Origin of the sequence: Giesbergeria sp., assembly GCF_028686475.1 — a bacterium.
Lineage (GTDB): Bacteria > Pseudomonadota > Gammaproteobacteria > Burkholderiales > Burkholderiaceae_C > Simplicispira.
Genome location: NZ_JAQUCA010000005.1, coordinates 169515 through 224563, shown reverse-complemented (window position 1 = coordinate 224563; position 55049 = coordinate 169515). Strand labels below are relative to the sequence as shown.

The 55049-nt window shown below is 58.8% G+C and carries 53 protein-coding genes and 3 tRNA genes (1 of these 56 only partly in view); 34 read left to right on the top strand and 22 right to left on the bottom strand.

Features of this window, described 5'->3' with window-relative positions; translation table 11 throughout:
* Positions 1-126 precede the first annotated feature (126 nt).
* Both PHX60_RS05565 and tyrS read left to right on the top strand, forming a co-directional pair.
* Positions 127-561 carry a VWA domain-containing protein gene (locus tag PHX60_RS05565; protein WP_300075642.1) on the top strand — a complete coding sequence of 145 codons (435 nt, stop codon included), beginning with the start codon at positions 127-129 and terminating at the stop codon, positions 559-561.
* Positions 562-591: 30 nt separating this feature from the next.
* Positions 592-1815, top strand: a complete 1224-nt coding sequence (gene tyrS, locus PHX60_RS05560) for a tyrosine--tRNA ligase (protein WP_300075640.1) — start codon at positions 592-594, stop codon at positions 1813-1815.
* A 9-nt stretch (positions 1816-1824) separates the two neighbouring features.
* Here the strand turns inward: tyrS and PHX60_RS05555 are convergent, their stop codons facing one another.
* Complete coding sequence (locus tag PHX60_RS05555) at positions 1825-2238, bottom strand: bacteriohemerythrin (RefSeq protein WP_300075638.1); 414 nt, start codon at positions 2236-2238, stop codon at positions 1825-1827.
* Between the two features lie 244 nt (positions 2239-2482).
* Between PHX60_RS05555 and glmU the strand changes: the two genes are divergently transcribed.
* From glmU to PHX60_RS05540, 3 genes are read left to right on the top strand one after another with little or no spacing between them, the layout of a single operon-like run.
* Positions 2483-3928, top strand: coding sequence for a bifunctional UDP-N-acetylglucosamine diphosphorylase/glucosamine-1-phosphate N-acetyltransferase GlmU (gene glmU, locus PHX60_RS05550; RefSeq protein ID WP_300075636.1), 1446 nt, complete (start codon positions 2483-2485; stop codon positions 3926-3928).
* Complete coding sequence (locus PHX60_RS05545; protein ID WP_300075634.1) at positions 3929-4690, top strand: ATP-binding protein; 762 nt, start codon at positions 3929-3931, stop codon at positions 4688-4690. It abuts the gene before it with no gap.
* Positions 4691-4705: 15 nt separating this feature from the next.
* Positions 4706-5188: a thioesterase family protein gene (locus tag PHX60_RS05540; protein ID WP_300075632.1), complete on the top strand. Its 483-nt coding sequence runs from the start codon at positions 4706-4708 to the stop codon at positions 5186-5188.
* Positions 5189-5216: 28 nt separating this feature from the next.
* Here the strand turns inward: PHX60_RS05540 and PHX60_RS05535 are convergent, their stop codons facing one another.
* Positions 5217-5651 (bottom strand): acyl-CoA thioesterase, encoded by a 435-nt coding sequence (locus tag PHX60_RS05535; protein WP_300075630.1) that lies wholly within the window; start codon positions 5649-5651, stop codon positions 5217-5219.
* A 44-nt stretch (positions 5652-5695) separates the two neighbouring features.
* Here PHX60_RS05535 and PHX60_RS05530 point away from each other — a divergent pair, with 44 nt between their 5' ends.
* Together PHX60_RS05530 and PHX60_RS05525 are read left to right on the top strand one after the other, a co-directional pair.
* The gene (locus tag PHX60_RS05530) at positions 5696-7519 is read left to right on the top strand and encodes an ABC transporter ATP-binding protein/permease (protein WP_300075652.1); all 1824 of its coding nucleotides are present in this window, start codon (positions 5696-5698) and stop codon (positions 7517-7519) included.
* A 61-nt stretch (positions 7520-7580) separates the two neighbouring features.
* Positions 7581-8276, top strand: coding sequence for a DUF3334 family protein (locus tag PHX60_RS05525; RefSeq protein ID WP_300075628.1), 696 nt, complete (start codon positions 7581-7583; stop codon positions 8274-8276).
* Between the two features lie 19 nt (positions 8277-8295).
* Here the strand turns inward: PHX60_RS05525 and PHX60_RS05520 are convergent, their stop codons facing one another.
* The 3 genes from PHX60_RS05520 to PHX60_RS05510 all read right to left on the bottom strand — a co-directional run bounded on the left by PHX60_RS05520 (position 8296) and on the right by PHX60_RS05510 (position 12333).
* On the bottom strand, positions 8296-9336 hold the full coding sequence (locus PHX60_RS05520) for a DctP family TRAP transporter solute-binding subunit (RefSeq protein WP_300075626.1): 1041 nt from the start codon (positions 9334-9336) through the stop codon (positions 8296-8298).
* A 176-nt stretch (positions 9337-9512) separates the two neighbouring features.
* Entirely contained in the window at positions 9513-10856 is a 1344-nt protein-coding gene (locus PHX60_RS05515) for a pitrilysin family protein (RefSeq protein ID WP_300075624.1), read from the bottom strand.
* A gap of 25 nt (positions 10857-10881) precedes the next feature.
* Entirely contained in the window at positions 10882-12333 is a 1452-nt protein-coding gene (locus PHX60_RS05510; protein WP_300075622.1) for a pitrilysin family protein, read from the bottom strand.
* Positions 12334-12433: 100 nt separating this feature from the next.
* Here PHX60_RS05510 and PHX60_RS05505 point away from each other — a divergent pair, with 100 nt between their 5' ends.
* The 4 genes from PHX60_RS05505 (at position 12434) to rpoH (ending at position 15486) form a co-directional block, all read left to right on the top strand.
* The gene (locus PHX60_RS05505) at positions 12434-12715 is read left to right on the top strand and encodes a DUF1778 domain-containing protein (protein WP_300075620.1); all 282 of its coding nucleotides are present in this window, start codon (positions 12434-12436) and stop codon (positions 12713-12715) included.
* Positions 12712-13224: a GNAT family N-acetyltransferase gene (locus PHX60_RS05500; protein ID WP_300075618.1), complete on the top strand. Its 513-nt coding sequence runs from the start codon at positions 12712-12714 to the stop codon at positions 13222-13224. The genes PHX60_RS05505 and PHX60_RS05500 overlap by 4 nt, the downstream gene beginning before the upstream one ends.
* Before the next feature lie 102 nt (positions 13225-13326).
* Positions 13327-14469 (top strand): signal recognition particle-docking protein FtsY, encoded by a 1143-nt coding sequence (gene ftsY / locus PHX60_RS05495; protein ID WP_300075616.1) that lies wholly within the window; start codon positions 13327-13329, stop codon positions 14467-14469.
* An 87-nt stretch (positions 14470-14556) separates the two neighbouring features.
* Positions 14557-15486 (top strand): RNA polymerase sigma factor RpoH, encoded by a 930-nt coding sequence (rpoH, locus tag PHX60_RS05490; RefSeq protein ID WP_300075614.1) that lies wholly within the window; start codon positions 14557-14559, stop codon positions 15484-15486.
* Positions 15487-15537: 51 nt separating this feature from the next.
* Here rpoH and PHX60_RS05485 read toward each other — a convergent pair whose 3' ends face one another.
* The 3 genes from PHX60_RS05485 to PHX60_RS05475 all read right to left on the bottom strand — a co-directional run bounded on the left by PHX60_RS05485 (position 15538) and on the right by PHX60_RS05475 (position 19153).
* Positions 15538-17370: an EAL domain-containing protein gene (locus PHX60_RS05485; protein WP_300075612.1), complete on the bottom strand. Its 1833-nt coding sequence runs from the start codon at positions 17368-17370 to the stop codon at positions 15538-15540.
* A 210-nt stretch (positions 17371-17580) separates the two neighbouring features.
* The gene (locus PHX60_RS05480; RefSeq protein ID WP_300075610.1) at positions 17581-18204 is read right to left on the bottom strand and encodes an SCO family protein; all 624 of its coding nucleotides are present in this window, start codon (positions 18202-18204) and stop codon (positions 17581-17583) included.
* 13 nt (positions 18205-18217) lie between these two features.
* The gene (locus PHX60_RS05475) at positions 18218-19153 is read right to left on the bottom strand and encodes a biotin synthase (protein ID WP_300075608.1); all 936 of its coding nucleotides are present in this window, start codon (positions 19151-19153) and stop codon (positions 18218-18220) included.
* Positions 19154-19196: 43 nt separating this feature from the next.
* Here PHX60_RS05475 and PHX60_RS05470 point away from each other — a divergent pair, with 43 nt between their 5' ends.
* Genes PHX60_RS05470 through PHX60_RS05455 form a run of 4 tightly spaced genes read left to right on the top strand, consistent with a single transcriptional unit; the run spans position 19197 to position 21574 of the window.
* Complete coding sequence (locus PHX60_RS05470; RefSeq protein ID WP_300075606.1) at positions 19197-19913, top strand: ComF family protein; 717 nt, start codon at positions 19197-19199, stop codon at positions 19911-19913.
* Between the two features lie 45 nt (positions 19914-19958).
* The gene (gene trmL, locus PHX60_RS05465; RefSeq protein ID WP_300075605.1) at positions 19959-20444 is read left to right on the top strand and encodes a tRNA (uridine(34)/cytosine(34)/5-carboxymethylaminomethyluridine(34)-2'-O)-methyltransferase TrmL; all 486 of its coding nucleotides are present in this window, start codon (positions 19959-19961) and stop codon (positions 20442-20444) included.
* Positions 20441-21079 (top strand): trimeric intracellular cation channel family protein, encoded by a 639-nt coding sequence (locus tag PHX60_RS05460; protein ID WP_300075604.1) that lies wholly within the window; start codon positions 20441-20443, stop codon positions 21077-21079. Before trmL ends, PHX60_RS05460 begins: the two co-directional genes overlap by 4 nt.
* Positions 21080-21139: 60 nt before the next feature.
* Positions 21140-21574 (top strand): DUF1841 family protein, encoded by a 435-nt coding sequence (locus PHX60_RS05455; RefSeq protein ID WP_300075603.1) that lies wholly within the window; start codon positions 21140-21142, stop codon positions 21572-21574.
* 22 nt (positions 21575-21596) lie between these two features.
* On the opposite strand, the gene PHX60_RS05450 is transcribed toward PHX60_RS05455, so the two are convergent.
* From PHX60_RS05450 to PHX60_RS05415, 8 genes are all read right to left on the bottom strand, one after another.
* Positions 21597-21713 (bottom strand): hypothetical protein, encoded by a 117-nt coding sequence (locus PHX60_RS05450; RefSeq protein ID WP_300075601.1) that lies wholly within the window; start codon positions 21711-21713, stop codon positions 21597-21599.
* A gap of 280 nt (positions 21714-21993) precedes the next feature.
* Positions 21994-22068: transfer RNA gene (locus PHX60_RS05445), tRNA-Arg, on the bottom strand.
* A gap of 40 nt (positions 22069-22108) precedes the next feature.
* Complete coding sequence (locus PHX60_RS05440) at positions 22109-25912, bottom strand: translocation/assembly module TamB domain-containing protein (RefSeq protein WP_300075599.1); 3804 nt, start codon at positions 25910-25912, stop codon at positions 22109-22111.
* Positions 25913-25920: 8 nt separating this feature from the next.
* Complete coding sequence (locus PHX60_RS05435; RefSeq protein ID WP_300075597.1) at positions 25921-27837, bottom strand: BamA/TamA family outer membrane protein; 1917 nt, start codon at positions 27835-27837, stop codon at positions 25921-25923.
* Positions 27838-27857: 20 nt separating this feature from the next.
* Positions 27858-29045, bottom strand: a complete 1188-nt coding sequence (locus tag PHX60_RS05430; protein WP_300075596.1) for a VWA domain-containing protein — start codon at positions 29043-29045, stop codon at positions 27858-27860.
* A gap of 235 nt (positions 29046-29280) precedes the next feature.
* A complete protein-coding gene (locus PHX60_RS05425; RefSeq protein WP_300075595.1) occupies positions 29281-29520 on the bottom strand; it encodes an Arm DNA-binding domain-containing protein in 240 nt (79 codons plus the stop codon).
* A gap of 176 nt (positions 29521-29696) precedes the next feature.
* Positions 29697-29781: transfer RNA gene (locus PHX60_RS05420), tRNA-Leu, on the bottom strand.
* Positions 29782-29852: 71 nt separating this feature from the next.
* A tRNA-Leu gene (locus tag PHX60_RS05415) sits at positions 29853-29937 on the bottom strand.
* 34 nt (positions 29938-29971) lie between these two features.
* Here PHX60_RS05415 and rnr point away from each other — a divergent pair.
* Positions 29972-32230: a ribonuclease R gene (gene rnr / locus PHX60_RS05410; protein WP_300075594.1), complete on the top strand. Its 2259-nt coding sequence runs from the start codon at positions 29972-29974 to the stop codon at positions 32228-32230.
* Between the two features lie 18 nt (positions 32231-32248).
* Here the strand turns inward: rnr and PHX60_RS05405 are convergent, their stop codons facing one another.
* The 3 genes from PHX60_RS05405 to PHX60_RS05395 all read right to left on the bottom strand — a co-directional run bounded on the left by PHX60_RS05405 (position 32249) and on the right by PHX60_RS05395 (position 37947).
* The gene (locus PHX60_RS05405) at positions 32249-33754 is read right to left on the bottom strand and encodes an NAD(P)H-hydrate dehydratase (protein WP_300075593.1); all 1506 of its coding nucleotides are present in this window, start codon (positions 33752-33754) and stop codon (positions 32249-32251) included.
* An 11-nt stretch (positions 33755-33765) separates the two neighbouring features.
* The gene (locus tag PHX60_RS05400; protein ID WP_300075591.1) at positions 33766-36462 is read right to left on the bottom strand and encodes a bifunctional acetate--CoA ligase family protein/GNAT family N-acetyltransferase; all 2697 of its coding nucleotides are present in this window, start codon (positions 36460-36462) and stop codon (positions 33766-33768) included.
* A gap of 129 nt (positions 36463-36591) precedes the next feature.
* A complete protein-coding gene (locus tag PHX60_RS05395) occupies positions 36592-37947 on the bottom strand; it encodes an amidase (RefSeq protein ID WP_300075589.1) in 1356 nt (451 codons plus the stop codon).
* A 171-nt stretch (positions 37948-38118) separates the two neighbouring features.
* Between PHX60_RS05395 and rpsB the strand changes: the two genes are divergently transcribed.
* From rpsB to rnhB, 15 genes are all read left to right on the top strand, one after another.
* Entirely contained in the window at positions 38119-38874 is a 756-nt protein-coding gene (gene rpsB, locus PHX60_RS05390) for a 30S ribosomal protein S2 (RefSeq protein WP_300075587.1), read from the top strand.
* A gap of 118 nt (positions 38875-38992) precedes the next feature.
* A complete protein-coding gene (gene tsf, locus PHX60_RS05385; protein WP_300075586.1) occupies positions 38993-39889 on the top strand; it encodes a translation elongation factor Ts in 897 nt (298 codons plus the stop codon).
* A gap of 63 nt (positions 39890-39952) precedes the next feature.
* On the top strand, positions 39953-40675 hold the full coding sequence (gene pyrH / locus PHX60_RS05380; RefSeq protein ID WP_300075584.1) for a UMP kinase: 723 nt from the start codon (positions 39953-39955) through the stop codon (positions 40673-40675).
* 33 nt (positions 40676-40708) lie between these two features.
* A complete protein-coding gene (gene frr, locus PHX60_RS05375; protein ID WP_300075582.1) occupies positions 40709-41269 on the top strand; it encodes a ribosome recycling factor in 561 nt (186 codons plus the stop codon).
* A gap of 21 nt (positions 41270-41290) precedes the next feature.
* Positions 41291-42028 (top strand): polyprenyl diphosphate synthase, encoded by a 738-nt coding sequence (gene uppS, locus PHX60_RS05370; RefSeq protein WP_300075580.1) that lies wholly within the window; start codon positions 41291-41293, stop codon positions 42026-42028.
* Positions 42029-42037: 9 nt separating this feature from the next.
* Positions 42038-42886, top strand: a complete 849-nt coding sequence (locus PHX60_RS05365) for a phosphatidate cytidylyltransferase (RefSeq protein WP_300075579.1) — start codon at positions 42038-42040, stop codon at positions 42884-42886.
* 23 nt (positions 42887-42909) lie between these two features.
* Positions 42910-44100, top strand: a complete 1191-nt coding sequence (gene ispC / locus PHX60_RS05360) for a 1-deoxy-D-xylulose-5-phosphate reductoisomerase (protein ID WP_300075577.1) — start codon at positions 42910-42912, stop codon at positions 44098-44100.
* A gap of 31 nt (positions 44101-44131) precedes the next feature.
* The gene (gene rseP, locus PHX60_RS05355; RefSeq protein ID WP_300075575.1) at positions 44132-45493 is read left to right on the top strand and encodes an RIP metalloprotease RseP; all 1362 of its coding nucleotides are present in this window, start codon (positions 44132-44134) and stop codon (positions 45491-45493) included.
* A 53-nt stretch (positions 45494-45546) separates the two neighbouring features.
* Positions 45547-47844, top strand: a complete 2298-nt coding sequence (gene bamA / locus PHX60_RS05350; RefSeq protein ID WP_300075573.1) for an outer membrane protein assembly factor BamA — start codon at positions 45547-45549, stop codon at positions 47842-47844.
* Complete coding sequence (locus PHX60_RS05345) at positions 47844-48362, top strand: OmpH family outer membrane protein (RefSeq protein ID WP_300075572.1); 519 nt, start codon at positions 47844-47846, stop codon at positions 48360-48362. Before bamA ends, PHX60_RS05345 begins: the two co-directional genes overlap by 1 nt.
* Positions 48363-48389: 27 nt before the next feature.
* Positions 48390-49367, top strand: a complete 978-nt coding sequence (lpxD, locus tag PHX60_RS05340) for a UDP-3-O-(3-hydroxymyristoyl)glucosamine N-acyltransferase (RefSeq protein WP_300075571.1) — start codon at positions 48390-48392, stop codon at positions 49365-49367.
* Positions 49368-49383: 16 nt separating this feature from the next.
* Complete coding sequence (gene fabZ / locus PHX60_RS05335; protein WP_300075569.1) at positions 49384-49824, top strand: 3-hydroxyacyl-ACP dehydratase FabZ; 441 nt, start codon at positions 49384-49386, stop codon at positions 49822-49824.
* Positions 49825-49845: 21 nt separating this feature from the next.
* Entirely contained in the window at positions 49846-50637 is a 792-nt protein-coding gene (lpxA, locus tag PHX60_RS05330) for an acyl-ACP--UDP-N-acetylglucosamine O-acyltransferase (protein WP_300075567.1), read from the top strand.
* Between the two features lie 8 nt (positions 50638-50645).
* The gene (lpxB, locus tag PHX60_RS05325) at positions 50646-51806 is read left to right on the top strand and encodes a lipid-A-disaccharide synthase (RefSeq protein WP_300075565.1); all 1161 of its coding nucleotides are present in this window, start codon (positions 50646-50648) and stop codon (positions 51804-51806) included.
* Positions 51778-52434, top strand: a complete 657-nt coding sequence (gene rnhB, locus PHX60_RS05320; protein ID WP_300075563.1) for a ribonuclease HII — start codon at positions 51778-51780, stop codon at positions 52432-52434. Before lpxB ends, rnhB begins: the two co-directional genes overlap by 29 nt.
* Here the strand turns inward: rnhB and PHX60_RS05315 are convergent.
* The 3 genes from PHX60_RS05315 to PHX60_RS05305 all read right to left on the bottom strand — a co-directional run bounded on the left by PHX60_RS05315 (position 52400) and on the right by PHX60_RS05305 (position 53923).
* Positions 52400-52690, bottom strand: coding sequence for an addiction module antidote protein (locus PHX60_RS05315; RefSeq protein WP_300075562.1), 291 nt, complete (start codon positions 52688-52690; stop codon positions 52400-52402). The genes rnhB and PHX60_RS05315 overlap by 35 nt on opposite strands.
* Entirely contained in the window at positions 52687-53013 is a 327-nt protein-coding gene (locus tag PHX60_RS05310; RefSeq protein WP_300075560.1) for a type II toxin-antitoxin system RelE/ParE family toxin, read from the bottom strand. The genes PHX60_RS05315 and PHX60_RS05310 overlap by 4 nt, the downstream gene beginning before the upstream one ends.
* A gap of 187 nt (positions 53014-53200) precedes the next feature.
* A complete protein-coding gene (locus PHX60_RS05305) occupies positions 53201-53923 on the bottom strand; it encodes a WYL domain-containing protein (RefSeq protein WP_300075559.1) in 723 nt (240 codons plus the stop codon).
* 245 nt (positions 53924-54168) lie between these two features.
* Between PHX60_RS05305 and PHX60_RS05300 the strand changes: the two genes are divergently transcribed.
* From PHX60_RS05300 to PHX60_RS05290, 3 genes are all read left to right on the top strand, one after another.
* A complete protein-coding gene (locus tag PHX60_RS05300) occupies positions 54169-54432 on the top strand; it encodes a helix-turn-helix transcriptional regulator (RefSeq protein WP_300075557.1) in 264 nt (87 codons plus the stop codon).
* A gap of 33 nt (positions 54433-54465) precedes the next feature.
* Positions 54466-54744: a type II toxin-antitoxin system RelB/DinJ family antitoxin gene (locus tag PHX60_RS05295; protein WP_300075555.1), complete on the top strand. Its 279-nt coding sequence runs from the start codon at positions 54466-54468 to the stop codon at positions 54742-54744.
* 76 nt (positions 54745-54820) lie between these two features.
* Positions 54821-55049, top strand: partial view of an RNA methyltransferase gene (locus tag PHX60_RS05290; RefSeq protein WP_300075553.1) — the start only. Its footprint extends 563 nt past the window's final position; the window shows 229 of its 792 coding nt (coding positions 1-229); its start codon is at positions 54821-54823; the stop codon falls past the right edge of the window.

Genomic DNA, 55049 nt, shown 5'->3' with positions numbered 1-55049 from the left:
AAACCTGATTGACCTCGCGCGCCATCTGACGCAGCACTTTGGCGTGCTTGTCTTTGATGCGTAGGCGCAGGGTTTTGGTGCAATCCATGCTGTGGATTATGATTGGTTTAGCACGGCTACGTTCATTTGGATACTTCGGGTAGTATGCAAGGTGCCCCTTTGCTCAAAGCCAAGGCCCTGCTGCTGGCCATTTCTAATATCTTAAAACAAGAAAACCGCTCTTTGCAGGTGCTGCTGTTTGGCTCCAGTGGCCAACTCTGTGAGTTTACGATGGATAAGCAAAATAATGCCGTGGGTTTATTAAAATTTTTGCAACAAGGTTTTGGTGGTGGCACTGATTTTGAAACTCCACTGCGCCACGCGCTCAATATAATTCAGCAACAGCCAAACTACCACAAAGCCGATGTGCTAATGATTTCAGATGGCGATTGCCAGCTTTCAGCACAGTTTAACGCAGAACTGAAGCTAAAAAAGCAGCAGCTTGATGCTTCTATTTATTCAGTGTTGTGTGCGGGCCATCGGATAACAGACAGCTTTAGCGATGAAGTGGTAGTGCTATAATTTTTACCATTAACATAAACTTTATAATATATGAAAACAATCTCAACTCTTGTATCAGACCAAGTAAGCCAAGCTCTGGAAATTTCTCTGCGCGGCGCGCAAGAGCTATTGCCGCAAGAAGAATGGCTGAAGAAATTGCAGCGCTCCGAGGCCAGCGGCCAGCCCCTGCGTATCAAATTGGGCCTAGACCCCACCGCCCCCGACATCCACATCGGCCATACCGTGGTGCTGAACAAGCTACGTCAATTGCAGGATTTGGGCCACCAAGTCATCTTTTTGATTGGGGATTTCACCAGTTTGATTGGCGACCCTTCTGGGCGCAACAGCACCCGGCCCCCACTCACGCCGGAGCAAATCAAGGCCAATGCCGAAACCTACTACCAACAAGCCAGCTTGGTGCTAGACCCTGCGCGCACCGAAATCCGCTACAACAGCGAATGGTGCGAGCCACTCGGGGCCAGTGGCATGATTCAGTTGGCGGCCAAATACACCGTGGCGCGCATGATGGAGCGTGATGATTTTCACAAACGCTTCCACAGCGGCCAATCCATCAGTGTGCATGAGTTTTTGTACCCACTGATGCAGGGCTACGACTCGGTAGCGCTCAAGTCAGACTTGGAATTGGGCGGCACGGACCAAAAATTTAACCTGCTAATGGGCCGCCACTTGCAGGAAGAATACGGCCAAGAACCACAATGCGTACTCACCATGCCGCTGCTGGTGGGCTTGGATGGTGTGGACAAAATGTCCAAGTCCAAAAACAACTACATCGGCATTACCGAAGAGGCCAATAGCATGTTTGCCAAGGTGCTGTCCATCTCGGACACGCTGATGTGGGATTGGTACACCCTGTTGTCGTTCAAGAGCTTGGCCGAAATTGCCGCGCTCAAGACCGAAGTGGCCGCTGGGCGCAACCCCAAAGAAGCCAAGGTGCTGCTGGCCAAAGAAATCACCGCCCGTTTTCACAGCGTGGCCGCTGCCGATGCGGCTGAACAAGACTTTATCAACCGTAGCAAGGGCGGCGTGCCCGAGGACATCCCAGAAGTCAGCTTGACTGGCGCACCTTTGGGTATTGGCGCGCTGCTCAAGCAGGCCAACTTGGCCCCCTCCACCAGCGAAGCCAACCGCCTGATTGATGGCGGTGGCGTGCGTGTCGATGGTAGCGTGGTCAGTGACCGAGGTTTGAAGTTAGCGGCTGGCACCTATGTAGTGCAGGTGGGTAAGCGCAAGTTTGCCCGCGTGGCACTGGCTTAAAGCGTTGGCTTAGGCGGCCAAGTTTTGCTGGGCGCGAAAAAACGGCAAATAAGAGCGATCCACCTTGCAGATATGGTGAATAAGCCACTCTTTGAGAAAGCCCAAAGTCTCAAAAGTGACTTCTTCGCCGTCTTCAAAGCGCAGTAGTAAGTTCATGGCTTTGCCGGTAAAGCCGTCGTGTTCGGCCTTGTGCGCCGGGGTTTCGGGGTAGGCATGGTGCTGGAACATCACCTCTTCCACAATAAAGTGGTTGTGGGTGTAGTCCACCAGTCCCTCTAGCACCTCGCCCACGGCTTCGCGCCGGGGTTGCGGCTGAGACAACTCGTTGTGCAGCTGGTTGGTCAGGTGTACCAGCCAACGGTGCTGGCCATCGATTTCTTCAAAACCCAATTCCAGCTCGGGGGTCCACGGCATGAAGCTCATCGGTGTTCTCCTGTAGGTGTTTGGCAAAAGCATTCAGCAAAAACCTTGCCCGCGTGGGTGTAAAAACCCTGATGTTTCAAGGCTTTTGGATTTTTGTTTGATTTACATCAAAAAAATCTATTTTTTACGCATACCCAAGAGCGTCCATCTTGGGGCTGTAGGCCGCTCAGGTGGTTAAAAATACGCTACAGCCAGCAGGCGCGCAAAGTTTTTTTCATCCTATCGTTCTAACCACGACAACCTTATGACAACAGCACTGGACATCCTCATCATGGCGGCAGGTAAAGGGACGCGCATGAAAAGCCGCCGCCCCAAAGTGTTGCACCGTCTGGCAGGGCGCGCTTTGTTGCAGCATGTGCTGGATACCGCTGCCCCCTTGCGGCCGCGCAGCGCCATCGTGATTACCGGCCACGAGGCCGAGCAGGTAGAAGCAGCTATCAGCAGCGCGCACCATGCTGATGCCAGCTTTGCCCTGAAGTTTGCCCGCCAAGAGCCCCAATTGGGCACCGGCCATGCGGTGCAGCAAGCCGTGCCCTTGCTGGCCGGTGATGGCACCGTGTTGGTGCTATCGGGTGATGTGCCCCTGACCCAATTTGAAACCCTGCGTGACTTGATTGCCGCCGCACAAAGCGTAGCGGGTGGTGCGCTGGCGTTGCTCAGTGTCACCTTGCCCGACCCCACTGGCTATGGGCGCATCGTGCGCGCCGCCGATGGTACGGTGCAGGGCATTGTGGAACACAAAGATGCCAGCACTGCCCAACGCAGTATTACCGAGATTTACAGTGGCATCATGGCTGTGCCAGCCCAACGGTTGGCGGGGTGGCTGGCACGCCTTACCAACGCTAACGCCCAAGGCGAGTATTACCTGACCGATATTGTGGCGATGGCAGTGCAAGATGGCGTGCCGGTGGTAGGCCACTGCATTGCAGATGCTTTGCAGGTGGCGGGGGTCAACAGTCCCTTGCAACTGGCTGAATTAGAACGCGCCCACCAATTACGCCAAGCCCGTAGCCTGATGGAGCAAGGCGTGCGCTTGGCCGACCCGGCACGCTTTGACCTGCGCGACGATGTGCGTTCTGGCACCAAAGCCGCGCTGCTATGCGGCCAAGATGTAGAAATTGATGTTGGCTGCATCTTTACCGGACGGGTAGAACTGGGTGAAGGCGTGCAAATTGGCGCGCATTGCTGCATTGCCAATGCGCGCATTGCCGCTGGGGCCGTCATCCACCCCTATACGCATATAGATGGCGAGCAACTCGGAGCCAGTGTGGGCGAGGGCGCTTTGATTGGCCCGTTTGCCCGTTTGCGCCCCGGTGCTGAATTGGGGCGCGAAGTGCATATTGGCAATTTTGTCGAAGTGAAAAACAGCACGCTGGCCGCTGGTGCCAAAGCCAACCACTTGGCCTATTTGGGCGATGCCACGGTGGGCGAGCGTGTCAATTACGGCGCAGGCAGCATCACGGCCAATTACGACGGAGCCAACAAACACCGCACCATCATTGAGGCCGATGTGCATGTGGGCAGCAATTGCGTTTTGGTAGCCCCTATCACCATTGGTGCCGGTGGCACCGTGGGCGCAGGCAGCACCCTGAGCAAAGATGCCCCACCCGGGGCCTTGAGTGTGGCGCGTGGCAAGGCCATCAGCATTGCAAAATGGCAACGCCCAGCCAAGCAAGTCAAAAAAAGCTAAATGCTCCCCCTTGACGAAGTAGCACAACTGCGCGCCCAGTTGGCTGAACGCGAGCGCCAACTGGCCGAGTTGGCCCCAGCCTACGAGGATTTTTTGCGCGCCATATCGCACGACTTGCGCGCCCCATTGCGCCATATCACCTCCTATGGCAGCTTATTGCAGGAAGTATTGCAAGAAGCGGGTTTGCAAGGACAGGCACAAGCAGAAGCCAATGAGTTTTTGGCCACCATGCAGCAATCGGCGCAACGCATGGGCAAAATGCTCGATGGCCTGCTGGCGCTGTCGCGCATTGTGCGCGCCCCGCTACACCTGCAAGCCGTGCCGCTGGCCGAGTTGCTGGCCCAAGTGCAAGCCGAATTGGCCGGGCGTGCAGGGCAACGGGTGGTGGTGTGGCAACTGCAAGTGCAACCTGCCCAGGTGCAAGCCGATGCCGCTCTGCTGCGCCAATTGCTGTGGCAGTTACTGGACAACGCCCTGAAATTTACCCAGCCCTGCGCTCAAGCCGAGATTACAGTGGCCTGTTGGCAAAGCGTCGATAAGCAAGTGCATCTGCGCGTGCAAGACAACGGGGTCGGTTTTAACCAGTCGCGGGCTACTGGCTTGTTCGGCTTGTTTCAACGCCTGCACCGCGAGGGCGAGTTTGACGGCGTAGGCGCTGGTTTGGCCGCTGTGCGCGCCATTGCCCAGCGCCACGGGGGCCAAGTGCAAGCCAGCGCACAATTGGGGCAAGGTTGCACCATCACGGTGATGTGGCCGGGCTAACGCACAATGGCAAGCATGAGCAAACATCCTCCCGCACCTATCCAATTTGAGCCTGAATTTATCGCTGGTTTGAAAGAGATTTTTGAGCAGCGCATCGTCTTTAACCAGATACTGGGCTTAAAAATTGTCACCCTGCTGCCCGAGCGCGTGGTGGCCCGTATCGCCATGAAGCCGGATTTGGTCGGCCACTTTGCCTACAACCGGGTGCATGGTGGCGTGATTAGTGCTGGGCTAGATGCCACCGGCGCACTGGCGGTGATGGCCGCTATCGGTGCCAAGCACCTGGACGAGCCTCCGGCGCGGCGCTTAGAGCGCTTTCATAAATTGGGCACGATAGACTTGCGCGTGGACTACCTGCGCCCCGGCATCGGCACGCATTTTGAGCTGCACGCCCAAGTGTTGCGCTTAGGCTCGCGCGTGGCCAGTACGCGCATGGAGTTTTTTGGGCCAGAGGGCCAATTGATGTCTGCTGGCGCGGCGGCTTACATCGTCTCTTAAAGCACCACGGCGCTCAGACAGCAGGTGCTTACTCGGGTAACGCTTGGGGCAGGGGCCGTGGGCGGCCTTCGTGGTCGATAGCCACATAGGTCAGTTTGGCCTCGGTCACTTTCACATAGCGGCCTTGGTCGGTGCAACACTCGGCAAACACCTCTACCAGCACCGTGATGGAGGTTTTACCGATACGCACCACTTTGGAGTAAAACGACAACAAATCGCCCACGCGCACCGGCTGTTTGAAAATAAACTCATTCACCGCCACCGTGGCCATGCGCCCGCGTGCATAACGGTTGGGCAAAATAGAACCGGCCACATCCACTTGGGCCATCACCCAACCGCCAAAAATATCGCCATTGACATTGCAATCGGCAGGCATGGGCACGACTTTCAGCACCAATTCCATATCGGTGGGCAGTTGCACCTTGGGTAAACGGGCGGGGGCGACGGTACAGGTAGAAGACATAGGCACAATCTCGATGAACAAAATAACTTAAAGCATTGTCTACTATGCGCCACCACGGCCACAGCACCCCTCCAGCGCCTCCCGACACCACTGGCACCCCACCCCGCTCCGATTGGGCTACGCTTGCGCGCCTGCTGCCCTATCTGTGGCAATACAAATGGCGCGTGTTGGCCGCGATTGTGTTTATGCTGGCGGCCAAGCTGGCCAATGTCGGCGTGCCGCTATTGCTGAAAAATTTGGTCGATGCCATGTCGATTCAGCCGGGCCAGCCTGCTGCCCTGTTGGTGGTGCCGGTGGGCTTGCTGCTGGCCTATGGGGGCTTGCGCTTGTCCACTTCGTTTTTTACCGAACTGCGCGAACTGGTATTTTCTAAAGCCACCCAAGGTGCCGCACGCGCGATTGCACTGCAAACCTTTGAGCATCTGCACGCCTTGAGCTTGCGCTTTCATTTAGAGCGCCAAACCGGCGGCATGACGCGCGACATCGAGCGCGGCGTGCGCGGCATCGAGTCTCTGGTGTCGTTCTCGTTGTTCAACATTGGCGCAACCCTGATTGAAGTGCTGCTGGTGTTGTCGGTGTTGGGGGTGAAGTTTGACCTGTGGTTTGCGGGCATTACCTTGGCCGCGCTGGTGTGCTATATCGCTTTTACGGTGTGGGTGACCGAGTGGCGCACCCAGTTTCGCCGCCAAGCCAACGAGTTTGATTCTGCCGCACACAGCAAAGCGATTGATTCGCTGCTGAACTATGAAACCGTGAAATACTTCAACAACGAAGGTTTTGAAGCCCAACGCTACGACGAAAGCCTGCAACGCCTGCGCGAAGCGCGCCTGAAGGCGCAAACCACGCTGTCGATGCTCAATGCCGGGCAACAAATCATCATTGCTGTGGGCTTGGTCGCCATGCTCTGGCGCGCTACCGAGGGCGTGGCCGCTGGCCGTATGACACTGGGCGACTTGGTGATGGTGAATGCCTTCATGATTCAGCTCTACATTCCGCTCAACTTTTTGGGCGTGATGTACCGCGAAATCAAACAAAGCCTGACCGACTTGGACAAAATGTTCACCCTGATGGACCGCGAGCGCGAAGTGGCCGATGCCCCCAGCGCACAAGCCTTGATGGTGCCGCCCGCAGGGGCCGCCGTGCGCTTTGACAACGTCCACTTTGCCTATGACTCGGCCCGCCCTATCCTCAAGGGCATCAGCTTTGAGGTGCCCGCCGGTAAAACCGTGGCCGTGGTGGGGCCGTCTGGCTCGGGCAAATCGACCTTGGCCCGCTTGTTGTTCCGCTTTTACGACATCCAACAAGGCAGCATTTGCATTGCCGGGCAAGAGTTGCGCCACATCACCCAAGCCAGCGTGCGCCAAGCCATCGGCATCGTGCCGCAAGATACCGTACTGTTTAACGACACGGTGGAATACAACATCGCCTATGGCCGCCCCGGAGCCAGCCATACCGAGGTCGAAGAAGCCGCACGCGCGGCGCGTATCCACGACTTTATCGCTGGTACGCCCAAGGGCTATGCCACGATGGTGGGCGAGCGCGGCCTCAAGCTCTCGGGCGGCGAAAAGCAGCGCGTGGCCATTGCCCGCACTTTGCTGAAAAATCCGCCGATTTTGATTTTTGACGAAGCCACCAGCGCACTGGACTCGGCCAACGAGCGCGCTATTCAAGCCGAATTGAGCAGCGTAGCGCAAAACAAGACCGCACTGGTGATAGCGCACCGCCTGTCCACGGTGGTCGATGCCCACGAAATTTTGGTGATGGAAGCTGGCCAAATCATCGAGCGCGGCACCCATGCCCAACTGCTGGCCGCCAATGGCCGTTATGCCACCATGTGGGCCTTGCAACAAAGCGGCGAGGCTGCCTAAAACCTTGCCACGCCTGTGCTATACCACCGCATTTCCCCGTCTAATTTTGTAAAGAAAAACCATGAGCGCCCTCAAAGATACCGTGATTTATGGCACTGAAGACGTGCTGGTCAGTCTGTGCAACTCCGTCACGCGCGTGCTGAACGTGGCCACGCAAACGCAAATCAGCTACTCAGGCATGGTGCAACGCATCAGCAAAACCTGCCTCAAGCCCGATATTGGCTGCTTTGTGTTGTTTGACGGCGGCTTTTCGGGGCTGGTGATTATCAATTTCTCGGGCGCGGCGGCGATGGAAATTTACGAAAGCTACATGCTGAGCATGGGCATGTCGAAAAAAGAGCTGGCCAATTCCTTTACCTCGGATGAAGTCAGCAACGTCATGGGCGAGCTGATGAACCAAGTGGTGGGCGACTTTACCGGCAAGGTGCGGCGCGAGTTGCAAACGCATATCACCCAAAACCAGCCCAAAATGTTGGTGCTGAACAAAGAAGTGGTGTTAAACGTCGATGCCAACTTAGACCAGCCCGAAGCGCGGCGCGTCACTTTTTACACCGCATCGAACAACATTTTTTACCTAGAGATGGCGATTGACCGCACCGAGTTCATCAAACTCTACGATTTTGAACCCCAAGCCGCGCCCGACCCCGATGCCTTGATGGCCCAGACGCGCGAGGCCAGCCAAACCGCTGCCAGCGCGCCCATTGCACCAGCAACCTTGAGCGAAACCGACGAGCTGCTCAAGTCGCTGGGGATGTAAGGCACTGGGCAGGGGCGGTTTATTTTTTGCGCGCCGCGATGTCTTTTTCGGCCTGGGCCACCAAATCGGCCCCAATCTGGCCCTTCCATTTTTCTACCACTGGGCGTGTGGCTTGGACAAAGGCATCGCGCTCGGCCGCGCTCAGTTCCGTCACCGTAACGCCATTGGCGGTCAGCTGCTTGACCAAAGGCTTATCGGCCTCGACCAAGCCTTTACGGGCAATGGCAATTTGCTCTTTACCTGCATCAATGGCCGCTTGTTTGACAATTTCGCGATCCGCTGGAGTCCAAGTGTTCCAGACGTCTTTGTTCACCACAAACACCAGCGGGTCATTCATGTAGCCCCATAAGGTGATGTATTTTTGCGCCACGGTGTGCAACTTGGCCGCTTGGTACACCGACAACGGGTTCTCTTGCCCATCCACGGCACCGCTGGCCATCGCGGGTTGGGCATCGGCCCAGCTCATTTGCGTGGGGTTGGCACCCAAAGCGGTAAAAGTGTCCAAGAACAGCGGCGAACCGACCACGCGGATTTTCATGCCCTTGAGGTCTGCTGGCGACTTGATGGGCTTTTTGGAGTTGGTGATTTCGCGGTAACCGTTCTCGCCCCAAGCCAAGGGCACCACGCCGGCCTTTTCCAGGGTTTGGAACAGGCTCTTACCGACCGCGCCTTGGGTCAGGGCATCGGTGGCAGCGTAGTCGGGCATCAAGAAGGGCAACGAGAACAAATTGAGCTGCTTGACTTGGGGCGACCAGTTGATGGTAGAACCAATCGCCATGTCAATCACGCCTTGGCGCAGGGCAGAAAATTCGCGCGTTTGGTCACCCTGAATCAACGAGACACCAGGGTAGAGTTTGATATTGATACGGCCTTGGGTGCGCTCGCGCACCTTGTTGGCCCACAACTCGCCACCCTTGCCCCACGGAAACGCGGTACTCAACACCAGCGACAGGCGGTATTCGCTCTTGTAAGCGGCCTGCTGGGCCAGCGCTGCTGGGGCGGTAAAAGCCAAAGTGGCGGCAGCGGCCACAGTGCTGAGCAAAAAGGTACGTAGTTTCATCAGGTTGCGCGTGAAACCGCAGCTATCTAGCCGGGCAGGTCAGCAAGAAGCGCACCGTGCTTCTTGCCGTGGTGGCGTACCTGTCACGTCCATTTTTGCCACCGGTTGATAACACTGCATAGTGTTGCACAGCACGCGGCTTGTCTTCATGAAAGTGGAGGGGCTGAACCTGGTGGTTATTGCCCCCCCACAATGGTGGTCGCCATGCGTGTCGGTTGCAATTTGCGCTGCATGGCAGCTTTGATGTCGGCGCGGCTGATGGCTTGCACCTTGCTGCGCCAATGTTCTAAATAATCCAGCGGCAGGCCGTGGCTGGCGATATTGACCACATTGCCCAGCAGTTTTTGGTTGCTATCAATTCGCAGGGCAAAGCCGCCAATCAGGTTGTCTTTGGCAGCGCGCAGTTCGGCTTCGGTTGGGCCTTCGGCCACAAAACGGGCCACGACCTCGCGCGCTACTTGCAGCGCTTGCTCGGCTTGGTCGGGGCGGGTTTGCAAACCCACCACAAAAGCACCCGCGTGCAGGCCGGGGGCAAAACTGCTATACACGCTGTAACTGAGGCCGCGCTTTTCGCGCACTTCTTGCATCAGGCGCGAGACAAATCCCCCGCCGCCCAAAATATGGTTGCCTACCAGCAGCGGTAAAAAGTCGGGGTCGCTGCGCGGCATACTGGGTTGACCGAGCAAGATATGGGTTTGCGCCGAAGCCAAAGCAATTTTTTGCTCTTGTGCTTGCGTCAAAGCGGCCACTTCGGGCACAGCGGGCAAGGGGGCGCAATCTTGGTTGGCAGGTAGGCGCGCCAACAAGGTGTTGACCAAGGTTTGCGCCTGCGCTTTGTTGACAGCGCCCACAATATGCACCCGCGCGCGGCAGGTTTGCAGGTAGTGGGCGTGGAACCGCGCCATATCGGCCACTTGGATGCGTGCTAACGTTTCATCCGTGACGCGGTAACCGTAAGGGTGGCTGCCATAGACGGCTTGTTCAAACGCCTCTTGGGCGATGGTGGCTGGGCGGGTGCGCGCTTCGCGCAGGGCGGCACTCCAGCGTTGGCGTTCGCGCTGCCAGATGTCTTGCGGCCACGCGGGTTCGGCCAGTTGGCGCGCGGCCAGTTGGGCGGCTTGGTCTAGCAAGTCGGCGTTGGTGAGCGAGCGCAAGGCCACATCGAAGGCATCTTCGCTGGCACCGATGCTGAGGCTGGCCCCCAAATCGGCCCAGGCTTCGCCCAAGGTGTTTTCGTCTAAGGCGGGGGCATCGCCTACGGCACGCACGCCTTTGCTGGCCATGTTCGCCACGGCTTGGGCCAATCCGGCTTGTTCTGCTGGGTCACGGCGGCTACCGGCATCAAAGCGAATTTGCACATCCACCATCGGAATGGCCGGGCTTTCAACCAACCAGACTTGGGCACCGTTGGTCTCAGTCCAGTGTTGTATGGGAATCAAGGCCCAAGCAGACTGCACCGACAAGAGTAAACCAGCGCCCAGCACACAGGTGCGGGCGATTATTTTTTTAACAATCAACATAGAGGCTGCTTTTTTGGCTGCGGTGTTAGTGGCGGGAACCCAAGGCGGGGCTGGGGCTGCGTTTGCGCTGCGGGTCCAGTGGCTGTGGAATCAGCGTGGCGACGGTGAGTTGCTCATTGCCAAAGTAGCGTTGCGCCACGGCTTGCACTTGCTCCGGCGTGACGGTACGCAGCAGCGCCAGCAGCCGGTCTTCGGCATCCAGCGGCAGGCCCTGCACCCACGAGCTACCCAAATCTTGCGCCCGGCTGTGCAGCGAGTCGCGTTCGTAAATCGTGCTGGCCATCCATTGGGTTTTGACGCGCTCTAACTCGGCGCGGTTGACCCCTTCTTGGGCCACGCGGTTGATTTCGGCCCGTAAGGCGGTTTCCACCTCGGTGGCGGTTTTACCTTGCACCGGAATGCCCAACAGGATAAACAAACCGGGGCCGCGCCCCAAGTTGTCCACGCCGCTGTAAGTGGCATCGGCCACACGTTGGGGGCCTTGGGTCAGGGCGCGCTCTAGCCGCGCACCGTCGTAGCCACTGAGCAGCGCCGACAGCACGATGAGCGCCAAAGCGTCGCGGTCACTGTCTTGGAGATTTTCTAGTTGGCGCAACGCGGGCGCTTTGAAGGCCAGCGCCACATAGGCTTGTTCTGCCGGTGCTTTGATTTCTACCCGGCGCAAGCCTTGTTGCAGCGGCTCGGGGCGCGGTTTGCGCGTGGGTACGGCACGGGTTGGGATGCGACCATAGGTTTTTTCGGCCAGTTGGCGCACCTGTTGCACATCGACATCGCCCACCACCACCACGGCGGCATTGGCTGGTACATACCATTGGCGATGAAATTGGCGCACATCGTTGGCGGTGAGGGACTCTAAATCGCCCATCCAACCAATAATCGGCCGCCGGTAGGGCGAGGCGTTAAAGGCGCTGGCATAGAGTTGCTCCATCAGCAGGGCGCGCGGCTTGTCTTCGGTGCGTAGGCGGCGCTCTTCTTTCACCACTTCGACTTCTTTGGCAAATTCTGCATCCGGCCATTGGTTGTGGGCAAAGCGCTCGGCCTCTAATTGCATCACGGCGGCCAGTTTGTCGGATGGAATTTGCTGGTAGTAGCCGGTGTAATCGCGGCTGGTGAAGGCGTTTTCTTGCCCCCCCAAGGCCGCCACGCGACGCGAGAACTCGCCCGGCGGCAACTTGGCACTGCCCTTAAACATCATGTGTTCCAGCACATGGGCCACGCCCGAGAGGCCATCGACTTCATCCATTGCCCCAGCACGCAACCACACCATGTGCAAGGCGGTGGGCGCGCGGCGGTCGGTTTGCACAATCAGCGTCATGCCGTTACGCAGGGTGAATTGCTGGGCTGTGTGGGCTGTGCCGTTGGCAGGCAAGGCCGCTGCCATAGCAACGCTGGCAGCACTGGGCAAGCTGGGGGCCGGAGTTTGCGCCCCGGCAGCAAAACAGGCCAAAAGGCCCAAAAGGGGTATAGCGTGTTTCATGATAAACATGGGATTCTAAAAAACACCGAACGTTCAATGCTGCTGATGTGTAAATACGGCAAATTGCCGTATTATTGGCAATGAGTAAGGAGAAAGTACCATGCCCGCTACCGCAGCAACTGCCCGTCTTGAAGCCAGAATCAGCACCCAGCTACACACCATGCTCAAACGGGCATCAGAATTGCAGGGCCGTACCATGACCGATTTTGTCATCAGTGCCGTGCAAGAAGCCGCCCAGCGTGCTATTGAGCAAGCCGAAGTGATGCGGTTTTCTTTGGAAGACCAAGAGTGCTTTGCACAGGCGCTGTTGTCCCCTCCTGAGCCGACGCCTGCGCTGCAGCGGGCTTTTGTTCGGCGGAAAAAACTTTTGGGCACGCCATGAGCGTTGCCCCATTTCAATTGTTGGCACTGCAGGCGGCACATGATCGCACATCATTCCACAGCCGTTCTGAGCCTTTGAACCGTTATTTGCGCGAGCAAGTGAGCCAAGACATACGCCGCCGGGTTGCCGCTTGTTTTGTGGCTTTGTCGCAAGAGCAGTGCATTGCAGGTTATTACACTTTGGCTGCTGCCAGCGTGTTGCTGTCGGATTTGCCCCCTGCTATGGGCAAAAAGTTGCCCCGCTATCCCACGGTACCTGCGGTACGAATGGGGCGTTTGGCGATTGACTGCGCTTTTGAGGGCCAAGGTTTGGGCAGTGCGCTGCTGGCCGATGCCTTAGAGCGGGCCGCGCGTGCAGAAATTGCCTCTTACGCCTTGCTGGTGGATGCCAAAGATACGACCGCAGCCCATTTTTACCAGCACCACGGGTTTATTCGATTACCCCATGCGAATCTGACCCTGTTTTTGCCCTTGGCCACTGTGCAAGCCCTCTCGTCTTTTCCAAAATAAGCCTGCCCACCACTGTGCCCGCTGCTGCCCTTCTTTCCGTCAGCGCCAGCGAACTAATCGGTGGCATCATCGCCCTGACCACATAGGCCCTCACCATCAAGCATGTTCAGTTTTTTCAAAAAAAAGCCCCCAGCACCCGTTGTAGTGCCCCCCTCTGAGGCCGCTGCCGCGCCTACCGCTGCCCCAACTGCCCCTGCTGCCGAGGCCACAGAAGCCAAACGCAGTTGGTTGCGTAACCCGTTTGCCAACAAAGCCAGCGCTGCCCTAGCCATTGCGCCCAACCCAGAGGCCAGCGCAGTGCCAGTGGCCGCCGCCACATCTGCCCCCGAACCCAGTGCCAAGCCCGAGCGCCAAGGCTGGATGGACAAGCTCAAGGCGGGCTTGCGTAAAACCGGCAGCAGCATTGCCACCGTGTTTACCGGCACCAAAATCGACGATGCCCTGTATGAAGAATTAGAAGAAGCCTTGCTGCTGGCCGACACCGGTGTCAAAGCCACCCAATGGCTGTTAGACGACCTCAAGCGCCGCGTCAAAGAAACCAAAACCACTGACCCGGCGGCCGTGAAAGCCTTGTTGGCCGATGCCCTGACCGACTTGCTTACGCCGCTAGAAAAACCGCTGGTGATTGGCGAGCATACGCCCACCGTCATCATGGTGGCGGGTGTGAATGGCGCGGGCAAAACCACCTCTATCGGCAAATTGACCAAGCATTTGGCCCTAGAAGGTGCCTCGGTGCTGCTGGCAGCGGCCGACACCTTCCGCGCCGCCGCGCGTGAGCAATTGGGGGTCTGGGCCGACCGCAATGTGGTAGAAATTGTCAGCCAAGAAGGCGGCGACCCGGCAGCCGTTAGTTTCGATGCGGTGACGGCAGGCAAAGCGCGCGGCAAAGACGTGGTCTTGGTGGACACCGCAGGCCGCCTGCCCACACAATTGCACCTGATGGAAGAGCTGAAAAAAATCAAGCGCGTGGTCACCAAAGCCGACGGCAGCGCCCCGCACGAGGTGCTGCTGGTGATTGATGGCAACACCGGCCAAAACGCTTTGGCCCAAGTGCGTTCCTTTGACGATGCCTTGCAATTGACCGGCCTTGTCGTTACCAAGTTGGACGGCACGGCCAAAGGCGGCGTGCTGGCGGCCATCGCCCAAGAGCGCCCGGTGCCGGTGTATTTCATTGGTGTCGGTGAAAAACTCGAAGACCTGCAAACCTTCAACGCGCGCGAATTTGCCCAAGCCTTGCTATCCTAATTTTCTTGTAGGGGCAGGAACTTTCAAGTTTGGCACTCTCTCCAACAGAGTGCTAATATCAAGACTTGGAAGAAGGATTTTTGCACCATGACATTTACCTCTGGATCTGCATCGGCGGCTTTGGCATCTGCCAATCCTTGGGCCGTGGTGCCATCGCTGGGCAATCTGGATGCCTACATCTCGGCGGCCAACCGCCTGCCCATGCTCACGCCCGAAGAAGAGCAAAGCTATGCGCGCCGCCTGCGTGAGGATAACGATGTCGAGGCAGCGGGGCGCTTGGTGATGTCGCATCTGCGGTTGGTGATTTCTATTTCGCGCCAATACTTGGGTTATGGCCTGCCGCATGGCGATTTAATCCAAGAAGGCAACATCGGCCTGATGAAAGCCGTCAAGCGCTTTGACCCGGAGCAAGGCGTGCGCTTGGTCAGCTATGCCATGCACTGGATTAAGGCCGAAATCCACGAATATATTTTGAAAAACTGGCGCATGGTCAAGGTGGCGACCACCAAAGCACAGCGCAAATTGTTTTTCAATCTGCGCTCCATGAAGCAAGGTTTCAAAACCGATGCCCAAGACACGCACCGCAACAGCCTGTCCGACCAAGAGATTGACCACGTCGCCAGTCAGTTGCGCGTCAAGCGCGAAGAAGTGATTGAGATGGAAACGCGCATGTCCGGCGGCGATGTGCTGCTAGACCCGGCCCCATCCCATGATGGCGAACAAGCCTTTGGCCCCCTCACCTACCTGGCCGATGCCACCCACGAGCCTACCGCCCTGCTCGAGTCGCACCAGCGCGATTTATTGGCCAGCGATGGCATCGCGGCTGCCTTGGCTTCGTTGGACGAGCGGGGTCGTCGCATCGTAGAAGAGCGCTGGCTCAAGGTCAATGATGATGGCTCGGGTGGCATGACGCTGCACGAGTTGGCAGCGGTGTATGGGGTCAGTGCCGAGCGCATCCGCCAAATTGAAGCCGCTGCCATGAAAAAAATGCGTAAGGCCCTCAGCGCTTACGCCTAAGCCCTAAGCCGCCTTTACGCCGCTTCTTGAGCCGCGCTGCGTGGTTCGTTATTAGGGCGTGGGGCAGCTGGCGGCAGCGCACAAGGCTGCAAACGAAATCGGGCGGCCCATCCAGCGCTGCATTTCTTGTGCGGGTACGGCTTTGGCATACAACCAGCCTTGCACAATGTCGCAGCCATAGCGGTGCAGGCGGCGCAATTGCTCGGTGGACTCTACCCCCTCGGCCACCACGGTCAGGCCCAAGGTGTGCGAGAGGTCAATCACAGCGCGCACCAAGGCGGCTTGGCTTTCGCCTTGCAGCATCGGTTCGATAAAGTCGCGCGCAATTTTGATGCGCGAAATAGGCAGCTGTTGCACATAGGCCAGTGAAGAATGCCCAGTGCCAAAATCATCTAACGTGACGCTAATGCCCAGTGCTTGGATGCGTGCCAGCGATTGGCGCGCCAGCACCGGGTCGGACATGGCTTCGGATTCGGTCAGCTCCAGCTCTAACAAATCAGCCGGTACGCCGTGGCGTTGCAGCGTTTCTTGCAGTTGTTCGGGCCAGTCGGCCTGTTGCAATTGTTGTACCGATACATTCACTGCCACACGCAGTGGCGTACCAGCTTGTTGCCAAGCCAAAATTTGGCGGCATACGGCGTTTAACACCCATTGGCCCAGCGGCAAAATGAGTCCAGTCGCCTCGGCCACCGGAATAAAGCGCGACGGCGGCACTTCGCCCAAGTTGGGGTCTGTCCAGCGCAACAGGGCTTCGGCCCCAATCACTTCACCACTGAACACATCCACCTGCGGCTGGTAATGCAAAGACAAGCCACCATAGGCCAGCGCCAGCTTGAGCCGGTCGTGCAGCAGCACCTTTTCGGCCATTTTTTCGCCCATTGGTGGTGCATACAGCGCATAGTGGCCCCGGCCCCTGTCCTTAGAATGGTACATGGCCATGTCGGCGTAACGCAGCAAGGTTTCGGCATCGCGGGCATCGTGCGGAAACATGGCAACCCCTGCGCTGGCACCGCATTGCAGCTCAAAGCCCTGCACCCGATAAGGCTGTTGCAGCAGCTGCAACAGTTGGGCGGCAATGCTTTGCGCTTCTTGTGCGTGGCTCAGCACTGGCAGCAGCACGGTAAATTCATCACCGCCTAAGCGGCCTACCACATCGCCAGCGCGTAGCACGCTTTTGAGCCGACGCGCCACTTCTACCAACACCTGATCGCCTGCCGCGTGGCCGTAGCCATCGTTGATGGCTTTGAAGTCGTCTAAATCTAACAGCAACAGGGCAAAAGCTTGGCCTTCGTTGTCGCCGCGCTGAATGGCTTGCTCTAGCCGCTGGCTAAACTGCCAGCGGTTGACCAGCCCGGTCAGGTTGTCGTGGGCGGCTTGGTACGAGGTTTGCGCTTGCAGGCGCTTGACTTCGGAGATGTCGCGTACAAAAGCCACAGCAGCGCCACCATAGGCATCGGAGTGCCCCAAAGCCACATCGACCGGAATGAGGTTGCTGTCTTTGCGGTGCAGCCATAAATCGTGGCCCATTCCCATCGGGCGGCGATTGGGATTTTGGAAGTAGCTCCGCATTTGTTGGCCATGCTTGGGGCCTAAATGGGGTGCCAGCAGCATACTGACCGATTGCCCAATCAACTCCTCGGCAGAGTAGCCAGAAATAATTTGCATGGCCGGATTGGCCATGATGATGGTGCCTTCGCGGTCAACCAACAAAATGCCATCGGGAGCCGCTTGCATGGCGACTTGTTCTAGCCAGCCACCGGGGACTTCGCGCAGGTTTTCTGCATAAACCGGCTGTGCGCCCGTATGGTGAAAAGGGCAACGCCGAGGCGAGGCCGTGGTTTGGCTGCTGCTGTCGCGCAGCGTTGGAAGGTCAAAAATGTGCATCGGTACGGCTCCTGTTCTGCCACAACCGCGCTCATGCAGCACGGTTGCCATCAGCCCACTGGCCGGGCGGGGGGGTGGAAAGACTCTTCCCACTCTAAGCAAGTTGCGCGCCTAAACTATAGGGAAATCCCGTAGCTCGGCCACTTTTTGGCCCACAAGCGCAGGTAAATGTGGTGTAGTTGATGATTTTCTCTGCCGTGCGGGGTCTATTTAAGGCTTAGAAGATACCTTTTGTTGCAACAGTATCCGTACATCATCAGCCAGCGCTTGGGCACCGCTGCCGTAACGGGCATAGACGCGCAGTTGACCGGCGGGGTCGTACAGGTAGCTGCCAGCGGAGTGGTCTAGGGTGTAGCTGGTGGGCGTGGGGCCATCTACCTTTTTGTAATAGATTTTGAAGTCTTTGGTCAGGGCTGGCAGTTGTTCGGGCGTGGGGCGCAGGGCGATAAAGCTGGGGTCAAAATTGGCCATGTAGGCTTTGAGCATCTCGGGCTGGTCGCGCTCGGGGTCCACGCTGATAAAAATACCTTGCAGCTTGTCGCCCTCGGGGCCAAGCAGCTCTTTGGCTTGGGCCAGTTCTTGCAAGGAGGTGGGGCAGACATCGGGGCATTGGGTGTAGCCAAAAAACACAATCACCACTTTGCCGCGAAAGTCTTGCAAGCGGCGCGGCTGGCCGTGGTGGTCGGTCAGGGCAAAGTCGCGCGCGTAATCGGCCCCAGTGATATTCACGCCCCGAAACTGGGGGGCATCTTGGGAGCAGCCCCCAAGCAGGCCCCCACTGGCCAAAGCAATAGCGCTGGTGCCGAACAGTTGTAAAAAAAATCTTTTTTGCATGGTACTTCTCTGCTTATCGTGCTGGAGGGCCACCGCGCAGCATGGCGCGCATGTCTTGCAAAGAGACCGCGCTTTCGGCAGCCACGCGCAGGCGCGGCGCAGGCTTGAAGGCGTGGCCGTAGATGATTTCAAAGGTGAGTGCTAAGGCCCCATTGTCTGCGGGCTGGGCCAGCGTTTGCAGTTGGGCCAACAGTTGGCTGTGCCAGCGGCGGCCACGCAAACCCGCAAAACGCTGTGGGTGCAGGTTGCGCCCGAGTTCGCGCAATTCTTGCAGCAGGCGCTCTGGGCTGGCAAAGGTCAGGGTGATGCGTTCCATGTCCATCACTGGCTCGGCAAAGCCAGTATGCACCAGCATATCGCCCCAGTCGTGCATGTCGGTGTAATCGTGGCTCAGGGGTGGCCAGCCCAAGGCAGCGTACAGGGGGCGCAGTTCGCGCAGGGTGTCTGGCCCAAGGCAAGAGAACATTAAGTAGCCATTGACCGCCAAGGCGCGCTGCCATTGGGCGAGTAACGCTTGCGGCTGTGGGTGCATGTGCAGTGCCATATTGGCCCAGAGCATTTGCACCGCCCCATCGGCAGGCGGGCCAAACTGCTGTGCGGCCCCCGTCCAGCGGGCAGCGCTCCACCAAGGGGGGGTTAGGGCTTGTGGGGCCGTGGCTTGGCGCTGGGGGGCAGTCTCGGTGATGTAGCACTGGGCTTGCGGATAGCGTTGGCGTAGCAAGGCATGGGCTTGCAGGCCGCCGCGCACGGGGTCCCAATGGCACCAACTGGCCGGGGCTTGGCGTATCCAGCTAAGGCGGTCTTCCATGCGCCGGGCCACTTCCTCATGCAGCCAAGGTGATGCCAGCGCTGTGGCGGGCGGGTTGGCGGCGTGGTGCCAGCGGTGCGCGGCCACCGGGTCGATGGTGGGGGGTGTTTGTTGGGCAGTAGAAGTAGCAGACGATGGCATGGGTCACAGCAAGGAAGCGGCAGCGCGTATATTGGACACCATCATGCCCCATCCTTTCTTAGCTAAGGTTTCTCCGCTGTGGCAACGTTGGCTGGCGCGCCTGCCTAGCCAGTGTGAAGTTTGCCACGCTTGGCCAGCACAGCGCCTGTGTGAAGACTGCGTGGCCCGCTTTGCCCAACCGCGTTTGCGCTGTCGCAGCTGTGCGTTACCGGTGCCGCTGGGCGTATCCCACTGCCAACAGTGTGTGCGCCAACCGCCGCCGTTGGATGCCTGTGTGGCCGCCGTGGATTATGGTTTTCCGTGGGAACGCATCCTCAGTGCCTATAAATTCCACGGGGACCCCGGTTGGGCGCGCACGCTGGCGTTGTTGTTACGCAGTACTCCGTGGGCTGAACCGGCCTTGGACGCTGCTGATGCGGTCTTGCCCTTGCCTTTATCGCCGCAACGGCTGCGCCAGCGTGGTTTTCACCAAACGTTATTGCTGGCGCGTGCTTTGGCCCCCGATAAAGCAGATGCCCATGTGCTGCTGCGCGTGCGCGATACCCCGGCGCAAAGCAGCCTCAACCGCGCCCAACGGTTAGAGAATTTGCAAGGCGCTTTTGCCATCGTCCCACAACGCCTGCCCGAGGTGCAAGGCCAGCGCATCGTGTTGTTGGACGATGTCATGACCACCGGCACCACCTTGCACACTGCTGCACAGGTGTTGCGCCAAGCGGGAGCAGCCCATATCACCGCGCTGGTGGTTGCGCGCACGCCATAGCCCCACCCGCCAATCTGAGGGCCACACTGGCGGACAATACGCGCCATGTTTCATATTGTTTTGGTTGAACCCGAAATCCCGCCCAACACGGGCAATATCATCCGCTTGGCGGCCAATACCGGCTGCACGCTGCATTTGGTCGAGCCGCTGGGCTTTTCGATGGAAGACCGCCTGATGCGCCGCGCCGGGCTGGATTACCACGAATATGCCCAAGTGTTGCGCTATGCCAACTGGGCCGCTTTTTTACAGCAAACCCAACCCGATACCCGCCGCATGTTTGCCCTGACCACGCGGGGCACGCGGCAGGTGCATGAGGTGAGCTTTGCAGCGGGCGATTGGCTGGTGTTTGGCTCGGAAACCCGGGGCTTGGCCCCCGAGTTGCGCGAGACCTTTGCCCCAGCGCAACGCTTGCGCCTGCCGATGGTGCCCGGCCAGCGTAGCCTGAATTTATCCAATGCCGTGGCAGTGACGGTGTTTGAGGCGTGGCGACAGCATAATTTTGCCTATTCCCCTCCCGAAAATACCCCATGAACTGGTTTGCTACCCCCTTTGAAGCGCTGCTCTACCTGATTGAGGTGGCGGCCACGATTGCCTTTGCCTTGTCCGGTGTCATCATGGCGGCGCGCAAGCGGCTGGATATTGTCGGCGTGTGCGTGGTGGCTTTTGTAGCTGCCTTTGGTGGCGGCACGCTGCGCGATTTACTGCTCGACCAACGGCCCTTTTTTTGGGTGCGGAACGTTAATTTTATTTGGGGCATTCTGGCGCTCTCGGTAACGGCCATGCTGTTTATGCGCCAGCGCCATTTTCAACCGACCGAGCGCGCCATGCTCTTGCCCGATGCCATCGGTTTGGGCTTATTTGCTGCGGTGGGTGTCGATATGGCCACTGCCGCGCAATTGCCCGCCTTGGTGGCGGTGATGATGGGGGTGATTACCGGCGTGTTTGGCGGTGTGCTGCGCGATGTGCTGTGCAATGAAATCCCGCAAGCCTTTCAAGACCATCGTCCCTATGCCCTGTGTGCCTTTGTGGGGGGGTGGGCCGATATTGGCCTGCGTCAATTGGATAGCCCAGCGTGGCTGACGGTGGTGGCCTGTGTCGTGGTTACCGCTGGGCTGCGCGGGCTGGCGCTGTGGCGCAATTGGCAGTTGCCCATCTGGCGCGTGTGAGGGCATGAGGGCATGAGGGCATGAATGCGTGCAGGCGTGGCCCATGCTACGCTTGCTGCCATGTTCAATCCCTCTCAAGCCGATGTGCGGCGCTTTTTTTGCGCCGCCCACGCCAAAGCCCAAAGCGGCGCACCCATGCAAGCCATAGAAACCTTGGCCAGCTTGTGGATTGCCGAGCATCCCGAATACCTGGCCGATTTGGCCGATGTGGATGCCGCCATTGCGCGCAATTACGACCAAACCCCAGAGCAAACCAATCCGTTTTTGCACCTGTCCATGCACCTGTCCATCAGTGAGCAGTGCAGCATTGACCAGCCGCGCGGTATTCGCCAAGCAGTGGAGTTGTTGGCGAAACGTTTGGATTCTTTGCACGATGCCCACCACGCCGCGATGGAATGTTTAGGCCAAATGCTTTGGGACAGCCAGCGCTCGGGCAGCCCCCCAGATGGCGATGCCTATGTGGCCGCCGTGCAACGGCGCGCTACGCGCGATTAAGACCTGCTGCGCGGTGTGCGTTTTACCTGTCTCGGTAGTGGTCAGAATTTTGACGGGCGGCGCGGGCTTGCACCAGCGATACAGCGGGGTAAGCGCCGATATACAGCGTTTTCTGTTGGCCGTGGATACGGTAGGCCATGCGCCAGAGTTTGCTTTTTGCCTTGATATGCAGATACAGCCCCCGCCATCGCTTTTTTTGTCGCCTACGGCTTTGCATCCTTGATAGAGGTATCGGTCAGTGCCACGGTGCATCCCCTGTTGGTGCCTGTTGGTGCTTTGGTTTGGGAACCAACAAAAGAACCAACAAAAAAGTAAGCTGCCATGATGGCTTATGACACGATATAAGACAACAAAAAGCCCCTGTACCTAAGGAGGCAAGGGGCTTTTGATACGGCTTGAATTATCCTGAAATTGTCCTATGGTCCCGCCGACAGGAATCGAACCTGTATTTAGCGCTTAGGAGGCACTCGTTCTATCCATTGAACTACGGCGAGACGCGAAGCCCGCTATTGTAAGCAGGCTCACGCACCCATTTCAATCGTGGCGCACGGTGTAGATGAGGTCTAAAGCGCTTTGGCTGCCGGTTTGGCCGCGCAAGCTCAGGCGGCGTGATAAATCGTAAAAAATAGAAATCACGCCCACCGCTCCAGATAAACCATGCTCATAGGTCAGATAAAGTTTGCTGGACAGGCGTTTGCCCAAGGTGATGGCGGCCGTGCTGGCACCATTGCTGCCCTCTGGGGCTTTGAAGCCGATTTCATCGAGTCCCAGCTTTTGCGCTACGCTGGCGCTATCGCCGCCTTTTTGCCCCAGCAAGGCCAAGGCGGCTTGTTGTAGTAGCGCTGCTTCGGCACCGCCAGCGGCACTGCTGCGCCCGGTGACCACCCAGGCCAATTTTTCAGCATCGGGCAAATCGGGGTCGGCATACAGGCGCACCAGCGGTTGTTGTGCTGTACCACTGACCTGCACCCCGGCGCGCACGCTGATGTTGGGGCGGATGGCCAGCATATCGAGTGCCGGGTTGTCGTGCGTGCCGTTAAAGCGCAGCAGGCCGGTTTCGATGTCTAGCAATTGGCCCCAAGCACGGTAGCGGCCCTGTTCGGTGCGGATTTCTCCGGTCACGCGCAGGGGCGCACCTGCCACCGGGGCGCTACGCACGGCCAACTGTCCGCGCAGACGGGTTGTAATGCCGTGGCCTTGCAGGGCAAAATCGCGCCCCAAGTCCAACTCGATAGCCAAATCAACCGGTTTGCGCGTTTGCACCGCCGGGCCAGAGGGAGCCGCCGGTGTGCTGGCGCTGGATGCTTTGGCCTTGGCGGCGGCCAGGCGGCTGGCCGCGCGCACCACCACCACATCCTCGCCCAAGCGTGGGGCCGAAGCATCGGGCAGCAAGATGGCGGCCCGATGGACCTGCAATTGGCCGCGCAGTGTGAGTTGGCCTTGTTCGAGTTGGGCTTGCAGTTTGCCCGATAGGCTGGCTTGCCGATCGGCGCGTACCAGCACTTGCAAGGCGTGGGCTTGGGCCTCTAGCTGCAAGCGGATACCAGAATCTGCGCCACCTTGGTTCCAGTGGATGTTTCCGCTGCCTTGCAGGTAGCCGCCATCGCGTGGCGCGGGGGTTAGGTTGCCGCTGTAACCGGCAATGCGTGCCTGGCTGCCTTGACCACCGCGCCAAGACCATTCTTTGATTTCTAGCCGGTTGCTGTGCAACACGGTACGCAGTTGGCCATCGTGTAAATCAATGCCATCGACCAAGGAGCGCAGTGCCAATTGCTTGGCATCAATGCGCCCTTGCCATTGCGGTGCTTGGCGGCTGCCCGACAGGGTGGTATCTGCGTCTAAGGTGCCACGAATACGCCAGCCCGGCGGTGCGAGCACTGACCAAACCCCCATGTCGGGCAATTGGGCTTTGATTTGGGCGGCCAGGGGGGCGTTTTCGGGCCACGTCCAGCCAGTGCCTTGGCGTTGCAAGCGGCTTTGCGCTTGGGCTTGGATTTGGCCAGCTTGGGCGCTATCCCAGACAAATTGGGCGCGCAACTGTTCTTGCTCTACCTGTAGTTGTAGCAGCAATTGGCGTAAACCGGCGGCGGTGGCGGCTTGTTGCTCGTCGTGCAGCAATTGCAAGTCGCCTTGGGCGCGTTGCAGCTGCAACTGGGCGCGCAGCTGGGGATGGGTTTGGATGTCCCAATCCCCTTGCAGTAGCAGTTGGCTCGATAAACCGGCTTTGGCCAATAGGGGGCTTTGTGCCGGGGCCAAAGCATCGACCCACGCCAGCGGCAGCCCTTGCAAATGGCCTCGGCTTTGCCACTCTGGCCCCTGCGCGCCACCCCAGCGCAGTTGTGCTGGTTGCCATTGCAGCGCTACGGCACCGGGCAAGGGGCTGGTGAGGCGGGCGCTGCCTGCCGAGAGTTCTACACTGCTGGCGGTTGCACCAGCGGCAGCAGCTTGCCAGCGCCCTTGCAATGGGCCGAGTTCCAGCGTCCAGGGGGTGCGGTGGGCGGGGGTTTGTAGTTGTAGTTTGAAGGTGGCCAGTTGGGCCTGCCAAGCATTGGTGCCTTGTGGTGTCGCTTGCAGTTGGGTGTGCAAGTGGGCCTCGTGCCCGTTGATGCGTGCTTGGCTCTCTAGGCGCAAGCGTGCTTGCCGCGCAGACCAGTCTAGCGTCAGTTGGGCTTGCCCTTGCAGGGTTTGGCCCGACAGGGCAGCTGCCGCACCGCCGGGCAAGGATTGCAGCCAAGTTTGCACCTGCTCAGCGGCACGGATGTTCACTTGTAGCTGCCCTTGGCTTTCTTGTGCTGTTTTCCAGTGGCCGTTGGCGCGCAATTGGGCACCGGGCACGTCCAAGGTGATGCTGCCATCTACCCGCGGTAAGCCCTCGGTAAAGCGCAGTTTCAGGCCCTTGGTTTGCAATTGGGCTTGCAGCGCTTGGGCTTGCAAGCGTGGCAGGTGCAGCAGCGGCGCTTGCCACTGGCCTTGGGCTTGTATCTGCTCAATGGGCAAAGTATGGCGTTTTGGGCTGGCCACGGCGCGCACATCGACGGTGAAATTGACCGCCACCCCATCAGGGCTGTGTGCCTGTAAGTGGCCATTCAGCGGGGCGGCATCCAGACGGCTATGCAAGGCCGCTGGGGGTAGATTTTGTAATTTGGCGCTGCCTTGCAATGTGCGTGTGGCGGGGGTGTAGCTGCCTTGCAAGTCGATATGGCCGCTGCCCACTTGTACTTGTGCTTGCGGCAACTGCCATTGTTGGCCGTCATAGTGGGCTTGGGCTTGTAACTTTTGCAGGGGTAGGCGTTGTTTGTCCCACGGCCCGGCCAGGGTGTTGTGAAGGTCGGCTTGGAGCGCCCAACCCGCTGGCGGTTGGGGTGTCAGGTGGATTTGTCCGGCCAAAGCCGTGCGCGGCGCTTGCGGCCACAAGGCTGCCAAGTCTAAGCCTTGCAGCTGGGCTTGGGCTTGCTCTAAGGGCTGGCTGGCCCACGGGGCAATTTGGGCGCGGACATCCGCGCGCATGGCGGCCAGTGGTGCGGCGGTGGTTTCTGCCGGTCTTAATTGCGCTTGTAGTGCTAGGCGGGCGGCTGCACCGGCCAAGGTGCCGTCGAGTTTGGCTTGGGCGGCTACCAACAAAGGCGCGGCCACTTGGGGTACGCTGGTTTGCACCTGCCCATTGACTTGGGCTTGGAGCTGCATGGGCGCGTGGGCTTGCAGTCGCGCTTGGGCGCTGTAACGTCCTTGGGCGAATTTGAAATGGTCTAGCTGCACTTGGTGCAGTTGCCCATCGTAGCCATAGTGACCGGCCAGCGCCGTGGCCTCTACGCTAGTGCTGCCTTTGCTCCATACCAACTGCTGCACCTGAAACGGCAGCTGGATAGAAGCTAACGGTAGCAGCAGCTGCTCTAGGGGCTGGGGTGGGGGTGGGTCAGGCTCTGGGGTGGCGGTGATGTGCAAGCGGGCTATGTCCCATTGCTCGATGTGCAGCTGGCGCTGCCACAACGGTGCCCATTGCCAACGCAACTGCATGTCTTGCACCTCTACGGCCAAGCGGGGGCTTTGCCAGCGTAGCCAAGCGATGTGGCCCCCTTGGCGCAAAGAGCCTTGGGCTTGGCGCACCTCTAGGCTGTGGCCCGGCGGTAGCCAGCGTTTGGCCAAATCCAGCACGGTGGGCAAGGAGTTATCGCGGCCCATCCAAACCCAGGTTGCTGCTCCGGCCAACAGCAAAGCCAGCAGCAGTAGCAACAGCCCAGCACATAGCCAGCGCACGGCACGCCGCCAGCCTGTGCGCGGCTTGGGCGCGGGTGGCGGAGATGTGTTGGCAGCAGCGGCAGTAGGGGCAGAATTTGTCATTCGTTTGCTCAAAAGCTAAAACCCAAGCGCAAATGCAGACGCACGCTTTGCTCTTGTAGCCCATAGGCCACATCGGCCTGCAATGGCCCGACCGGACTGCGCCAGCGCACCCCGGCGCCAATGCCAGTACGCCAACGCATCGCGCGCGCGCTATCGCCTACGGCCCCAGCATCGGCAAACAGGGCGGCTTCCCAATCGCTAAACTGCCCCTTGCGTACCAGCGGGCGCTGCCATTCGACACTGGCCACCGCCATATAGCGCCCGCCATACAGTTGTTGCGCTACGGTGCGGGCGGCAATTTGCCGGTAGCCATAACCGCGCACCGTGGTATCGCCGCCGGTCAGGAATAACTGCGTCACGGGCAATTGGGCACCTGCGCGCGCCAGCACCGCCCCAGCTTCGGCACGCAAGGCCCAACGGCTTGGGCGGCTGCGTCCATTGGGCAAGGTGATGCGCCCAGCAGGCAAAAAGACCAAACTACGCCCCTGTGCGCGCACAAAGGGGGTGCGTTGTGGCAGCAAGGTGGTACCAGCTCCCAGCTCATAGGCCAGCCCATAGCCCGCGTTGGGGGCGTTGATGCTGTCAAAGTAACGGCCCGTCCAACTGTGGTTGAGGCTCAGGGCGGTGCTAGACGGTGGCGCGCCACTGCCTTGGGCGTTGGCATAGTCGTATTGCAGGTAATTGCTACGGTCGATGCGTTCGGTGTCACGGCGCTGACCGGCTTGCAGGCGTGCGCTACGGACTTGGTAACTGCCAGTTTCTTCGCGTTGCAATTGCCCGCCGGTGAACCAGCGCCAGCCGCGTTGGTTGGGCAAATCGGTCCATTGGCTGGCCAGCAATTGGTTTTTGGGGTCTAAGGACAGTTTGCTCACGGCGCGCCAGCCCAGCATGGGCAGGCGGTTGTGGGTGTGGTCTATGCGTAGGCGCACGCCGCTGTCGGTGGAAACCCCCAAGCCAAACACCCATTTTTGCAGCGGAGCCTCGCGCACTTGGGCCAGCACCGGGGCGGCCTCGGGGGTGGGGCTGTCGGTATCGAGGCGCAAAAACACCGTATCGTAATAACCGCTGCTGGCCAAGCGCTGCTGGGCTTCTAACAATTGGGCTTGGTCGTAGGCAGCCCCAACGGGCAACCGGGCAATGCGTTGGGCAGCTTCCAAGCTGTAACGCTGCTGGCCATCGAGTTGCAGCGGCCCAAAGCGGTAGGCTGGGCCAGCGTCGTAGCGCACTGACAACTCGGCCCGGTGCTGGTCGGCATCTATCAGGGCTTGGCTGTCGGCGATGCGCGCTGCGGCGTAGTGGTGTGCTTGCAACTGGCGCAAGCCTTGCGCTTTGGCACTCTCCCAGCCCGATTGGCTAAACGGCTGCCCCACTGCCAACTCCCAAGTGTGGCGAATTTGCTGCGCTAGTGCTGGTGTAGGGACGATAGAAGCAGCAGAAGGGGCGATGGTGGCCTCGTCGCCACGGACCTCAATGGTCACCTGCTCCACCTGTGTCACTGGCCCTGGCTCTAGGGTCAGTACGATGTGGGTTGGCGTGCCGCTGGCGGGCGCGGGCACGCGCTCTAGGGTTATTTGGGGTGCAAAATACCCCAGCGTGGCCAGCAGCTCGCGTGCATCATCGGGGGTGCTGGCCAGTAGGCGCTGCAATTCGCGCTCTTGCAATTCGGGCAATTGCCGAAAACGTTGCAGCTCAAGGTGTTTTTCTAAATAACTGTTGATGTGTTTGCTGGGGCTACGCACTTGCAACACAAAGGCCACGGCTGGGGTGTCCGTGGTGGTGGGTGCAACGCTGGCAGGTGCATCGGTGGTAGCGGGCATTTCTTGGGCCTGCCCGTGGCTCCACCCTAAGCCCAGCAGCAGCAACGTCAAACTGCCCCAGCGCCCCAGCCGCCCTGGTTTAAAAATGCGACTCCAACGGCCTTGCATGGATATCCTTGGGCCGCCTGTTATTTGGACAGCAAACGTATCGCCTGCTCTAGTCCCTGCAAGGAGAGCGGATACATGCGGTTGCTCATCAATTGCTGGATGATGGCGATACTCTGGCGGTATTGCCACACGCCCTGCGGCTCGGGGTTAATCCACGCAAAATGCGGGAAGGCGTGCGTCAAGCGTTGCAGCCATTCGGCCCCCGGCTCTTCGTTGGTGTATTCGACACTGCCACCGGCTTGCAAAATTTCATATGGGCTCATGGTGGCATCGCCAACAAAAATCAGTTTGTAATCTTTGTTGTATTTGCGGATGATGTCCCAGGTGGGAAACTTTTCGGCAAAGCGGCGGCGGTTGTTTTTCCAAACAAAATCATAGACACAGTTGTGGAAGTAGTAAAACTCCAGATGCTTGAACTCGGTTTTCACGGCAGAGAATAATTCTTCCACCCGCTGCACATGCTCGTCCATCGTACCGCCCACATCCATCAGCAGCAGCACTTTGACATTGTTGTGGCGCTCCGGAATCATTTTGATGTCCAAATAGCCTGCATTGGCGGCGGTGCTGCGAATGGTGTCGGGCAAGTCCAGCTCTAGCTCGTGGCCTTGGCGGGCAAATTTACGCAGGCGGCGCAGGGCTACTTTGATATTGCGCGTGCCCAGCTCTTGCGTGTCGTCGTAGTCGCGGTAAGCGCGCTGCTCCCAGACTTTGACGGCACTTTTGTTTTTACCCGCACCCCCAATGCGGATACCCTGCGGGTTGGTGCCACCGTGGCCAAACGGGCTGGTGCCGCCGGTGCCTATCCATTTGCTGCCGCCCTCGTGGCGCTCTTTTTGTTCTTCTAAGCGCTTTTTCAGGGTTTCCATCAGCTCATCCCAATCCATTTTGGCGATGGCGGCTTTTTGCTCGGGCGTGAGTTCGCGCTCTAGCACCTTGCGTAGCCAGTCGGCGGGGATGGCTTGGCTGAAGTCGGCCAGCAGCTCTACCCCCTTGAAGTAGGCGGCAAAGGCGCGGTCAAACTTGTCGAAATGCTTTTCGTCTTTGACCAGCGTCAGGCGGGCCAGATGGTAGAAGTCGTCAAGGCTCCAAGCGTCTTCCGAATTTGGGCCGACGATGCCCGCTTGCAGGGCTTCTAGCAAGGCCAGCAGTTCTTTGACCGATACCGGGAGTTTGGCAGCGCGCAGGGTGTAGAAGAAGTCAATGAGCATCGGAATATGATGGGCAGGTTTTTTGAGCCAATGGGTAAGATTAAGGTGCGATTTGGTGGGTTTTGTCGTCAGGCGCAGTATGTGCAAATTTTGCACATACTTCCTCTCGCTCCAGCTCACCCTCCGCAAAAACGTTGCGGATGTGCTTGGTAATGACCGAACGTTCATGATTTTCCATGCTCTTTGGCTAGCATAGGAAAGACTCTGGTAAGTAAGTTGGCTATCAGAAGTTTTTTCACTGTTTGAACCAAAGCTGATGTCTGCTCCTAGAGACAAACAGCAGCTTGAAGTGGAACAAACTTACAGTAGCCAACTTATACAGCTTTTTCTGTTGGCCGTGGAGACGGTAGGCCATGCGCCAATACTTGCCTTGGGCCTTGATATGCAGGTACAGCCCCCCGCCATCGCTGTGTTTATCGCCTACGGCTTTGCCGCTGTGCTTTGCATTCTTGATAAAAATTTTGGTCAGTGCCACGGTGCATCCCCTGTTGGTGCATGTTGGTGCTGTGGTTTTTGTAACCAACAAAAGAACCAACAAAAAGGCGGGATGTCATGATGACTTATGAAACGACGTAAGACAACAAAAAAGCCCCTGCGCCTAGGGAGGCAAGGGGCTTTTGGTGCGGCTTGGTAGAGCCTGAAACTGTCTGATGGTGCCCAGAAGAGGACTCGAACCTCCACGGAGTTACCCGCTAGTACCTGAAACTAGTGCGTCTACCAATTCCGCCATCTGGGCTTTCAGGGTTTGAACTTTCTTAAAACTTCCAAACAAGCAACAAGGCATAGAATGCAGCTTGTCGTTAAACTTGGTGCCCAGGAGAGGACTCGAACCTCCACGGAGTTACCCGCTAGTACCTGAAACTAGTGCGTCTACCAATTCCGCCACCTGGGCATTTCAGGAAAGACCCAGATTGTATATCAAAAAAATGAAATTTAACAACCAAGCAGCACTACCCCCCGCCGACGAAATTGAAGGCAGCATCCAAGGCCACCGCGACGGACACGGTTTTTTGCTGCGCGACGATGGTCAGCAGCCCGATATTTTCCTGCCCCCCAACGAGATGCGCGCCGTGCTGCACCAAGACCGGGTGCGCGTGCGCGTGGTGCGCCAAGACCGCCGGGGCCGCCCTGAAGGCCGGGTGGTCGAAATCATCGAGCGCCCCGCACGCCCGCTGATTGGCCGCCTGTTGCAAGAAAGTGGGGTCTGGCTAGTCGCCCCCGAAGACAAACGCTATGGCCAAGATGTGCTCATCCCCGCCAACGCTTTGGGTCAAGCCCAACCCGGCCAAGTGGTGGTTGTAGAGCTGACCGAGCCGCCCGCGCTGTTTGGCCAGCCGGTGGGCCGTATTACCGAAGTCTTGGGTGAGGTGGATGACCCCGGCATGGAAATCGAGATTGCGGTGCGCAAATATGGCGTGCCGCATATTTTTTCCGAGGCTTGCTTGGCCCAAGCCGCTGCCCTGCCCGACAAGGTACGCGCCACCGACAAACGCCAGCGCATTGACCTGACCGACATCCCCTTAGTAACCATTGATGGCGAAGACGCGCGCGATTTTGACGATGCCGTGTATTGCGAACCGGCCAAAGTCGGGCGCAGCAAAGGCTGGCGCTTGCTGGTCGCCATTGCCGATGTGAGCCACTATGTGCAAACCGGCAGCGCGATTGATATAGATGCCTACGACCGGGCCACCAGCGTGTATTTTCCGCGCAAGGTGATTCCGATGCTGCCGGAAAAACTCTCCAACGGTCTATGCTCGCTCAACCCGGATGTTGAGCGCCTGTGCATGGTCTGCGACATGCTGGTTACTACCAAGGGCGAAGTCCATGCTTACCAGTTTTATCCGGCCGTCATGTTTAGCCATGCACGCTTCACCTATACCGAAGTGGCTGCTATTTTGGCCAACACCCGTGGCCCCGAGGCCGCCAAGCGCAGCGAACGGGTGCGCGATTTGCTCAACCTGCACGATGTCTATCAGGCGCTGCTGCAATCGCGCAAGGCACGTGGTGCGGTCGATTTTGAAACCGTGGAGACGCAAATTGTCTGCGATGACAATGGCCGCATCGAAAAAATCGTGCCGCGCACGCGCAACGAGGCCCACAAGCTGATTGAAGAGGCCATGCTGGCGGCCAACGTGTGCAGCGCTGACTTTATCGCCCAAGGCAAGCAGCACGGTCTGTACCGCGTACACGAAGGCCCCACCCCGGAAAAGCAAGACCTGCTACGCAGCTACCTCAAAGCGATGGCGGTGGGCATGACCATCAGCGAGAACCCGCAGCCGTCTGAGTTCCAAGCGATTGCTGAGGCCACCAAAGACCGCCCAGACGCGCAGCAAATCCACACCATGCTGCTACGCTCGATGCAGCAGGCCATTTACACCCCCATCAACAGCGGGCACTTTGGCTTGGCTTTTGAGGCTTATACCCACTTCACCAGCCCGATTCGGCGCTACCCTGATTTGCTGGTACACCGGGTGATTAAGGCCATTTTGGGCCACACCAAATACCAATTGCCCGCCCTGCCCACCCCCGGCGATGCCCATGCCAAACTGAGCAAACGGCTGGCCAAGCGCGTCGCGCCACCCTTGGCCCCCGGCGAAAAACCGCGCAAAAAAGAGACCGGCGCTGCTTTGGCCGAAACCCAATCTTGGGAGGCCGCTGGCCTGCATTGCAGCGCCAACGAGCGCCGCGCCGATGAGGCCAGCCGTGATGTGGAATCTTGGCTCAAATGCAAGTACATGCGCGAGCATTTGGGCGAAGAATACAGCGGCATCGTTAGTGCCGTGACCAGCTTTGGCATTTTTATTACCCTCGATGCGATGTATGTGGAGGGCTTAGTCCATATCACCGAACTGGGCGGCGAATACTTTAAGTTTGACGAAGCGCGGCAAGAACTGCGCGGCGAGCGCAGCGGTATTCGCTACGCCATTGGCACGCGCGTGCAAGTGCAGGTCAGCCGGGTTGATTTGGACGCACGGCGCATAGACTTCCTGCTGCTAGACGAAGACGATGGCCTGCCCGCACGTTCGGCTAAAGAGTGGGGTAAGGACAAGCCCAAGGCCACCACCCCGCCGCGCAACCCGAGCCGCCCCGCCGGACGTGCCGATGCCGACGCGCCCAGCGGTGCCAGAGCTAAAAAAGGCCAAGCCAGAGCGCGGCGCGGTAAAAGTAGCGGCAAGCGTACCTAAAGCCAAAAAGCCAAAAACTCACGCCAGCGGCAGCAATTGACAAGCCAAAGCATTGGCGGTGAAGGATTGCTGTGCTGGCCAGCGGTCGGCCACCTCGCCGTGGGTAAAAACGGCCTGGCAGGCGGCAGTGTGGGCATCTAGGCCGCTGGCCAAAGCTGCCCCCACCATCCCCGCCAAGACATCACCGGTGCCCGCGCTGGCCAAGCGTGCATTGCCGGTGGGGTTGATGTGGGGTAATTGCCCTGGTGCCGCTATCACGCTACCCGAGCCTTTGAGGACTACCACACAAGCAAAACGTTGCGCCAGTTGCTCGGCGGCCAACAGCCGTTGCGCTTGCACCTGTTGCGCCGTGGTGCCCAGTAGGCGTGCCGCTTCTAAGGGGTGGGGTGTCAGCACCGTAGGCCGGGGGTGGCGCGCTTGCAGTGCTTGTTGCAATGTGGCATCGGCGGCAATGGCGTTCAGGGCATCGGCATCCAGCACCAATTGGGCCGCTTGCGCCAGCACTTGGGGTAATACCGCCCGGATGGCTTCGCCACCACCACAACCACAGACCACGGTTAAATTTTTTAGTTGCAGGGCCTGAAAATGGCGCAGCATCAGTTCGGGTTGCAGCATGTCTATGCCGGGGCTGGCATGGTCACGCAAACACAGTAACACCCGCCCGGCACCACTGTGCAGGGCAGCACGGGCAGCTAACAAAGCAGCACCGCCCATGCCCATGCCGCGTTGGTGCAAGCCTTCGCCGCCCACCACGGCCACATCGCCATAACTGCCTTTGTGGCTGGCATGGGGGCGCACCCTGGATGCAGGGCGTGGATGGAGCCACGCAGTAGCGGGTTCAGCAGAGGCCGAACAGCCCAAATCATCGAACCAAACGCTGCCTGCCACATCCCGCCCCAGCGCCGTAAATAGGCCGGTCTTGAGGGTGAGCAGGCTCAGGGTATAGCGTGGGCTGGTGCTGCCAGAGGCTGGGGCCAAGCCCGGTGCAAACTGGCCGCTGTCGGCCAGCAGGCCACTGGGCACATCTACGGCCAGCACTGGGGCGGCACAAGTTTGCACTTGGGCCAAGGTGGCCCGTAGGGGGTGCGATGCTGGCAAAGCATGTCGTCCGCTGGCCGATAGGCCCAGCCCCAGCAGGGCATCAATGCACAGGTCTTGTGGCCCTAACTCTGCCGGGGGTTGCTCACTAAAGCCCACGCCAGCATTGCGCGCGCGCTGCCAAGAGCGGCGCGCGTCGTCTGGGAGGCCCTCGGGCTGGCCCAAGCAAGTGACCACCACCGGCAGACCTTGCTGGTGCAGGTGCATGGCCGCTTCTAAGCCATCGCCGCCATTGTTGCCGGGGCCACAGGCTATCCAAATGTGGCGCGCATGGGGGGCCAGCGCTCGGGCCAGCCGGGCTACGGCCAGCCCAGCGCGCTGCATCAGCGTGTGTGCGGGCAGCAGGGCTGCTGCTGCCACCTCTAAGCGCCGGGTGCTGGCGCTGTCGTGCAAAGCATGGGCCGCGCCCGGTGTGATGCAGTACATGGCAGCTTACTTTAGAGTTTGTGCGTGACCAGCTTAAAGTCTGGGTCTTCCTCGTAAGATTTGATGGCATAACCTAAGCTACGCATCAGCTTGAGCATGGGGGCGTTGTTGGCCAGCACCAAGCCTTCGATTTCGCTCAAGCCCTTTTCGCGCGCCACATCCATGATGCTGTGCATCAGGCGTGAACCCAAGCCCTTGCCATTGAAGCTATCGGACACCACCAAAGCAAACTCGCAGGTAGTGCGGTCGGGGTTGGTGACGTAGCGCGACACCCCCACCATGCGCTCGGTCTCGTGGATTTCGCCGTCTTCGGTGGCGGTGCGCTCCTTGTGAATGGCCACCAGCGCCATTTCGCGGTCGTAATCAATCAAGGTAAAGCGCGCCAGCATCGAGGGCGGCAACTCAGCCATCGACGAGACAAAACGGTAATAGCGGCTTTGCGGCGATAGGCTTTGCACCAAGGTTTGCAGCATCTGTGCATCACCGGGGTGAATCGGGCGAATGGTGTATTCGCCGCCACCGGGCAACGGCCAAACTTGCTCGTGCCGTGCCGGGTAGGGCAAGATGGCCAAATGGCTGTAATGCAGGTTGCCGCTGCTATTGGAATTGGATTGGGGGGCGTGGTCAATCGCGATGCGTGCATCCACTGCCACGGCCCCATGCTCATCGACAATAATGGGGTTGATGTCCATCTCGCGCAATTGGGGCAACTCGCAAGCCATCTCGGACACGCGCAGCAAAATTTGCTCTAGCGCCTCGATGTTGGCTGGGCCGGTGCCACGCCAAGCGCCCAGGGTTTCGGCCACGCGCGAGCGCTCAATCAGCCGGTGCGATAAAAACTGGTTCAGTGGGGGCAACTCCATTGCCTTGTCGTTGATAAGCTCAATCATGGTGCCACCAGCACCAAACGAAATCACTGGGCCAAACGGGTCATCGCATACCAAGCCAATGCAAATTTCGCGCCCCCGTTGCGCTTTGGCCATTTTTTGTACCGTCACGCCATTGATACGCGCCTGCGGTTGCACTTGGGCCACGCGCTGCACCATGTCGGTAAACGTATCGCGCGCGCTGGTGCCGTTCATGATATTGAGCGCTACGCCGCCCACGTCCGATTTGTGCGTGATGTCGGGCGAATCAATTTTGAGGGCCACCGGAAAGCCCAACTGCGTGGCAATCATCATTGCCTCGTGGGCACTGCGCGCCAAAATAGTTTTAGTGACTGGAATATGGAAGGCGGCCAAGAGGGTTTTGGATTCCATCTCGGTCAAAATTTTGCGCCGCTCGGCCAAGGCGCTTTCAATCACCAGCCGCGCGCCTTCAATATCGGGCTTGGCCAAGGTGGACAGCGGCGAAGGCGTTTGTTGCAGCAATTGCTGGTTTTGGTAGAACGAGGCAATATTGCCAAATGCGCCCACAGCGGCTTCTGGGGTGCGAAAGCTGGGGATGACGGCCTCTTTCAAGACACCGCGTCCGGGGCCGACCGAGGCATCGCCCATCCAGCAGGCTACCAAAGGCTTGGCCATGTGGGACTTTGCGCTGGCCAGTGCCTTGGCAATGGCTTCGGCATCGGCACCGGGGCGCGGCGAGAAAATGGCCAGCACACCGTCAATTTGACGCTCTTTATTCGCGGCCTCAATCGCGGCCAAATAATGCTCAGGGCGGGCGCATTCTGACAAATCAATCAAATCGGTCAGGGAGGCCCGCTGGGGCAAGTGCGGTTGTAACTCAGCGATGGACTCGGGCGAGAGCTTGCCCAACTCTAAGCCAATTTCATTTACCCAATCGGCGGCCAAGACACCGGGGCCACCACCATTGGCCACAATCGCCAAGCGTTTACCTACCGGGCGATAACGCGAGGCCAGGCATTTGGTGGCCGAGAACAACTCGACAAACGAGCGCACGCGCACCGCACCAGCGCGGCGCAGGGCGGCATCAAACACCTCATCACTGCCCACAATGGTGCCGCTGTGGGTTTGTGCGGCTGTATTGCCACTGGCTTTGCGCCCACCCTTGAGTACCACCACTGGCTTGGTATTGGCCGCCGAGCGCAGGGCGCTCATGAAACTGCGCGCGTTGCTGATGCCCTCCATATAGACGACGATGCTTTGCGTGAGGCGGTCGTTGGCTAAAAAATCCAACACTTGGGCAATGTCAATGCTGGTGTTTGGCCCGAGCGATACCACCGACGAAAAACCTACGCCATTGTTGTGCGCCCAGTCCAAAATAGACGAGGTCAGCGCCCCCGACTGACACACCAACGCCAGCGAGCCGGTATGGGCCAGTTTGCCCGCAGCGCTGGCATTGAGGTGCAAGGATGGACGTTGCAGCCCCAGACAATTGGGGCCGAGCAGGTAGATGCCTTCTCGTTCGGCCACTTGCTTGAGCTTGGCGGCCTCGTCTGCACTGATGCTGCTAGAGACCACCAAGGCCGAACGGCAATTCATGCGCCCGGCCATTTCCAGGGCATTGCTAATTTCTTCAGGCGGCAAGGCGATGATGGTCAAATCGGCTTTGGTTTGGGCCAGTTCGGCCAGCGTGCCGGTCGATTCAGTGGATAAAAACTGCAACGAGCCGCTGTAACGCTGGGCTTTCAGGCCTTCGCACAGCATTCGTGCCTGCGGAGTCTGGGTTTCTGGGGCATCTGTTTGGCCCGCAAAAACAACAATGGATTGTGGGGAAAAGAGCGGGGTAAGGTAGTGGTTGTCCATATTTTCTCACTCGAAGGGCCAGCAAAATGCCTTCCCGTGTGGGGCAGGCGCGTTAAAAATACCACCAAGGCGGCATGGCAGACACTGTAGCGATTCTGCGTGTCTGTGCGCGCAAATGAGCTGCTGGCACTATGATTTAGCTGCTGCCAGTGCTTCTTCCACGCGCAGGCCTACGTGCAGCACGGCATCATCGTGCTGGCCAGCGTGCCACAGCATCAGGCCCACGGGCCACTCGCCTTGCTGGTGGCAGGGCAAGGACAGCGCACAGCCATCGAGCAAATTCACCACGCTGGTATTGCGTAACAGCAGGGCATTCACGCGGAAAAACTCGGCATCGCCTGCTGCATCGGTGGCAGCGAGGGAGTCCAACGTGGGGGCCACAATCGGCACTGTGGGCGAGAGTAGCGCATCCACACCCGCCAATTGGCTTTGCATTTGCACAATCCAGCGCTGGCGTGCCTGCAAAATATCCAAATAATCGGCGGCCAACATGTGGGCACCGCGTTCAATGCGACTGCGTATGCGCGGGTCGTATTGCGCTCCACGCTGCTGTAACAGTTGGCGATGCCAAGCATAGCTTTCTGCCGCTGGCAGGCCGCCACCGGCTTGCAGCTGTACCACAGCGGCTGTTTCTGGCAGGCGAAGCTCGTCAATTTTGGCTCCGGCGCGGCGCAGGGTATGCAGGGTGCGCTCAAACACTGCGGCCACATGGCGGTCCAAGTCTTGCAAAAAAAGGGTTTCGGGCACGGCCAAACGCCAGCCCGACAGCGGCATCGGGTTGTGCCGCACGCGCCGCGCGGCCAAAACTTCATGCACCAGTACCGCATCGCGCACTGAGCGTGTGATGGCACCCACCGTATCGAGTGTGGGCGAGAGCGGCACCGCGCCCGCCGTGGGCACCAGCCGGGCAGTACTCTTAAAGCCGACAATGCCATTCAGGGCCGCAGGAATCCGCAACGAGCCACCGGTATCTGAGCCTAAGCCGACAAATGCCGCCCCAGCAGCCACCGACACCGCCGCCCCCGACGAGGAGCCACCCGGCACCCGTGCTGGGCCGGGCAAAGCGCCAAAACGGCCATCGTAAGCGGCGGGCGTGCCATAGTGTGGATTGGTGCCCACCCCAGAGAAAGCAAACTCCGCCATAGTGCTGCGCCCAATCAGTGTGGCACCCGCGCTGCGTAGCCGCGACACCACCGGGGCATCTTCCACTGCCGCAGGCGCATCGGCCAGAGCCACCGAACCAGCCAAAGTAGGCTGGCCCTCTATATCAAATAAATCTTTGATGGATACTGCCAACCCTGCCAGTGGCAGCCGCGTAACCTCGGGCCGTGCTGCCTGTTGGCGCGCTGGCTCAAACCAAGTGCGGGTAAAGGCATGGGCGCAGGCGGTAGATTGGGCGCTGTCAATGCAGCGCTCTAGCTCCATGCTGGCGCTGCTGAGGCCGCGCTGCACCAGTTGCCGTGTGGTGTCAAGGTCATTCATCATGTGGTGGATATGCTAGAATCTTAGGGTTTTGCCGACTGTCAGAGGCCGTATCCTTGGGTACTACAGTCTAGTGGCAAGACCAATCCCAAACCAGCCCATTCAAGGTGTTGTAGCCCATAAAGGGTGCAAATGTCGGGCTGGGTTTTAGACCCAACCTTTGGAAAAAATACCATGTCCGTTACCATGCGCGAAATGCTGGAAGCCGGTGTCCACTTTGGTCACCAAACCCGCTTCTGGAACCCCAAGATGGCCCCGTTCATCTTCGGCCACCGCAACAAGATTCACATTATCAACTTGGAAAAGTCTTTGCCCCTGTTGCAAGACGCAGCCAAGTTTGCCAAACAATTGTCGGCCAACGGCGGCACCATCCTGATGGTCGGTACCAAACGCCAAGCCCGTGACATTGTGGCAGTAGAAGCCGCCCGCGCTGGCGTGCCCTTCGTCAACCAACGTTGGTTGGGCGGTATGCTGACCAATTTCAAGACGGTCAAGACCTCCATCAAGCGCCTCAAAGACATGAAGGCCCAGCAAGAAACCGGTCTCGAAGCCATGAGCAAAAAAGAACAGCTCATGTTTGCCCGCGAGATTGAAAAGCTGGAAAAAGACATCGGCGGCATCCAAGACATGACGGCCCTGCCCGATGCCATCTTCGTCATTGATGTCGGTTTCCACAAAATCGCCATCGCCGAAGCCAAGAAGCTGGGCATTCCGCTAATTGGCGTGGTCGATACCAACCACTCGCCCGACGGCATCAGCCACATCATCCCCGGTAACGATGACTCGGCCAAGGCCGTAGAACTGTACGCCCGCGTGATTGCCGATGCCATCATCGAAGGCCGTGCCAACGCGGTAGAAGAAGTGGTGCAAGCCGTGGCCGCCCCCGAAGGCACTGACGAATTCGTTGAAGTGCAGGAAGCTGCTGCCTAAGAGCGCCAGCCTCGCTGCGTTGCTGCGCGATGTATCGCGGTAAAAAGCGGGGCTTATGTGGCCCCCTTTTTTTATCTTGAAACAATTGAACCGATAAAACGGAATACGGAGAACACAAATGGCTGCAATTACCGCAAGCATGGTCGCTGAACTGCGCGCTAAAACCGATGCCCCCATGATGGAGTGCAAAAAAGCCCTGACCGAAGCCGAAGGCGATATGGCCAAAGCCGAAGAGCTGTTGCGCGTCAAGCTGGGCACCAAGGCTGGCAAGGCCGCTTCGCGCATCACCGCCGAAGGCGTGGTGACCATGCACATTGATGGCGATGTGGGTGGCCTGATTGAAGTCAACAGCGAAACCGATTTCGTCAGCAAGAACGACAGCTTCATCGCTATGGCCAATGCCGCTGCCAAGCTGGTGGCCCTGCATAACCCCGCCGATGTCGCTGCTTTGGGCGCGCTGCCCTACGAGCAAGACAGCTTTGGCCCCACTTTGGAAGATGTACGCAAGGGCCTGATTGGTAAAATCGGCGAGAACATGTCGTTCCGCCGCTTCAAGCAGTTCTCGGGTAGCCATTTGGCCTCTTACCTGCATGGTACGCGCATTGGCGTGGTGGTCGAGTACGAAGGCAGCGCCACTGCCGCCAAGGATGTGGCCATGCACGTCGCCGCCATGAAACCCGTGGCCCTGACCAGCGCCGAAGTACCCGCCGAGCTGATTGAAAAAGAGCGCAGTGTCGCCACCGCCAAGGCCGCTGAATCGGGCAAGCCCGCCGACATCGTGGCCAAGATGGTCGAAGGCTCCATCACCAAGTACCTCAAAGAAGTCTCGCTGGCCGACCAAGTGTTCGTCAAGGCTGCCGATGGCAAGCAAACCGTGGGCCAAATGCTCAAGGCGGCCAACACCACCGTCAAGGGCTTTACCCTGTACGTGGTGGGCGAAGGCATCGAGAAAAAGGTGGACGACTTTGCCGCCGAAGTAGCTGCCCAAGTGGCTGCTGCCAAAGCCGCAGCCTAATCGCTTAGCACCTACCGCCACCCCTGTTTTTTTTCATCCCCTCATCTTTACGGAGAATTTCCCATGACCCTCGCCACACCGGCCTACAAGCGCATCTTGCTCAAGTTGTCGGGCGAGGCCCTGATGGGCGATGATGCCTTTGGCATCAACCGGGCCACCATTGAGCGCATGGTGGCCGAAGTGGCCGAAGTCACGGCGATGGGGGTAGAAGTGGCGGTGGTGATTGGTGGCGGCAACATTTTCCGTGGTGTCGCAGGTGGTTCGGCCGGTATGGACCGCGCTACCGCCGATTACATGGGCATGTTGGCCACGGTGATGAACGCCTTGGCCTTGGCCGATGCGATGGGCCGCCAAGGCTTGACGGCGCGTGTGATGTCGGCCATCTCGATTGAGCAGGTGGTCGAACCTTATGTGCGCCCCAAGGCGCTGCAATACCTCGAAGAAGGCAAGGTGGTGGTGTTTGCCGCCGGTACCGGCAACCCCTTCTTTACTACCGACACCGCCGCAGCGTTGCGCGGGGCCGAAATTGGTGCTGAACTGGTACTCAAGGCCACCAAGGTCGATGGCGTATATTCTGCCGACCCGCACAAAGACCCTAGCGCCACGCGCTACACCCAATTGAGCTTTGACGAGGCAATGGTGCGTAATTTGGGCATCATGGATGCCACTGCCTTTGCCCTGTGCCGTGACCAAAAACTGCCCGTAAAGGTGTTTTCCATCATCAAACCCGGTGCCCTCAAGCGCGTGGTGCTGGGTGAGGATGAAGGCACGCTGGTTCATGCGTAAAGCACCAACCAGCATTGCATCCCAGGAGAGAACATGACGATTGCCGATACCAAGAAAACCATGGAAACCAAAATGGATCAGTCCATTGTGGCTTTCAAGAACAACCTGCAAAAAATTCGCACCGGGCGGGCCAATCCGGCCTTGCTGGATGTGATTCATGTCGAATACTATGGCTCGATGGTTCCTTTAAGCCAAGTGGCCAACGTGTCGTTGCTCGATTCGCGCACCATCAGCGTGCAGCCTTGGGAAAAGAACCTGAGCGCCAAGATTGAAAAAGCCATCCGCGAGAGCGATTTGGGCCTGAACCCGGCCTCGATGGGCGATTTAATCCGCGTGCCCATGCCACCCATGAGCGAAGAGCGCCGCAAAGAAATGACCAAGCTGGCGCGCAACGAGGGCGAATCGGCCAAAGTGGCCATTCGCAACCTGCGCCGCGATGCCAACGAATCGGTCAAAAAGCTGGTCAAAGACAAGCTGGCCTCCGAAGACGAGCAAAAACGCTCTGAAACCGAAATCCAGAAACTCACTGACCGGCACATTGCCGAAATTGACGCGCTGGTCGCGGCCAAAGAACAAGAAATCATGGCGGTTTAAGGCCCGTCGCCGCGTTTTTCTGTGTCCACGTCTTTTTCTGCGCCGGTGCCTCGGCATATTGCCATCGTGATGGATGGCAATGGCCGTTGGGCGCAGCGCCGCTTTTTGCCCCGCTTGGCCGGTCACAAACAAGGTGTCACCGCCTTGCGCCGCTGCGTGCAAGCCTGCGCCCAGCGCGGGGTCGCGGTACTGACGGTGTTTGCTTTTTCTTCCGAAAACTGGGGCCGTCCAGCGGAAGAGGTCAGCGGCTTGCTCGATTTATTGGCAATGGCGATTGCACGTGAAGTGCCCCAGCTGTGCAAAGACGGCGTGTGTGTGCGCTTTATTGGCAACCGCGCCAGCTTGTCGGCCAAAGTGCGCCACGGGCTAGAGCAGGCCGAACAATCCACCGCGCACAACCAGCGCTTGGTACTCAATATCTGCTTCAACTACGGTGGCCGTTGGGATATTGCCCAAGCCGCTGCCAGTTTGGCCGCACGTGGCGAGCCGATTACCGAAGTCACTCTCAATGCGGCAATGGCCTTGTCGGCTGTGCCTGACCCCGATTTGCTGATTCGCACCGGCGGCGAGATGCGCCTGAGCAATTTTTTGCTCTGGCAGTCGGCTTACTCTGAACTGCTGTTCAGCGATAAACTCTGGCCCGATTTTGATGAAGCGGCGCTAGATGCCGCGATTGCCGATTACCGCACACGCGAGCGGCGCTTTGGCAAAACCTCCGAGCAAGTGTTGGCTGCGCCTAGCCCCTCTTTGCCCGCCTGAAAGGGCACCATGCTGCAACAGCGCGTTCTTACTGCTTTGGCCCTGCTGGCCGTTTTGTTGCCCGCCCTGCTCTACCCCTCGTTTGTGCCTTTTGCTTTGGTGGTATTGCTGCTGATGGCTGCTGCCGCTTGGGAGTGGGGGCGGCTCAATGGCTGTGCCATGTGGCCCTCCTTGGGTTTGGGCGCAAGTTGTGTACTGCTGTGCCTGCTTACTTGGTGGCTGGGTTGGTTGCAACAGCGTTTGCAACCGCTATGGCTGGGGGCTGGGCTGTTTTGGCTGCTGGGTGTAGTGCTGATGCTACGCGCAGGGGTGGCTGGCTGGCCGCGTATTCCGGCAGCAGTGCGTTTGCTGGCGGGCGTGCTGGCCCTGTGGTTGGCGTGGCTGGCGGCAGTGCAAGCGCGCATGGTCGGAATTAACTTTTTGCTGTCGGCGCTGGCCTTGGTTTGGGTGGCCGATATTGCCGCTTATGCAGCAGGGCGTACTTTTGGTTTGCGTTTTACGCGCCAAAAGTTGGCCCCGTCTATCAGTCCCGGTAAAACCTGGGAAGGCGTGGCCGGTGCGGTGCTGGGCGTGTTGCTGCTGGCGTGCGGCTGGGTGGCCGCAGATGCTGCTTGGCAAACCCCGGTAGTGAGCTTGTTCAGCCGTTTGGCCCAACCGGGCTGGTGGTGGCTCTTGCCTGCGGTATTGTTTATGGTGGCGATGAGTGTGGCCGGTGATTTGGTCGAGTCGCTCATCAAACGTGCTGCCGGGGCCAAAGACAGCAGCCGCCTCTTGCCCGGCCACGGTGGCGTGTTAGACCGCGTCGATGCCCTATTGCCTACGCTGCCTTTGGCGATGCTCTTTTCCTCTTGGCTCTAAGCAGCCAAAACCAAACAAAACCCATGAAACAACGGATTACGGTGCTGGGTTCTACCGGCTCTATCGGTGGCAACACCTTGGATGTGCTGGCGCGCCACCCGGAGCGCTTTGAAGTTTTTGCCCTGAGTGCTGCTACCCAAGTGGATATGCTGCTGGCGCAATGCGCGCAGTTTCGGCCCCGTTATGCCGTCATGGCCAGCGCGCCCCATGCCCAAGCACTGGCGGACAAACTCCAAGCCCAAGGCTTAAACACCCAAGTATTGACCGCCCCCGATGCACTAGAGACCATTGCCGCGCATCCCGAGGTCGATGCCGTGATGGCCGCGATTGTCGGCGCGGCGGGTTTAGCGCCTTGCTTGGCTGCTGCACGCGCCGGTAAGCGCCTGCTGCTGGCGAATAAAGAAGCGCTGGTGGTGGGGGGCGAGGTGTTTATGCGTGCGGTGCGCCAAGGTGGCGCTACCCTGCTGCCGATTGACAGCGAACATTCGGCCATTTTCCAATCCTTGCCCCAAGACCCGACCACTTGGGCGCAACGGGTAGAAAAAATCATTCTCACCGCTTCCGGTGGCCCGTTTCGCAGCCGCGCCGCTGCAACCCTGCGCGATGTCACGCCCGAGCAAGCCTGCGCGCATCCCAATTGGGTGATGGGGCGCAAAATCTCGGTTGATTCGGCCACCATGATGAACAAGGCGCTGGAGGTGATTGAAGCGCGCTACCTGTTCGGGCTGGCTCCGGCACAGTTGGAGGTGGTGATTCATCCGCAAAGCATTATCCACTCGATGGTGCAATACCGTGATACCTCGGTGGTGGCGCAGTTGGGCACGCCCGATATGCGCGTGCCGATTGCCTATGGCCTGTCGTGGCCTGAACGTATCACCTCTGGGGCCACGGCTTTGGATTTTCATGCCCTGTCGGCCATGACCTTCGAGGCGATTGACGACCACGGCCACCCCGAGCGCTTTCCCGGCCTGCGCTTGGCATGGCACGCCTTAGAAGCGCCCACCGGCACCACGGCCATCCTCAATGCGGCCAACGAAGTAGCCGTGGCGGCTTTTTTAGAGCGCCGTATTCGCTTTGACCAAATCCATGCCGTCAACCACGCCACCCTAGAGGCCATCGTGCCCGCTCAACCCGATAGCCTGCTAGATTTGTTAGCCTTAGACGCACAAGCGCGCGCTGCCGCCCAACAGCTGGCAGCGCGCATGGCTCCGTGAACCTATCCACATTTTGGGAGTCACAGCAACCATGCTGACAATTGTTGCTTTTGTGGTGGCGCTGGGTATCCTGATTGCCGTGCATGAATACGGGCACTATCGGGTAGCCGTGGCCTGTGGGGTCAAGGTGTTGCGTTTTTCGGTGGGCTTTGGCAAACCGTTGCTGCGCTGGCAATCGCCCCAATCAGGTACCGAGTTTGTGCTGGCGGCTTTTCCGCTGGGTGGCTACGTGCGAATGTTGGATGAACGCGAAGCCCCCGTACCGCCTGAACAGCGCCATTTGGCCTTCAACACCCAGCCCTTGCGCGCCCGTGCCGCGATTGTGGCCGCCGGGCCGCTGGCCAATTTGTTGCTGGCTATTTTGCTGTATGCGCTGGTCAATTGGACGGGCATCCAAGAACCTGTCGCCCGACTCGCCAGCCCGGTGCCCGGCTCCGTGGCCGCCCAAGCCGGTTTGCAAGGCGGCGAATGGGTGCGCGAGGCCGCCATCGGCAGCGAGGAGCCACGCCCAGTGCGCTCATTTGAAGATTTGCGCTGGCTGCTCACGCAAGCCGCTTTGGATGCCACCCCCGTCCGCTTAGAAGTGCAGACCGACGAAGGAGCGCGTTTGCGCTCGGTGCTTTTGCCTTTAGAACAATTAGATGTGCGCGAAGCCGATGCCCAATTGTTGCGCAAAGTCGGCATTGTTGCCCCTTGGACGCGCCCAGTGATTGGTGGCGTAAGCCCCGACGGCGCAGGTCAACGCGCTGGCCTGCGCGAGGGCGATGTGGTGTTGCGCGTGGGTGCCGTGCCAGTGGTCGATGGACAACAACTGCGCGAGTTGATTCGCCAATCGGTGCGTGCTGGCCAGCCAATCACGCAAACCTGGCAGCTAGAGCGGGCAGGTCAAAGCATCAGCCTAGAGCTTACGCCCGATTTGGTGCCAGAACCCAGCGGTGCCGTGGCGCGCATTGGTGCCTATGTGGGTGCGCCGCCCGAATTCATCACCGTAGAGTACGGTTTGGGCGAAAGCCTTTGGCATGGTGCCGTGCGTACCTGGGAGGTCTCGGTACTCAGCCTGCGGATGATGGGGCGCATGGTGATAGGCGAAGCCTCACTGAAAAACCTGAGCGGCCCCATCACCATTGCCGACTACGCTGGCCGCTCCGCCAGCATGGGCCTGACCCAATACCTGCTGTTTTTGGCGCTGATTAGCGTCAGTTTGGGCGTGCTCAATCTGCTACCCTTGCCGGTGTTGGATGGCGGGCACCTGATGTATTATCTCTGGGAAGGCGTAACCGGCAAAGGCGTGTCGGATGTCTGGATGGAGCGCTTGCAGCGCGGTGGTGTTGCCTTGCTGCTGCTCATGATGTCTATCGCCTTGTTCAACGATTTCACCCGGATTTTTGGCTAATTGGCTCCTCTTACGTACACCGCTGGCGCACCCTGCTGGCAGCGGCCTGATTCATGAAAACACATTTCCAGCGCTTTGGCATGGGTACAGCAGCGGCTGTTACTGCCATGATTTTTGCTGCCCAGGCAGCGTGGGCCTTAGAGCCCTTTCAGGTGCAAGACATCCGCATCGAGGGCTTGCAGCGCATTGAGCCGGGCACGGTGTTTGCCTCCATGCCCTTGCGCGTGGGCGAACAATACAACGACGACAAAGGCGCAGCGGCCATCCGTGCCCTGTTTGCGCTGGGCGTGTTCAAAGATGTGCGCCTAGAGGCCAATGGCAATGTGCTGGTGGTGGTGGTAGAAGAACGCCCCACCATCGCCGAAGTGGACTTTGCCGGCACGCGCGAGTTTGACAAAGAGGCCCTCAAAAAGAGTATGCGCGATGTGGGTTTGGCCGATGGCCGCCCCTACGACAAAGCCCTGTCGGACCGGGCTGAGCAAGAACTCAAGCGCCAATACATCAACAAGGGTTTTTATGCGGCTGAAGTGGTCACCACCGTGACCCCGGTAGAACGCAACCGCGTTAATTTGAGCTTTACCGTGACCGAGGGCGAAAGCGCGCGCATCAAAGATATTCGTATTGTCGGCAACCAAGCCTTCAGCGATGCCACCCTCAAAGACCTGTTCAACCAAGACACTGGCGGCTGGTTGAGCTGGTACACCAAATCCGACCGCTACGCGCGCTCTAAGCTCAACGCCGATTTGGAGGCTTTGCGCTCTTATTACCTGCAACGCGGTTATTTGGAGTTTCGGATTGATTCCACCCAAGTGGCTATCTCGCCCGACAAGCAAGACATTTCCATCACCGTCAACATCACCGAAGGCCCATCGTATGTGGTCTCGGGCGTAAAGTTAGAGGGCAACTACCTAGAGCGCGAGGACGAGTTCAAATCCTTGGTCACGATTCGCCCCGGCCAGCCCTACAACGCCGACCAAGTGGCCGAAACCACCAAAGCCTTTTCGGAGCATTTTGGCAATTTTGGTTTTGCCTTTGCCCGGGTCGAGGCGGCCCCCGAGACCGACCGCGAAAACCACCGCGTGGCGCTGGCCTTGCAGGCCGAGCCTTCGCGCCGCGCCTATGTGCGCCGCATCCAACTGGCAGGCAATGACCGCACGCGCGATGAAGTCATCCGGCGTGAATTTCGCCAGTTTGAAGCCTCTTGGTACGACGGCGAAAAAATCCGCCTCTCGCGCGACCGGGTGGACCGCTTGGGCTACTTTACCAGCGTGGACATTGAAACCCAAGAAGTGCCCGGCGCACCCGACCAAGTTGATTTGGTGATTACCGTGGCCGAAAAGCCTACCGGTTCTTTGCAACTGGGGGCCGGTTTTTCTAGTGCCGAAAAGGTATCGTTCTCGTTCTCTATCAAGCAAGAGAACGTCTTTGGCTCGGGCAACTACCTGGGCATTGACGTGAACACCAGCAAGTACAACCGCAATTTGGTGTTTAGTACCACCGACCCTTACTTTACCGCCGACGGTATCTCGCGCACGCTGGATTTGTACTACCGCACCAACAAACCCTACCAAGACCAAGGCGGCAACTACGAGTTGATTAGCACCGGGGCCAGTATGCGCTTTGGAGTACCGTTCAGCGAAACCGACACCGTGTTTTTTGGTGGCGGTGCTGAGCGCAACCACATCAAGGCCGGTACCAACATCCCAGCGGCCTACATGGCCTATGCCGACGAATTTGGCGATACCAGCACCTCCATCCCCCTGACCATTGGTTGGGCGCGTGATGGCCGCGACAGTGCGCTGGCCCCCAATTCGGGCCGCTACCAACGCCTCAATTCGGAGTGGTCGGTAGCTGGTGATGCACGCTATGTGCGCGCCAATTACCAATACCAAGAGTATGTGCCGCTCAATAAAAAATTCACCTTGGCCTTCAACGGCGAGTTGGGTTGGGGCAAGGGTATCGGTGGGCGGCCTTTCCCGGTGTTCAAAAATTTCTACTCGGGTGGTTTAGGCTCGGTGCGTGGCTTTGATCAAGGCACTTTGGGGCCACGCGATGTCACTGGCTCTTCTTTGGGTGGCCCGAAAAAAGTCACGCTCAACTTGGAGTTGATTACCCCCTTCCCCGGTGCAGGCAATGACCGCACTTTGCGTATGTTTACCTTTGTCGATGCGGGCAATGTTTTTGGTGACAAACAAGATGTACGCTGGAATGATATGCGGGCCTCCGTCGGTTTGGGCTTGAGCTGGATTTCCCCCTTAGGGCCGCTGCGTTTGGCCTTTGCCCAGCCGGTGCGTAAGTTTGCTGGCGATAGAATCCAAAAACTGCAATTCCAAATTGGAACATCTTTCTGATGAAAACACTTTCTCGCTCTTTGTCTCTGGCACTGGTGCTTGGTTCTTTGGCCGTAGCTGCCCCCGTGCAGGCGCAAGATTTCAAGGCTGGCTTTGTCAACACCGACCGCATTTTCCGCGAAGCGGGCACGGCTAAAGCTGCCCAAACGCGGCTAGAGCAAGAGTTCTCGCGCCGCGACAAAGAAATCATGGACCAAGGCACCGCCTTGAAAACGGCCACCGAAAAGTTTGAGCGCGAAGCGCCCACGATGGCCGAGAGCCAGCGCATTGCGCGCCAACGCCAACTGGTCGATCAAGACCGCGAATTGCAGCGCAAGCGCCGCGAATTCCAAGAAGACCTGAACGCGCGCAAAAACGAAGAACTGGCTGCCGTGCTAGAGCGCGCCAACAAGGTGGTCAAGCAGGTGGCCGAAACTGAAAAGTACGACATCATTCTCGATCAGGCGGTGTATATCAACCCCAAGCACGACATCACCGACAAAGTGATCAAGGCGCTGAATGCTGCCCCTGCCAAATAAGGTGCAGTTTGGGCTGCTGGGGCGCGTGTGAGCTTGTTGCTGGGTGATATTGTTGCGGCGTTGGGTGGCCTACTAGAGGGAGACCCCCAAACCCCCATCGAGCGCTTGGCCCCGCTGGAGGTGGCCGGGCCACAAGAACTGAGTTTCTTGAGTAACCCGCGCTACCGGCAGCAACTGGCCGCCTCTGGGGCGGCCTGCGTTATTGTGGCCCCAGCCCTGCGGGCGCTGGCGCTGGAGCGCGGGCCTTGTATCGTCACTGAAGACCCTTATGTCTACTTTGCCCGCACCACGCAACTGTGGAAGCAACGCCACAGCGCGCCGCTGCGCGCCGGTATCCATCCCAGTGCCATCGTCGATGCAAGCGCCCAAGTGCATCCTACGGCCCATATTGGCCCGCTGTGCGTGCTGGAGCGTGGCGCGGTGATTGGGGCCGGTACGGTGCTGAAATCGCGCGTCACGGTGGCCGAGGGCTGCCGTATTGGTGCGCGCTGCATTTTGCATCCGGGTGTGGTGATTGGTGCCGATGGCTTTGGCTTTGCGCCGCACAACGGCCAGTGGCTCAAAATCGAGCAATTGGGGGCCGTCTGTATTGGCGACGATGTTGAAATTGGAGCCAATACCTGCATTGATCGCGGTGCCTTGCAAGATACCGTGATTGAAGACGGTGTCAAACTAGACAACTTGGTGCAAATTGGCCACAACGTGCGCGTTGGCCAACATACGGCGATGGCTGGTTGTGTCGGCGTGGCTGGTAGCGCTACCATTGGGGCACATTGCACGATTGGTGGCGGCGCTATCGTGCTAGGGCATTTGAACTTAGCCGATGGGGTGCATATCTCAGCTGCTACCGTGGTTACCCACTCTATTCGCCGCCCCGGACATTACACCGGCATGTTTCCTATTGATGACAATGCACAATGGGAAAAGAACGCTGCCACCCTGAAACAACTACACCGGCTGCGTGAGCGTATCAAGGCGCTAGAGCGCAGTATCGACGCAGCCTGAACGGAACACACACATCATGATGGACATCCACGCAATTCTCAAGCAACTGCCCCACCGCTACCCTTTTTTGCTGGTGGATCGGGTGCTAGAACTCGAGCGCAACCAGCGCATCCGGGCCATCAAAAACGTCACCTTCAACGAGCCTTACTTTACCGGCCATTTTCCGGGCCGCCCGGTCATGCCCGGTGTGCTGATTTTGGAGGCACTGGCCCAAGCGGCGGGTTTGTTGGCCTTCGATGCGATGGGCCAAGTGCCCGATGAGAACAACATCTATTATTTTGTCGGCATTGACAGCGCACGTTTTAAGCGCCCAGTAGAGCCGGGCGACCAGCTTATCTTAGACATCACCATTGACCGGGTGCGCGGTGGCATTTGGAAGTTCAAGGGCGTAGGCCGCGTGGGTGAAGAGGTGGCCTGCGAAGCCGAACTGATGTGTACCATGCGTAATGTGGCCTAAACTGTAGCGGTGGGTTGGGCTGTGAGCAGCAACATTCATCCTACGGCGTTGGTCGATGCCGCCGCGCAGATTGATAGCAGCGTGTGCATTGGGCCTTACACAGTGATTGGCCCGCAAGTCTGCATTGGAGCTGGAACCACAGTGGGTGCCCATTGCGTGATTGAAGGGTACACCACGATTGGGCAGGACAACCGGATTTTTCAGTTTGCCTCGTTGGGGGCAGCGCCCCAAGACAAAAAATATGCGGGCGAGCCTACCCGCTTGCTGATTGGCGACCGCAACACTATTCGGGAGTTTTGCACCTTCAACACCGGCACGGTGCAAGACCAAGGCATCACGCGCATAGGCCACGATAACTGGATCATGGCCTATGTGCATATTGCCCACGACTGCATGGTGGGCAACCAAACCGTTTTAGCCAACAATGCCACGCTGGCTGGGCATGTGCAGGTGGGGGATTACGCCATTATCGGGGGCCTAACGGGCTTGCACCAGTTTACCAAGGTGGGCGCGCACGTCATGGCCGGATTTGCCAGCCATATCTCGCAAGATGTCCCCCCTTTCATGATGGTGGATGGCAATCCGCTGGCGGTGCGTGGTTTGAATGTGGAGGGCTTGCGTCGGCGCGGCTTTTCAGCGGCGCGCATTGCCGCCATTAAACAAATGCACCGCCTGTTGTACCGCCAAGGTTTAACACTAGAAGCGGCGCGCCAAGCAATTGCCGAGTTGCTCACCAGCCATCCTGATGCCGCCGATGATATTGCCTTGCTGCTGGACTTTTTAGCGGCTTCAACACGCGGTATTGCGCGTTAGGCAGCCCCATGAGCAAGCATATTCCACGCATCGCCTTGGTGGCTGGCGAAGCCTCGGGGGATTTGCTGGCTGGCTTGCTGCTCGATGGCGTGCAGCACCATTGGCCCGGCTTGCCCACGCACGGTATTGGTGGCCCCCAAATGGCCCGGCGCGGTTTTGAGGCTTGGTGGCCCAGCGATAAACTGGCGGTACACGGTTACAGCTGGGAGGTGTTGCGCCGCTTGGCAGAAATCATTCAAATTCGGCGGCGCTTGCGTGAGCGCTTGCTGCAAAACAAGCCCGACATCTTTATCGGCGTGGATGCGCCCGATTTCAATTTGGGGCTAGAAACCGATTTGCGCGCCGCTGGGGTCAAAACCGTGCATTTTATTTGCCCGTCGATTTGGGCTTGGCGGGCCGAACGGGTAGAAAAAATCCGCCAAGCAGCTGACCATGTGCTGTGCGTGTTTCCGTTTGAGCCTGCATTGTTGGCGCGCCACGGTATTGCCGCCAGTTATGTTGGCCACCCGTTGGCCAGCGTGATTCCCTTAGAACCCGACCGCGCCGCAGCGCGCCAAGCCTTGGGTTTGCAGCCCGAGGATACGGTGTTGGCGATTTTGCCCGGCAGCCGCGCTGCTGAAATCAACTACATTACCCCCGCCTTTTTGCAAGCTGCTGCTCTGGTGCGACAGGTGCAGCCCCACATCAAGCTACTGCTGCCCGCCGTGCCAGCACAGCGCACCACGATTGAGCGCATGGTGCAAGAAGCCGGTTTGCAAGGCATGGTGCAGCTGCTGGCCGGACAATCCCATGCCGCGCTGGCTGCTTGCGATTGCACCCTGATTGCCAGCGGCACCGCCACCCTAGAGGCCGCCTTGTTCAAACGCCCGATGGTGATTGCCTACCGGATGCAAGCCCTGAGCTGGCGCTTGATGCGGCGCAAACAGTTGCAGCCTTGGGTGGGCCTGCCCAATATTTTGTGTGGCGATTTTGTGGTGCCTGAGCTAATTCAAGATGCAGCCACGCCCCAAGCCTTGGCCAGTGCCGTGCTGCAATGGTTGGACGCACGCCAGCACGCCCCCGAGCGCATGAGTGCCTTGCAGCAGCGTTTTACCGATTTGCACCACAGCCTGCGCCGCAACACCTCTGTTTTAGCCGCCGATGCCCTCCGACAAATTCTTGCCGCCTGAACAGCATTGCCTGCCTTGGTACCCCGCTGGTTTGGTGGCGGGTGTGGATGAGGCCGGGCGCGGCCCCTTGGCCGGCCCCGTGGTAGCCGCTGCCGTGATTTTGGATGAGCTGTATCCGATTGACGGTCTGGCCGACTCCAAAAAACTCACTGCGACCCGGCGCGAGGCCCTGTTTGATGAAATCCGCGCCAAAGCCCTGTGTTGCAGCATTGCCCAAGCCAGCGTCGAAGAAATTGACCGCCTGAATATCTTGCAAGCCACCCTGCTGGCCATGCGCCGCGCGGTGCTGGGCTTGCGCCTGAAACCGGCGATGGCGCTGGTGGATGGCAACCGCCTGCCCCGGCTGGACATGCCCGCCGAAGCGATAGTCAAAGGCGATGCCTTGGTGCCCGCCATTTCTGCCGCCTCGATTTTGGCCAAGGTGTACCGCGACCGCTGGTGCGTGCAAGCCGATGTCCAGTACCCCGATTATGGTTTTGCGCTGCACAAAGGCTATGGCACCGTCGCCCATTTGGCCGCCTTGCAACAGCATGGGCCGTGTCCGCTGCACCGCCAATCTTTTGCGCCGGTGGCCAAGGCCCGGCGGGCGCTGGTCAGTGCGCGTACACCCCTAGTTTCAGACCTGTAGCCTTAAGCACCGCGCTGAGTGTTCGGATGGTCGGGTTGCCCCGGCTTGAGAGCGTGCGGTACAGGCTCTCGCGTGACAGCTGCGCCTTTTGGGCCACTGCCGCTACACCGCCACGCGCCTCAACCACTTTGCGCAAAGCGGTGAGATAGGTTGTTGGATCCTCATCTTCACTGGCCGCATTCAGGTACTCTGCCGCAAACTCGGCATCCTGAAGCTGCTGAAACAGCCAGTCATCATGCTTCATGGTTTCGATCATGGGTTGCTCCTGTGCTGCCATTCATCCCAGCGTGCAATGGCGCGTTTGATATCAGCTGCTTGTGTGCGTTTATCGCCGCCCTCGCACAGCAAAATGACGCGATCACCTTCGACAGCGTAATACACCCGATAACCTGGCCCCCAGTCAATGCGTAGCTCCCATACGCCATCGCCCACGGGCTTGCAGTCGCCAAAATTACCATTGTTCAAACGAATTAACCGTGCCGCCACCCGCGCTTGCGCCTGACGGTCTTTCAACCCGTCCAGCCATCGACCAAAAAGATCTTGTCCATCCGGTGTGAAGTAATGACGCAACTCGTACATGGGTTCATTGTAGTCTATAAGCTACAAAATGAGAAAACTGCGGTGATGTCTCTGGTGCATCCCATTACACACAAGTATTTTTCTTTTAAAAACAATAGGTTATGTGGAAAATTTTCCAAAATTAGATGAAAAGCCGGTCTTTTGCAGCCAGCCAACTACCCTCCAAAGTACCAAATTTGCACAAAATTTAAGCAAATAACGTACTTTTTTCACATCCCAGAAAAGTCCCACCGACTTGTGTGTAATGGGATGAGGTAAACCACACATCATCCTTACTGTTGATGTAATCCTGATGCTCAGGCTTGGGGCTAAAGCGGCTGGCCTTGTCCACTTGCAGCCCTTGGACCAGCGCCACGCTAAAGTTTTTCAGCAGTGCGCTTTCTTCAGCCGCCAGATACCAAATGCCGTTTTTGTGGATGAGTCGGTAAGGCTGGGCCAAGCGTGGCTTGTCTTTGTAGCTAAAGCGGCATTCGTGGTGCTGCTCAATCGCACGTTGCAACAGGGCAAAGGTGGTGCTTTGGGGCTCTAAATCTTCGTGCGGGGTCGCTTGCACCTGGGTGGCGCGTTGTGGCGTGGGGGTTTCCAGTTGCCCCAGCAAATACGGCAAGCTGGAATCGGGAAACAGATGCTCAGTGCCTGCCAACTGCGCGTACTGGTGCAGGTACTGGGCTGGAATGGTGCTGCGCCGGTGGCGGGCCAATTGCCACTGTCCTTCTGGGTTGCGCTCGGCAATGTCGCGCAGGCGCTCGCCCAAATCGCGCTCAATGGTACGCACATCCACGCCAAACTGTTGCGCCAACTGGTGCTTGTCCAAGCTGCCACCTTGGTGCAGCAGCGCCAAGATGTGCGACAGGCGCTGGGCCAGTTTTTCTCCTTTGGCGCTGGCTGGGCGGTGGGCAGGCTGGTTCATGGGTGTGGTGGCGTAGGGCGATGAGCCACTTTACACGGCAGCTGCGACAGGTGGTGTCGGTGCTGCCTGCAATCGTAAAAAACAAGGTGAAAAAGCATAAGTCCTCCATTCTGCCGTATAAGTTAGCTATCAGAAGTTTTTGCACTGTTTGAACCCAAGCTGATGCCTGTTCCTAGATACGAACAGCCGCTTGAAATGAAAAAAACTTACAGCACCCAACTTATATGCGGTAAGCTCGACGCACCTTGTCGCAACCTTGCGGCATGGGCGATGTGGTGGATCAGGCATTGGGGCAGGCGCTACGTAAATTGCGTACCGAACGGGGCTGGAGCCAGTCCGAGTTGGCGCTGCGCGTCGAGATGGATCGCAACTACCTGTCACTGATTGAGTTGGGGCGCAACAGCCCCAGCGTGCGTATGCTGATGCGGCTGTGCATGGCGCTGGATGTGCGCGCCGCCAAGGTGCTGGACGACGTAGAACGGCGCGTACAGGTGCAACAGCAGCCGTAATACAATGTATCTCACTCAAGTTTAGAGATCATCATGGCTGCCACTTCAATGGTTCATGTTCGCATCAACGAGCAAATCAAAGCACAGGCCACCGAAACCTTGGCCGCTATGGGTTTGTCGGTTTCTGATGCGGTGCGCGTGTTTTTAACCCGCGTGGTGGCCGAGAAGCAATTGCCCTTTGCGCTCCAAGTTCCCAATGCCGAAACGCGCGCCGCGATGACTGAGGCCGATGCCATTGCCAGCCCACACCGCGCCCGTTTTGCCACTGCCAACGCCTTGTTCGATGACCTTGAAAAGAAGCGCAGCGAGTAAGCGCGCCGCTTTTCCGCGCGCCGCAGACTACGCCAAGAGCTTCCGCAAAGACTGGGATAGGCTCACCTAGATTCGAATGAAAATTATTCCCACCCCCATCCAATCGCGCGATAACCCCCTGCTGAAAGACTTGCGCCGTCTGGCCCAAGACAGCACCGCCTACCGCAAGCAGGGCCGGGTTTGGCTAGAGGGCGACCATCTGTGCCGCGCCGCTTTGGCGCGCGGCCTGCAACCGGCGATAGCGGTGTTTTCCGAAGCCCTCTGGCCCAACGTGCCCGCCGCCTGGGTACAAGGGGCAGGCCGCG

What these genes read in the sequence shown, in the direction of transcription:
- tyrS (WP_300075640.1), top strand. Translation starts at nt 592, where the DNA reads ATGAAAACAATCTCAACTCTTGTATCAGACCAAGTAAGCCAAGCTCTG.
- PHX60_RS05555 (WP_300075638.1), bottom strand. Translation starts at nt 2,238, where the DNA reads ATGAGCTTCATGCCGTGGACCCCCGAGCTGGAATTGGGTTTTGAAGAA.
- glmU (WP_300075636.1), top strand. Translation starts at nt 2,483, where the DNA reads ATGACAACAGCACTGGACATCCTCATCATGGCGGCAGGTAAAGGGACG.
- PHX60_RS05545 (WP_300075634.1), top strand. Translation starts at nt 3,929, where the DNA reads ATGCTCCCCCTTGACGAAGTAGCACAACTGCGCGCCCAGTTGGCTGAA.
- PHX60_RS05540 (WP_300075632.1), top strand. Translation starts at nt 4,706, where the DNA reads ATGAGCAAACATCCTCCCGCACCTATCCAATTTGAGCCTGAATTTATC.
- PHX60_RS05535 (WP_300075630.1), bottom strand. Translation starts at nt 5,651, where the DNA reads ATGTCTTCTACCTGTACCGTCGCCCCCGCCCGTTTACCCAAGGTGCAA.
- PHX60_RS05530 (WP_300075652.1), top strand. Translation starts at nt 5,696, where the DNA reads ATGCGCCACCACGGCCACAGCACCCCTCCAGCGCCTCCCGACACCACT.
- PHX60_RS05525 (WP_300075628.1), top strand. Translation starts at nt 7,581, where the DNA reads ATGAGCGCCCTCAAAGATACCGTGATTTATGGCACTGAAGACGTGCTG.
- PHX60_RS05520 (WP_300075626.1), bottom strand. Translation starts at nt 9,336, where the DNA reads ATGAAACTACGTACCTTTTTGCTCAGCACTGTGGCCGCTGCCGCCACT.
- PHX60_RS05515 (WP_300075624.1), bottom strand. Translation starts at nt 10,856, where the DNA reads ATGTTGATTGTTAAAAAAATAATCGCCCGCACCTGTGTGCTGGGCGCT.
- PHX60_RS05510 (WP_300075622.1), bottom strand. Translation starts at nt 12,333, where the DNA reads ATGAAACACGCTATACCCCTTTTGGGCCTTTTGGCCTGTTTTGCTGCC.
- PHX60_RS05505 (WP_300075620.1), top strand. Translation starts at nt 12,434, where the DNA reads ATGCCCGCTACCGCAGCAACTGCCCGTCTTGAAGCCAGAATCAGCACC.
- PHX60_RS05500 (WP_300075618.1), top strand. Translation starts at nt 12,712, where the DNA reads ATGAGCGTTGCCCCATTTCAATTGTTGGCACTGCAGGCGGCACATGAT.
- ftsY (WP_300075616.1), top strand. Translation starts at nt 13,327, where the DNA reads ATGTTCAGTTTTTTCAAAAAAAAGCCCCCAGCACCCGTTGTAGTGCCC.
- rpoH (WP_300075614.1), top strand. Translation starts at nt 14,557, where the DNA reads ATGACATTTACCTCTGGATCTGCATCGGCGGCTTTGGCATCTGCCAAT.
- PHX60_RS05485 (WP_300075612.1), bottom strand. Translation starts at nt 17,370, where the DNA reads ATGCACATTTTTGACCTTCCAACGCTGCGCGACAGCAGCAGCCAAACC.
- PHX60_RS05480 (WP_300075610.1), bottom strand. Translation starts at nt 18,204, where the DNA reads ATGCAAAAAAGATTTTTTTTACAACTGTTCGGCACCAGCGCTATTGCT.
- PHX60_RS05475 (WP_300075608.1), bottom strand. Translation starts at nt 19,153, where the DNA reads ATGCCATCGTCTGCTACTTCTACTGCCCAACAAACACCCCCCACCATC.
- PHX60_RS05470 (WP_300075606.1), top strand. Translation starts at nt 19,197, where the DNA reads ATGCCCCATCCTTTCTTAGCTAAGGTTTCTCCGCTGTGGCAACGTTGG.
- trmL (WP_300075605.1), top strand. Translation starts at nt 19,959, where the DNA reads ATGTTTCATATTGTTTTGGTTGAACCCGAAATCCCGCCCAACACGGGC.
- PHX60_RS05460 (WP_300075604.1), top strand. Translation starts at nt 20,441, where the DNA reads ATGAACTGGTTTGCTACCCCCTTTGAAGCGCTGCTCTACCTGATTGAG.
- PHX60_RS05455 (WP_300075603.1), top strand. Translation starts at nt 21,140, where the DNA reads ATGTTCAATCCCTCTCAAGCCGATGTGCGGCGCTTTTTTTGCGCCGCC.
- PHX60_RS05450 (WP_300075601.1), bottom strand. Translation starts at nt 21,713, where the DNA reads ATGGCCTACCGTATCCACGGCCAACAGAAAACGCTGTATATCGGCGCT.
- PHX60_RS05440 (WP_300075599.1), bottom strand. Translation starts at nt 25,912, where the DNA reads ATGACAAATTCTGCCCCTACTGCCGCTGCTGCCAACACATCTCCGCCA.
- PHX60_RS05435 (WP_300075597.1), bottom strand. Translation starts at nt 27,837, where the DNA reads ATGCAAGGCCGTTGGAGTCGCATTTTTAAACCAGGGCGGCTGGGGCGC.
- PHX60_RS05430 (WP_300075596.1), bottom strand. Translation starts at nt 29,045, where the DNA reads ATGCTCATTGACTTCTTCTACACCCTGCGCGCTGCCAAACTCCCGGTA.
- rnr (WP_300075594.1), top strand. Translation starts at nt 29,972, where the DNA reads ATGAAATTTAACAACCAAGCAGCACTACCCCCCGCCGACGAAATTGAA.
- PHX60_RS05405 (WP_300075593.1), bottom strand. Translation starts at nt 33,754, where the DNA reads ATGTACTGCATCACACCGGGCGCGGCCCATGCTTTGCACGACAGCGCC.
- PHX60_RS05400 (WP_300075591.1), bottom strand. Translation starts at nt 36,462, where the DNA reads ATGGACAACCACTACCTTACCCCGCTCTTTTCCCCACAATCCATTGTT.
- PHX60_RS05395 (WP_300075589.1), bottom strand. Translation starts at nt 37,947, where the DNA reads ATGATGAATGACCTTGACACCACACGGCAACTGGTGCAGCGCGGCCTC.
- rpsB (WP_300075587.1), top strand. Translation starts at nt 38,119, where the DNA reads ATGTCCGTTACCATGCGCGAAATGCTGGAAGCCGGTGTCCACTTTGGT.
- tsf (WP_300075586.1), top strand. Translation starts at nt 38,993, where the DNA reads ATGGCTGCAATTACCGCAAGCATGGTCGCTGAACTGCGCGCTAAAACC.
- pyrH (WP_300075584.1), top strand. Translation starts at nt 39,953, where the DNA reads ATGACCCTCGCCACACCGGCCTACAAGCGCATCTTGCTCAAGTTGTCG.
- frr (WP_300075582.1), top strand. Translation starts at nt 40,709, where the DNA reads ATGACGATTGCCGATACCAAGAAAACCATGGAAACCAAAATGGATCAG.
- PHX60_RS05365 (WP_300075579.1), top strand. Translation starts at nt 42,038, where the DNA reads ATGCTGCAACAGCGCGTTCTTACTGCTTTGGCCCTGCTGGCCGTTTTG.
- ispC (WP_300075577.1), top strand. Translation starts at nt 42,910, where the DNA reads ATGAAACAACGGATTACGGTGCTGGGTTCTACCGGCTCTATCGGTGGC.
- rseP (WP_300075575.1), top strand. Translation starts at nt 44,132, where the DNA reads ATGCTGACAATTGTTGCTTTTGTGGTGGCGCTGGGTATCCTGATTGCC.
- bamA (WP_300075573.1), top strand. Translation starts at nt 45,547, where the DNA reads ATGAAAACACATTTCCAGCGCTTTGGCATGGGTACAGCAGCGGCTGTT.
- PHX60_RS05345 (WP_300075572.1), top strand. Translation starts at nt 47,844, where the DNA reads ATGAAAACACTTTCTCGCTCTTTGTCTCTGGCACTGGTGCTTGGTTCT.
- fabZ (WP_300075569.1), top strand. Translation starts at nt 49,384, where the DNA reads ATGATGGACATCCACGCAATTCTCAAGCAACTGCCCCACCGCTACCCT.
- lpxB (WP_300075565.1), top strand. Translation starts at nt 50,646, where the DNA reads ATGAGCAAGCATATTCCACGCATCGCCTTGGTGGCTGGCGAAGCCTCG.
- rnhB (WP_300075563.1), top strand. Translation starts at nt 51,778, where the DNA reads ATGCCCTCCGACAAATTCTTGCCGCCTGAACAGCATTGCCTGCCTTGG.
- PHX60_RS05315 (WP_300075562.1), bottom strand. Translation starts at nt 52,690, where the DNA reads ATGATCGAAACCATGAAGCATGATGACTGGCTGTTTCAGCAGCTTCAG.
- PHX60_RS05310 (WP_300075560.1), bottom strand. Translation starts at nt 53,013, where the DNA reads ATGTACGAGTTGCGTCATTACTTCACACCGGATGGACAAGATCTTTTT.
- PHX60_RS05305 (WP_300075559.1), bottom strand. Translation starts at nt 53,923, where the DNA reads ATGAACCAGCCTGCCCACCGCCCAGCCAGCGCCAAAGGAGAAAAACTG.
- PHX60_RS05295 (WP_300075555.1), top strand. Translation starts at nt 54,466, where the DNA reads ATGGCTGCCACTTCAATGGTTCATGTTCGCATCAACGAGCAAATCAAA.